Below are 57,671 nucleotides of genomic sequence, written 5' to 3' on the forward strand. Positions count from 1 at the left end.
TATGATTGTTAGGATGAAAGAAATATTACTTTTTACTTCATCAAAAAAAGCAGATGAATCCATTTATCAACTTGGTGAATTGGGTGTTGTGGATATACAAGAAATTAAAGTATCTACAAATTCTACTATCGAACGTCATAAAATCAACATTAAGGATACAGAGGACGCTATTTCGTATTTAGAGTCGCATGAAAAACAATCAGATAATCTTGAAAAAACAGGACTATATTCAATTCATGATCCTAAACGAATGGTTGAAAGAATCCTTAAAGCTAAAGACTTTGAGGTCAGTTGTAAAAATCGCTTAGAATACCTTAATCAACAAATAAAGTGGTACTACACTTGGGGTGAAAATGTAAAAACAAAACACATTCAGTATCTCAAAGAAAGAAGTATAAATCTAAGATTATATTTACTAGATAAACAACTTATTTCAACCCTAGAAAAACAACATCCCATTTTTGTTCTTGGTGAATTTGAGGATAAAGTTCTTACCGCACTTTGCAGTTTAAATCCATCAGAACAATTGGAGTTTAAAGAAGTAGACATCCCTAAAGACACCTTTGAAAGTTTACAAGAACAAATCTTAAGAAAAGAGCGGCAACTGGCAGAACTAGAAGTCTTTCTAAACAGCCATGTAAAATACAAATACGTTTTAAAGGATTATCTATCATCTTTGGGCAATTACTTAGCTGCGGAAGAAGCTATAGAACGCATGGGCACTATTAAAGATAGATGTAGATATCTTAAAGGTTACCTTCCAAAAGATGATATAGCACGTTTTAAAATTGTAGCTAACAAGAATAATTGGGGTTACCATATATCAGAACCTCAAGAACCAGAACATGTGCCAGTTTATATTAAAAATCCAAAATGGATTGAGATTATAAATCCCATAATGAAATTTATAGATATTTTACCGGGCTATAAAGAAGTAGATGTTTCTATTTATTTTCTTATGGCTTTTGCCTTGTTTTTCGCCATGCTTGTTGGAGATGCTGGATACGGACTCATTTTCCTGATACTAACTTTAATATTTAGAAAAAAACTGCCAAAACAGGTGCGGATTTTGATATTGGTTTTAAGTATTTCAACCATCATTTGGGGTGTTTTAAGCGGTACTTATTTTGGTTCTTCAGAAATTGCTCAAATGCCCATATTTAAAGGTTTAATTGTAGATAATATTGCTAGTTTTGGTATAGACAATGTATCGTTTATGATGCACTTATCTTTTCTAATTGGTGCCATCCATTTAAGTATTGCCCATAGTGTAAGAGGTGTACAATATATAAATTCCATAAAAGGGCTGAGTCAATTAGGATGGATAGCCTTAGTGTGGGGACTTTTCTTCATCACAGAACAATTGGTTTTAGGTATTCCTATGCCTTTTTGGGGCCAATGGCTTTTTATTGCTGGAGGACTTTTGGTTGCCTTGTTTTCAGCCGAAAACAAAAACTTTTTTAAAAGTATATTAACATCCGTTGCGAATTTGCCATTGAGTTTAATAAGTGGATTTTCAGATATTGTCTCTTATGTAAGACTTTTTGCGGTGGGTATGGCTACTGCTGCGGTAGCTGCAAGTTTTAACGGGATGGTTTTATCTTCCGGAATAGAGAATATGGGCTTTTTAGAGATTATAATGGCAGCCATTGCTCTTTTATTAGGCCATGCTTTAAATATTGCATTGGCGCTCATGGCAGTGATGGTTCACGGCATCCGATTAAATATGTTGGAATTTGCCAGCCATTTAGGCGTTGACTTTTCGGGAGAGGCTTATCGACCCTTTAGGCTTACCTCTGATGAAAATTTAAATAAACCAGAAAGAACAACTATTAAATAAAAAATATAATAACCACAATAAATGACACTATTATGATAGAAATAGCATTAATTCAAAATACAGTTCAAGGTCTAGGCGACATGGGCTTGTCTTTAAGTATCGCTTCCATTGGCTCTGCTATAGGAACGGGTATAGCTGGTATGGCAGCAATCGGCGCATGGAAAAAAATGATTACAAACGGACAAAAAGCCTCAACGGCTATGCTCATTTTTGTTGGCGCACCTTTATCTCAGGTAATTTATGGGATGATTTTAAAAAACGCCATAGCGGATGCTAATTTAGCTCCAGAATCGTATATATGGCAAATTATAATTGGTTTGTTTGCTGGAGCTGCCATGGCTGGCTCTGCGATTTTCCAAGGAAAAACAGGTGCCCGAGCCTGTGATGCAATCGCCTCGGGAGCGAATGATACAGCAAAATATATCATGGTAATTGGTATTGTAGAAACGGTCGCTTTATTTGTGATGATTTTCACAATGACGGGTTTACCGGGAAGCTAAATCTAAATCAATATTTTTTAGATAAAATAGAGAGCCATTTTTTTCAATGGCTTTTTTATTTTGTATTTTTAAGAAGATAAATTAATTCTTATGATAAATAAGGAAGTTGCAAATGTTCAAGAAGCTTTAAAAGGCGTAACGGACAATATGGTTTTAATGTTTGGTGGTTTTGGGCTAAGTGGTATTCCAGAAAATGCCATTGCCCAACTTGTAAAACTTGGTATTCGGGGTTTGACCTGTATTTCCAATAATGCTGGGGTTGACGATTTTGGTTTGGGCTTATTACTTCAAAAACGTCAAATAAAAAAAATGATTTCTTCTTATGTTGGTGAAAATGAAGAATTTGAACGCCAAATGCTTTCTGGGGAATTGGATGTTGAATTAATACCGCAAGGGACTCTAGCCGAGCGCTGTAGAGCGGCGCAAGCTGGTTTTCCTGCATTTTATACGCCTGCTGGTTATGGTACCGAAGTAGCTGAAGGTAAAGAAACCAGAGAGTTTAATGGAAAAATGTATGTTTTAGAACATGCTTTTAAAGCAGATTTTGCTTTTATAAAAGCATGGAAAGGCGATGCAGCAGGCAATTTAATTTTTAAAGGAACCGCTAGAAATTTTAATCCCGTTATGTGTGGTGCTGCTAAGATAACGGTTGCCGAGGTTGAGGAATTAGTGCCACTTGGAACGCTAGACCCTAACCAAATCCATATTCCTGGCATTTTTGTTCAACGTATTTTTCAAGGTAAACATTATGAAAAACGGATAGAACAACGGACTGTTAGACAAAAAGATTAATCAATTTAATAATTATATAATTTGAAAATGAGGAACGATTCAGATAATTTAATTGTGAGATTGACATTTGAATTAGCACTTGATGTAGTTTCTTTTTCAGAAAAAATAAGAGCCAATAATAGGTTTGAAATGGCTTCTCAAATTTTTAGAAGCGGAACCTTTATTGGTGCTAATATTAGAGAGGCTCAAAATGCTGAAAGCAAAAGAGACTTTATTCATAAATTTAAAGTTTCGCCAAAAGAAGCAGATGAATTAGAATATTGGTTGAAACTTTGTCAATCATCTGAACATTATCCAAATCCTGATGAAAAATTATTAAAGAATTTAAAATCTGTCATTTTAATTATATCTAAAATTATTTCATCTAGCAAAAAAGTATAATTGACTAATTTTCAAATCAACACATTAATAAATTAGGGTATGTTAGATAAAATAGGAATTGCAAAACGATTAGCAAAAGAACTTAAAGACGGTTACTATGTAAATTTGGGTATAGGGATTCCTACTTTGGTTGCCAATTATGTTCCCGAAGGCATAGCTGTTGAATTTCAGAGTGAAAATGGCGTGTTAGGTATGGGCCCGTTTCCTTTTGAAGGAGAAGAGGATGCCGATGTTATTAACGCTGGGAAACAAACCATAACAACCTTACCAGGGGCCAGTTTTTTTGACTCTGCTTTAAGTTTTTCTATGATACGTGGAAAACATGTCGATTTAACCATTTTAGGGGCAATGGAAGTCGCCGAAAATGGTGATATAGCCAACTGGAAAATACCAGGGAAAATGGTTAAAGGTATGGGAGGGGCCATGGATTTAGTTGCTAGTGCAGAAAATATCATCGTTGCCATGATGCACACCAATAAAGAAGGCGAATCCAAACTGCTTAAGCGATGTACGTTACCTTTAACAGGCATAGGTTGTATTAAAAAAATAGTAACTAATCTTGCAGTACTTGAAATAACAGAGAAAGGCTTTAAACTTCTGGAAAGAGCTCCCGGAGTTACTATTGAGGAAATAAAAAATGCTACCGAAGGGACACTAATTATTGAAGGCCTTATTCCTGAAATCACCTTTTAACTACAAAAAATCATCTTAAACCGACGAAATATCTAACAAAAAATAAATTTCATCGATTTTTTTTGTTTTTAAACTGTTATTTAAAAATAATGTTACATATTAGCAACCCTTAAGAAACCAAAATTAACCATAGATTTCCCCAAATCTACCTTAAACTTAGTACTTATGAATTACGCAGCTAATCTACCTGAACTACCTACAAATGAAGACAGCAAATTCAAAGAAACATTAAGAGAGAATTTGCGTTTTGTTAAAAGCTTACTTTACATTACAAAAAAAATATTCATGCTATAATCCTTTGGGAATAGCATGAATAAGTTTTTTGGTGTATTCTTTTTTTGGATGATTGTAAATAATATCAGCATCATCTAATTCCTCGATGTGTCCTTGATTCATCACCAATAATTGATCGGACATGTATTTCACCACGGCTAGGTCATGTGAAATAAAAATATAAGTGAAACCAAAAGTGGCCTTTAATTCGTTCAACAAGTTTAAAACTTGGGCTTGAACCGAGATGTCCAACGCAGAAACGGACTCATCGCAAACAATTAATTTTGGTTGAAGCGCAATAGTTCTGGCAATACCAATACGTTGGCGTTGACCCCCTGAAAACTCATGAGGATAACGGTTATAATAATCTTCAGATAAACCAACCCGATTCAAAATATCAATCACTTTTTCCTTTCGCTCTGTATCAGAGCCGTAAAGTTTATGCACTTTCATAGGTTCCATAATAGCTTCTCCCACAGGAATTCTGGGGTTTAAAGAAGAATAAGGATCTTGAAAAATAATTTGAATGTCTTTTCTAAGGTTTCTGGTATCGGTTTTAGAAAGTTTTGTAATATCAATACCCTTATATAAGATTCGTCCAGCAGTAGCTTTGTCCAATTGAAGAATGGCGTTGCCTAAGGTTGATTTTCCACAGCCAGATTCACCCACAAGGCCTAAAGTTTCGCCTTCAAACAATTTAAAGCTAACACTATCAACCGCTTTAAAGGATTTTGGTTTTGTAAACCATCCCGATTTTGAAATATATTCTTTTTCAACATTGATGACTTCCAATAGAGGTGGTTTACTGTATAATGTTTCATGATTTAGTTTACGTTCCTCTGAAGTTATAATTTCTTTAGAAACCGAATTATTCAAATAATCTTGTATAGTTGGGAGTACTTTTAATCTTGTTTTTAATGAAGGACGAGAATTAATCAGTGCTTTTGTATATGTATGTTGAGGTGTTTTAAAAATATCTGAAACAGTTCCTTGTTCGACAATTTCTCCTTTGTACATCACTAAAACCCGGTTGGCAATTTCAGAAATAAGCGCTAAATCATGCGTAATAAAAATGATACTCATTTTAGTTTTAGCCTGCAACTCTTTTAATAATTCGATTATATTTTTTTGAACGGTAACATCGAGTGCGGTGGTTGGTTCATCTGCAATTAAAATATCAGGTTTGCAAGCAATCGCCATGGCAATCATGACACGTTGTTTTTGTCCGCCCGAAATTTCATGTGGATACGCCTCATAAACACGATTTGGGTCGGGTAACTTTACCTGTTCGAAAAGGGATAAAGTTTCTGTTTTAGCTTGTAATTTTGATAGGTTTTCATGTTGTAACAAGATTTCCTGAACCTGTTTTCCGCAGGTCATGGATGGATTCAAAGAACTCATGGGTTCTTGAAAAATCATGGCTATTTTTTTACCTCGAATGGTTTGAAATGCCTTGGAAGATAAGGTTGTTAAATCATTATCCTCATACATAATACTACCGGAAGTTATTTTGCTGATTTTCTTAGGAAGCAGCCCTAAAATAGCTAAAGAAGAAACTGATTTTCCCGAACCAGATTCTCCAACAATACCTAATATTTCGTTTTCAAATAAGTTGTACGACATATGATGAATCACGTCGTTTTTACCAAATGAAATGGAAAGGTTTTCAACAGTTAATATGCTCTTTTTCTTCATTTAAATATGAATAATATCATCGTCAATTAATATGGAATCACCACGCAAACGTAAAAATATTTGAGCTACAGCAATAGTATCTTTTTCACAATATAAAATGATTCTATCTATATTGTTTTCTTCATAATACACCCTGTATACTTCGCTGCCATCAATATCATCTTTAGGTGATGGAATGCCTAAAATATGCGTTAAAAGCTTTAAAGACGTATAGTTTTTATAATCACCAAACTTCCATAATTCCAAAGTATCTAGATGCGGTACTTCCCATGGTTTTTTGCCAAAAAGGTTTAGTTTATGGGGTAATTCTATATTGTGGATAATCATGCGACGAGCGATGTATGGAAAATCAAACTCCTTACCGTTATGTGCGCAAAGTACATGTTTAGTTTCACTAAAATGAGTAATGAGCAAGTTTTTAAAATCCTTTAAAATCTTGATTTCATCTCCGAAAAAAGACGTAACCCTAAACTGTCTAGTATCTCCTTGAAGCTTAAAATAACCAACGGAGATACAAACGATTTTGCCAAACTCAGCCCAAATGCCAGCACGTTCATAAAAGTCCTCAGCACTTTCGTCTTCTTTTCTTTGGTATTTCGATTTTAAGTCCCAAAGATGTTGTTTGGTTTCATCCAAATCAGAGAACTGTTGCACTTCTGGAACGGTTTCTATGTCCAGAAAAAGGATGTTTTCAAGGTTAAGTTTGTTAATCATTATTCATCATTTTATAGGCTTCTTCTATATAAACCGTAATATCATCGGAAAATTGGCCAACGCCTGCATCGGGTGATTTTTTGTGTCCCAAACGCACAATAATCACATTGTCATTAGGCTCTACAATGACGTATTGTCCTAAATGCCCACGCATCATAAAAAAATGCTTATCTCCAACATCTTTCATCCACCAACCGTAACCGTATTGTGGACTTTCCTTAAATCTTGGGGTAACGGATTTTACAACAAACGCAGAATCCAACACTTGATTGCCGTTCCATTTCCCGTAATCTTTATATAATTTTCCAAAACGGGCAAAATCCTTGGCGTTGCTGGAAATGCAACAAAAGGCTTTAGCCAAGCGGTTTTCGTCATCATCCAATTCCCAAAGCGCATTTTCAGTAGCGCCTAATGGTTGCCAAAAACTCTCTGAAAGATAGTTAGCAAGTTTTTTACCTGTTGCTTTTTGAATAATCATGCCCAGTAATTGGGTATTACCACTTAAATATTCAAATGATTTTCCAGGTGTTTTTACAATTTTTTGGTTTAAAATGGTTTTTTCTAAATCGGACGCATAATTGGCTCGAGCAGTTACTGAAAAAGGCCCTGTATAATTTTCTACCCAATTTAGCCCAGAAGCCATGGATGCCAAATCGCCCACAGTTGTTTTTGTATCATTATATTCTGGATAGAAATCACTAATTGGCTGATCTAAACTTTTTATATGCCCTTCCATAATGGCTTTTCCCAAAAGAGAAGTGGTTATACTTTTTGCCATTGAAAATGAATTGGTTTTCGATTTATCATTAAAACCATCATAATAATTCTCGAACCAAACACTATCGTTTTTTATGATTACATACGCCACGGTTCCCCAATCTGTATTGACTTTAGAAAGTTTTTCGGTCTCTCTTACCGAATTGTAATTTTTGTGAAGTGGCCATGGATTTGGGGTATTTCCTTTTTTTATAGTGTCGTTATCAAAATAGGGGTAATCATCAATAAAAGCGGTTGTGTGTCCAGTAAAATAAACGATACGAGCCCCTCTTATAATATAACCATAACCAGTAATATACAGTAAAGCAACAATGAGTACGATGCTAATAAGAATCCATTTAAGGCATTTTTTTAAGAATTTCATGTAAGATATTTAGTAGAAATAAATATACTAATTTATGATGAACTTCATGATAATTTAAAAATGCGAAGTTAAAATAAAGATTGTTGTTTAAAGGGACTTTCATGATTTAACAACCATTCTTTACGATGAAGTCCACCCGCATAACCTGTTAAACTACCATCTGAACCAATCACGCGGTGGCAAGGAACAATAATCCATAATGGGTTTTTGGCATTGGCGTTTGCAACCGCTCGAATCGCTTTTATATCGCCTACTTGCTTTGCTAAATCTAGATAAGAAACTGTTTTTCCGTAAGGAATTTGCTCTAGCAGTTTCCAAACTTGCTTTTGGAAATTGGTGCCTTCAGGATTTAATTTGAGGTCGAATTTTTTTCGTATTCCTTGAAAATATTCTTGTAATTGAAACGCACAATCTTCAAGGAACAACGGAATAATGTCAGATACTTTTTCTTCGGAATCTAAAACTATTACAGAGGAAATGCCTTTTACATCACCCGTAATTTTAGTATAACCTAAAGGCGATATGATGATGCATTCATCCATTTTTTACTCGATTTGGTCTTTTTCATCAATAATACCCAAACGTTTTGCTCTGGTCTCCCAACTTTTTCTTGCCATATGTTGCAAGTCGGCTATGTTATCACTTTCGTCCATAATCTCAAAGCCAAGTAAGGTCTCAATCACATCTTCCATAGTAACAATACCGTTAACAGATCCATATTCATCAACGACCAATGCCATATGATTTTTACTGTTTACTAATTGGTCTAGCAATTTTGGAATCGCGAGTGAACGATTAACAATGATAATATTTCGCTTGATATCAACCAATTTTTTACCGTTGTTATCATTTGCCATTTCCCTGAAAATATCATCTTTTAGTACCAATCCGGTAATGTTATCCGTTTCATCTTGAAATACGGGAATACGCGAAAAACGAATATGTTGGTTCTCTTTAAAAAATTCTTCAACAGTCATTTCTTCATTGACCGTTTTCATAACGGTACGAGGCGTCATAACATCTTTTGCCTGTATATTTTTAAAGGTCAGTAAGTTTTTGATTACCGTACTTTCAGAAGCTTCGAAAAGACCTTCTTCTTCAGCAATTTGTGTCATAGCATAAAACCCGTCACGACTCATAACACTATGATGCCCTTTACCGCCAATAAGTTTGGTTGTTAATTGCAGGAGCCACAAAATTCCTGTCCACTTTAATGGGAATATTAAGAGGTTTAAACTCACGGCCGTGAAGTTGCCCAATTGTCGCCAATAGGTTGCACCAATGGTTTTAGGGATTATTTCAGAAGCTACTAAAATAAAAATCGTCATAACAGAGGAAACCACACCAACCATCAAATCTTCTGTAAATGGAAAGCCTAAAAACATCGTTTTTTCATTTCCATAGATTTCGGCATAGGCTGTTTTTGCTTGTACACCCACTAGAATAGCACCAACCGTATGAGCTATGGTATTAAAGGTTAAAATGGCAATCAGTGGTCTGTCCACATCTTTTTTATAATTTGCTAAGATTACAGCAAATGATTTGCCTTCTTTTTTATTGATATTGAGGTAGGTGGGTGTCAAACTTAGAAATACAGCTTCTATAATGGAGCACCAAAAAGAGAAAATGATAGCGATTAACGCATAGACTATAAGTAGTCCCATAACTATTTAATTTTTTTTGTTAAAGCTATGAAATTAATTTTACAATATCTTTAGCAATCCTTCGACTTCGCTCAGGATAACAAGATATAGTTTCAATTAATAGCCTAATACTTATTTGTTTAAAAGTTTAACTACATCTTTAGCTAAGTAGGAGGCGATGATATCGGCTCCCGCCCTTTTTATGGCTGTGACTTGTTCTAGCATAACGGCATCGTGGTCTACCCAGCCTTTTTCGGCAGCGGCTTTTAACATCGCATATTCACCAGAAACTTGATAAACAGCTACTGGCACATTGACAACATTTTTTATATCTCTAACAATGTCTAGATAACAAAGTCCAGGTTTTACCATTACGATATCGGCACCTTCATCAATATCCATTTCGGTTTCGCGAATAGCTTCAAAGCGATTGGCATAATCCATTTGATAGGTTTTTTTATCCTTAGGGATATTTATCATATCAACTGGAGCAGAATCTAACGCATCCCGAAAAGGGCCATAAAAAGCAGAAGCGTATTTAGCCGAATAACTCATGATACCAGTATCTGTAAAACCTCCTTCTTCCAAAGCTTCTCGGATAGTTAGTATACGACCGTCCATCATATCGCTAGGGGCAACAAAATTAGCACCAGCTTTGGCGTGGGATACGCTCATTTCAGCCAAAACATCAGCTGTTCTATCATTAACAATAATACCGTTTTCTATAATGCCATCATGCCCATAAGACGAATATGGGTCTAATGCCACATCGGTCATGACCAACATATCCGGACAAGCATTTTTTACGGTTTTAATGGCACGTTGCATCAATCCGTTGGGGTTTAAAGCTTCTGTACCTTTATTGTCTTTTAAATTATCTGGTACTTTCACAAATAGCAATACCGATTTTAAACCCAGTTTCCAAAGTTCCCTCACTTCATTTTCCAACAAATCCAAACTAAAACGAAAATAATTGGGCATAGAAGCGATTTCATCTTTAATGCCTTTACCTTCTACTACAAAAAGTGGTACTAAAAAATCGTTTGGAGAGATTATGGTTTCACGAACTAAAGAGCGAATGGCTTCGTTAGTTCTAAGTCGTCTATTTCTTCTAAGTGGATACATTTTGAAAATGTTTATTTGTTGATGCGTTTATTTGTTTATCCAATCTATAGGATTTCTCAATACTTCGATTAGTTTTTCTTCCTCACTTCCTTTTTCAGGATGATGGTCGTAAACCCATTGTACATGAGGCGGTAAGCTCATAAGAATACTTTCTATACGCCCATTAGTTTTCAATCCGAATAAAGTGCCTTTATCATGTACTAAATTGAATTCTACATAACGTCCGCGTCGGATTTCTTGCCAAGTTCTTTGTGCATCTGTATAAGGCAAATTTTTTCTCTTTTCAACAATAGGCACATAAGCTTCCAAAAAGCTATTGCCAACATCTGTTACAAAGTGATACCAATCTTTCATACTCATGGTTTCGCTAGCTTTGCAATAATCGAAAAATAAACCGCCAATGCCTCTAGCTTCTTCTCGATGTGCGTTGTAAAAGTAGTCATCGCAACGTTTTTTATAATCTTCATAAAAACCTTGATTATGACGGTCGCAAGCCGTTTTACAAGTTTTATGGAAATGAATGGTATCGTCTTCAAAAAGGTAATATGGTGTTAAATCTTGTCCGCCACCAAACCAAGAATCTACAATGTCTCCATCAGCATTATACATTTCAAAATAACGCCAATTTGCATGAACCGTTGGTACCATAGGGTTTTTTGGATGAATCACCAAGCTTAATCCACAAGCAAAAAAATCGACATCACCCACATTAAAATACGCTTGCATGGATTTTGGAAGTTTCCCATGAACGCCAGAAATATTAACGCCACCTTTTTCAAAGACATTCCCGTTTTCAATCACTCGAGTACGTCCGCCACCGCCTTCGGGTCGTTCCCAAAGATCTTCTTTGAAACTGGCTTTGCCATCAACTTTTTCTAAGACTGAGGTTATGGTGTCTTGAAGCGTATGAATGTATTTGAAGAATGTATCTTTCATTTTTGTTTTTCAAAGAATAGAATAAGATAGCCCACAACGGCAGAAACAATAGAACCAATTAAAACACCAATTTTAGCAGAGTCTATATATGTAGGACTATCGGCAAAAGCCAAACTAGCAATAAAAATGGCCATGGTAAATCCTATACCTGCTAAAAATGACACACCAATAATATGTCTATTGGTGATATCTTCTGGAATGGATATTAATTTTACTTTTTTAGCCAACATAATAATTAGTGAAATGCCCACACTTTTACCTATTACCAAGCAAACTGCGATATTTATGATTAAACTGGTTTCTAAAGTAACAGAACTATCTATAACAAAACCAGCATTCGCTAAGGCAAAGATGGGAATGATCCAATAGGCAACCCAATCATGCAGACTATGTTCTAAGTGCTGAAGTGGTGATTGGTATTTATTGGTCCAATCTTCCAGATTATCAATTTCTTGTATTTGTTCTTTTGACAGAATGGGCTTGTTTATGACAGTTGCTTTTTTAATATTATCGGTAATAACGGTCAAATTATCAATAAATTCAGCTGTTTTAATCTTTTGATTTATGGGAACTGAAAAAGCCAACAAAACACCAGCAAGTGTGGGGTGAATGCCTGCTTTCAAGAACAATGTCCAAATAACAATGGCAAAAGCAATCCCTAGATATTTAGAGTAATATCCTTTAAAGGAAATAAGGTAAAGGATTGCAAGCAAAATAAGTGCTATTATAAGCAGAAGGAATTGAATTTGTCCACTATAAAACAAAGCAATAACAAGAACGGCTCCAAGGTCATCTACAATTGCGAAAGCGATCAGGAATATTTTTAGGCTTAACGGTACTTTATCTCCAAGAAGTTTTAACACAGCTAATGAGAAAGCAATATCTGTGGCCATGGGAATTCCCCAACCTTTAAATGTTTCGGGATTTTGATTTAAAAGCACAAAAAGCCCTACGGGGATTATCATGCCTCCTAACGCGCCAAATAAAGGGAATGCAACTTTTTTAATAGAATTCAATTCGCCAATTAAAAACTCCCTTTTAATTTCTAATCCAATTAAAAAAAAGAAAATGGCCATGAGTCCATCATTAACCCATAAAATTAAAGGTTTATAGAGCTCAAAATTTTCTGTTGTAAAACCTATTTTATAATTCCAAAGCGATTGATAACTTTCAGCAAACGGTGAATTTGCCCAAGCTAAGGCAACAATAGTTGCTAACAATAATAAGATACCACTAAAGCTTTCTATTTTAACGAATTTTTGAAATGGAGATAAGACTTTTTCAGGTATCATATAATTGGGTTTAGTTTTTATATTCTTTTACTTAATATAAAGATAAGGGTATATTGCAAAGTTGGCGTAGCTCGATAAAATTTTATATTTAATTGTAAAGTTCAAATAAGTCCATATCTAAAGGGTCTTTGTTTTTTGGAGTAAATTCGTTTTTATTTTTAAATTGTTTAACCTTCTTTTCACAGAAATACTGTGATAAGGTAGGGTTTAGATTTTCTGCGACTGTTTTAGGCAGATAGTGTTTTAATCTATCTTCATTAGCAACAATAAATCACATAATTTCCAAGCATCTTTTTCTTGAATGAAATCTATATAATATGTACTGAATTCAGCAATCAAACTTTAATTTTTATATTCTTTCACAGCATCAATAAATGCTTTAGCGTGGTCTAAAGGAATGTTGGGCAAGATACCATGACCCAGATTAACGATGTATTTGTCCTTGCCGAATTCGTTTATCATTTGATGCACCATTTTTTTAATTTCGGCAGGTGGCGATAATAAACGTGCAGGGTCAAAATTACCTTGAAGCGTGATGTTTCCACCTGTTAAATAACGTGCATTTCTCGCTGAACATGTCCAATCAATACCCAAAGCGGAAGCATTACTTTTTGCCATATCACCAAGTGCAAACCAGCACCCTTTACCAAATGCTATCACAGGTGCATCGTCTTTTAGAGCTTCAATAATTTGATTGATGTATTGCCAAGAAAACTCTTGATAATCAACGGGTGATAGCATGCCTCCCCAAGAATCGAATATTTGAACGGCATCAACGCCAGCCTTTACTTTTTCTTTTAAATAAGCAATGGTGGTATCTGTAATTTTTTGAAGTAACAAATGCGCAGCAACTGGATTTGTAAAACAGAATTCTTTGGCTTTATCAAAGGTTTTGCTGCCTTGACCTTGTACACAATAACATAAAATAGTCCATGGTGAACCAGCAAAACCAATAAGGGGAATCTCATCATTTAGCAATTCCTTGGTAGCTTTTATGGCTTGATAGACATAATTTAAAGCAACTGTTACATCAGGAACAATCACATTGTCAACATCCTGCGAAGTGCGAACGGGATTGGGTAAATATGGGCCAAAATTTGGTTTCATTTCTACCTCAATATTCATCGCTTGCGGAATCACCAAAATATCACTGAATAAAATGGCGGCATCCATTCCGTAACGTCGAATGGGCTGCACGGTAATTTCGCTCGCTATTTCTGGTGTTTGGCAACGTGTAAAGAAATCGTATTTGTCGCGTAACGCTATAAATTCAGGTAAATAACGACCTGCTTGGCGCATCATCCAAACGGGTGGTCTGTCTACAGTTTCTCCTTTTAATGCTCTTAAAAATAAATCGTTCTTAATCATGTTTTTTGTCATTCCCGCGAAGGCGGGAATCTTTTTAATTAAACTTAAACGTTACAAGAATGGATTCCTGCCTCCGCAGGAATGACAAACCTTATAGGCCAATATAATATTCATTCACCAATTCAATAACACTTTCAACAGTTGGTACTTTTGCAATCCTTACATCATCAAAATGTTTTTTGGCTTCGATTGCCGTGGTATCACCAATACAAAAAGCAATACCATTAGCGTGGTTGTTTTCTAAATAACTCTGCACGGTAGAAGGACTATAAAACATGACACCTTCAACGGAATCAGAAATTTTTAAAGCATCAAATTTTGTTTGATACGCTTCTACTTCGGTTACTTTAATATTGTTCTCTTCTAAAATAGTTGGTAAATCATCTAATCTTAAATCACTACAAAAATAGGTGACTTCAGCACCTTCCATGTATTCTACTAAATAATGAGCCAGCTTTTTAGCGCTATTCTCAGAATGGGTTACTTTACCAATCTTTTTTTCAACTAATTGTTTGGTACGTCTGCCAACACAATATATGTTTTTAAATTGTAATTCTATGGCAGAATAATTTGTAGTTAAAGATTCCACGGCATTTTTACTGGTTATTACCACATTTTTGATTTCATTTTTGAGGAAACGTGGATGAATTCTATTCAAACTTATTTTTATGAAGTCGGCACTATCAACCACTACTTTTTCATGAAATAAAAGTCGTTGTCCTTCCGTAAGTGATTTGGTTGAATACACATTCGTTTTTTTATTGGAATGCTTGATGGTATCCATAAGGCGTTTGCCACCACGTTCTATAACGAAATTGGCACAGAAGTCTGCCATATCATGATGTTCGCCCAATTTTTTTACTCTTGTAACATCAATCCTTTTTGAACCATCGGTGCTTAATAACACACCTTTAAAATTCACTTCTTCATTTTTAATATATGCCAATGCGCCGATAGGGGCAGAACAACCGCCTTCCAACTTATTTAAAAATGCGCGTTCGATAGAAGTGCATATTTCGGTTTCTTCATGGTTAAGTTCTTTGCAAATAGTCCTTATCTCTTCGTCCTCTTGTAAAGCCGTAATCATAATGGCGCCTTGGGCTGGTGCGGGAACCATCCATTCTAAATTAATGGCTTCTTCGGGTCGTAAACCAATTCTTCCTATACCGGCAGCAGCAAAAATAGCACCATTCCAATCCTCATTATCTTCTAACTTTTGTAAACGGGAATTTACGTTGCCTCTTAAATCTACAATCGTGTGTGTTGGAAATCTATTTAGCCACTGTGCACGTCTACGCAAACTTCCTGTGGCAATAATGGCTTTTTTTGAACTTAAAAACTCTTCATTATCCTTAAAAATCAGTGTATCTTGTACGTTCCCACGTTTTATAACAGCTGCTTGAACAATCCCTTTTGGTAAAACGGTTGGAACGTCTTTCAACGAATGTACAGCGATATCAATATCATGGTTTAACATGGCAATATCTAAAGTACGGGTAAAAATACCTGTAATTCCGAGTTCGTATAAAGGTTTATCTAACACCAAATCACCCGTAGATTTTATAGGGACTAATTGTGTTTTATGCCCTAAATTTTCGAGTAGGCTTTGCACTATTTTGGCTTGCCACAAGGCTAATTCACTATCACGAGTACCTATTTTTATTATTCTAGACATGTATTAAAGTTCAATTTTTTTATGGATGTAGGTTATAATTTAACTATTGATTTTAGCTTATGTTCCAATTTTAGTAATGTTATCATTTAAGCCAAAAACCACTAAAACATCATCGGTTTCAATAATGGTATCCCCTGATGGAATTCCAATAACCTCTAACTGAGTTGTAGAAACGCCAATCAAATTCTTTTTCTCTTTTTTACGTAAGATGGTTACAATGTTTAAGTTGTAATGGTTTCTAAAATTCAAGTCTAAAATAGTTTTTCCAACAAAAGCAAGTGGTGTTTTAACTTCAGAAATAGAATAGCGATTATCAATTTTAAAATTATCTATAATGTTTTTTAAATTGAGTTTGTGCGTTAGCTTGTCGGCAGCTTCTTGTTCTGGGTGCACAATAAAATCAATACCCATAGCTTGTAAAACAGTATCATGTATAGGAGAAAGTGATCGGCTTATTACCTTTGCTGTTGTTAACTTTTTAATAATGGCAGTGGTTATAATGGCAGCACCTTCATTCTCCCCAATAGCGATTACAGCGATGTCTGTTTGTTTTATTGGTAAGGCTTGATAGGCTTGTTCGTTGGTGGAATCCAAACAGATGCTATGCGATATTTTGTCTTTTATTAAATTAACTTTTTCCATTTTATAGTCAACTCCAATCACTTCATTGCCTGTTTCCGTTAGACTTAAAGCTAAAGACATTCCAAAATTACCTAGACCAAAAATGATGACTTTCATCTTGCTTAATTTTTAATTTATTAAAATGTTTTCCTGTGGATATTGATAGAATTTTTGTCCTATTTGCCCTAGCATACCAAACAGCAAGTTTAGCATACCTATCCTACCTATAAACATAACGATTATTATAACAATTTTACTATTGTATGATAGAGTCGGTGTTACATTTAAGCTTAAACCAACAGTACTGTATGCTGAAAAACACTCAAAAGCTATTTCTAAAAGTGTTTTGTTAGGTTCAAAAAAGAGCAATAAAATAATGGCCATTCCTATAACAATCAATGAAATCGATATAATGGCAAAAGCTTTATTTACAGTGCTACTTGAAATTTCCCTTGAGTTAATTTCTATTCTTTTTTTCCCTTTAGCTGTAGCAAAAATATTTAATGTGGCTATGGCAAAGGTACTGGTTTTTATACCACCTCCAGTTGAAGCGGGTGACGCTCCAATCCACATCAATAACATCACAAAAAGTAACGAAGGGGTTGCTACCTGCGTATAATCAATAGTATTAAATCCAGCTGTTCTTGGGGTTACTGAAGAAAACATAGCAGTTGTTATTCTGCCAAAGGCAGAGGTATGTTCTTTAAGCGTGTAGTTTGCTTCAAAAAAGTAAAAATAAATAAATCCAGATACCAGTAAAATGCTAGTTGTAACCAAAATTAGTTTAGAGTTTAGGGTAACAACTCTAACCGATTTTAGTTTTTTGGTTTTATAAAATAAATTAACAATAAAATTTTTCAAGTAGGTTAGAATGTTAAATACAATATTATAGCCCAAACCACCAAAAATAATAAGTATCATAATGACCCATTGTAAAGAGTATTCAAAACGAAGGCCCGGATCGTAAAAACTAGTTGACGATGTAGAAAAACCAGCATTACAAAAAGCAGACACAGCATGGAAAATAGAGAAAAACATCTTGTTTTCGACAGCCGTAACGTCATTCACTGAGCCATAGATTAAAAAAGCCCCAACGCATTCTATCCCTAAAGTAAACAAAACAATTTTTACTGCTATTTTAAAAACATCTTGCAAATTTTCTGAAGCTGTAAAATCCTTTAAATACATGCCTTCACTAAACGAAGAACTTTCTTTAAAGAAATAAGCAAAAAAAGATGTAAAGGTTAATATGCCTAACCCACCAATCTGAATTAAGACCATAATAACAGTTTGCCCAAGTTGTGTAAAATCGTTTGCAGTATCTAAAACGGCCAATCCAGTAACGCAAATAGCACTTGTTGAGGTAAAAAGGGCATCAATAAAAGAAATGCCATTGGTGGTTACTTTTGGCAACATTAAAAAGAGGGCCCCAATAAGTGAGAAAATGGCAAAACTGCCAACAAATAAAATGGCAGGATTAAAATAAATTTTATAGATATACTTAATTAAAAACGTAAGTCTTATTAACAAATAAAAGAAGAATCCTATTTCAAAAATAACTTTGGTTTTTCCAGTAAGCTCTATAATTGAAAGGTCGTAATTATATAGTATAAATAGTGTGGCTGTTATTAAAGTTGATAGAAGAAAAATGATGTTAAACTTGACTGATTTCCTCGAGCTTTTATCTTTAAACTGATAGCTTTTCATCACATTAAAAGCTATTAATATAACGGCTATAACAAAGAACCCTAATAGTTTATAAGGTTTATAATCATCATCAATTGAGAAGCCAAAATCAAAGATTAAGAAGAACAGAATGAATATATCTAAAAACCGATATAGATTTGTAAAGATTTTGTTGTTTTTCATCTTAATATTAAAACTTTAGGTTTTTTACTTATTCTTTTAGTTAAAATCTAACCTAATTAAGAATAAGTAACAAATGTAAAAGTTTTAAACATTTGTTGGAGTTTCTTCTAGCTGAAATACTTTTTTAATAAACTCTAAACTTTCGTCAGTAGACATGTTATCATTTTTTAAATGATAGGCAAAATGATTGGTTATTTTTTGAATGAGATTATTACTAATCAATTCAGCCTGAACTTCATTAAAATCTGAAAGTTTTTTGCGTTGGGTATCTAATTCTAAAGTTGCAAAATCAAGCAATTTATGCTTTAGGGCTTTTATGGTTGGTGCAAATTTTCTAGTTTCCAACCAATCATTAAACTCCATGTTCACTTCTTTAATTATGGCTTCGGCAAAAGGAATATGCGCTTTTCTCTTTTCTAAAGTCCCATCGGTAATTTGAGAAAGATGATCTAGATGAACCAATTTAACATTAGGTAAATCTTCCACATTTTCATCTACATTTTTAGGAATGGACAAATCTAAAATCAGCAGTGGTTTTTTTGTTTGTATAATATGTTTATCAATCGTAGGTCGATGAGCACCAGTGGCTACAATTAATATATCAGATTTGCTTATTTCTTCTTGTAAATTGGCATAATCCCTAACAATTAAATTAAACTTTCCAGCTATTTGTTCTGCCTTGGTTTTTGTTCTGTTTATTAGAGTAATATGCTCGTTTTTTGTATGTTTCACTAAGTTTTCGCAGGTGTTTCTGCCTATTTTACCAGTGCCAAAAAGTATTATATTTTTATTTTTAATATCTTCAACCGTATTAAAAATATATTGAACAGACGCAAAAGACACCGATGTTGCACCAGAGGATAAGTCCGTTTCGGTTTTAATGCGTTTACTAGCTTGAATGACAGAATTTACAAGACGCTCGATAAAATGATTCAATAAGCCATTTTTTCTAGAGAGTTTAGCACTGTGCTTAAGCTGGCTAATAATTTCAAAATCACCTAGAATTTGACTATCTAACCCAGAACCCACTCTAAACATATGGGTTATGGCATCATTGTTTTTATAAATATAAGCCACTTCTTGAAATTCTTCAACCGTACCATTAGTGTTATCACACAGTAATTTTATAAGTTGGTAGGGGTGTTGGGCAAAACCATAAATTTCAGTTCGGTTACAAGTAGATGTAACAATTAAACTCTCAATATTTTCAGTTATAGCTTGAGTTAGCAGCGCTGTTTTCGAGTTTTCATCCAAACTAAAGCGCCCTCTTATGTCTGCATCGGCTTTTTTATAGCTCAAACCAATGGCATAAAAATTAGTACTTTTGGATATGTTGTATTGCTGCATGCTTTTAAACTCGAAATTTCTCAGGCAAATGTATGTCGATGGCTATTAAAAAAATAACGCTCAAAGAACTTTTAATATCGTTTGTGGTTTTTTAGTTTGTTTTTTGGCAAAAATATGATTTTTGTCATATTTTAGCATATTATACGGTAGTTTTAACAAATTTATTTATAACGAATCTAAATAAGATGACTGTGGTGGATGATAAAAGTCAAGTAAAAAATGTCGCTAAAAGTTCTTTTGATGAAACAAAAGTGGATGATGGATTTTTTATTTTGACATATAAAAATGACCAAAGTGTCGTTCAAAGCCTTGTTAAAGAGATGCATAGTGATTTTATTCAATTTCACTTTTGCATTAAAGGGTCTTGTAAATTTGTATTTAATGAAGGCAGGTATTCCTTAAATATACTTGAAGAAAACTCATTACTTTTATATAATCCGCAGCGTGAATTACCAATCAACTTGGATGTAAACCCCAATTCATGGATTGTTACGGTGCTTATATCCATAAAAAAATTTCATGGTTTGTTTTCGCAAGAAGCCGATTATATCTCGTTTTTAAACGAAGATAATAAAGACAAAAAATATTATAAAGATGGTGTTATTTCTCCATCCTTGGCCATTGTATTAAACCAGTTAATAAACTATAATTTAAATCAAACGATTAAAAACCTCTATTATAAAGGCAAAGCTTATGAACTTTTAAGCTTATATTTTAATAGGAATGAAGATGCCAATATTGAACAGTGTCCGTTTTTAGTTGACGAAACCAACGTCATTAAAATAAGAAAAGCAAAAGATATTATAATTTCCCGCTTGGCTGAACCACCAAGTTTGCAAGAACTTGCAGATGAAATAGGACTGAATCTTAAAAAACTTAAAGAAGGGTTTAAGCAAATTTATGGGGATTCGGTATTTAGTTTTTTATTTGATTATAAAATGGAAGTCGCCAGAAAATTATTAGAGTCTGGCGAGAATAATGTGAATGAAGTAGGCCTTAAAGTTGGTTACAGCACCGCAAGCCATTTTATAGCTGCTTTTAAAAAGAAATACGGCACCACGCCGAAAAAATATATCATGTCTTTAAATTGATTTTTTATGAAATCGCCGTGAGCAACAAGTTTATTGAAAACCAACACCAATCAATTAAGGCGATACCATATGACCTAAAAAATAATAAATATTTACATATGAAAAATATTTTAATAGTTATCACTGTTTTTTTTAGCCTATCGTGCAATACTTCCGATAATGACAATAATCCAGACAATGTACTAACGGATAAAGTGCTTGTTTTTACAAAAACAAGCGGGTTCAGACATCAATCTATAGCAATAGGAATAAAAACTATTAAGGATTTAGGCAAGCAAAACAATTTTGATGTCACACAAACTGAAGATGCGAGTTTATTTTCTACAGAAAATTTAAAACAATACCAATTGGTTATTTTTCTAAACACCACAGGCGATGTTTTAAATGCCAATCAAGAACAAGCTTTTAAAACATTTATTAATAATGGCGGAAGTTTTATGGGAGTTCATTCAGCCACCGATACCGAATATGAATGGGCTTGGTACGGAGAACTCGTTGGGGCTTATTTTTTAAACCACCCAGAGCAATCTACTGCCACCATAACTCGACTTAACAGTACGCATCCATCTACCCAACATTTGCCAGAACAATGGACTCGATACGATGAGTGGTATAATTTTAAATCGATTAGTGAAGATATAAATGTATTGTTAAATCTAGACGAATCGACTTATGAAGGTGGAGAAAACGGCGCAAATCATCCCATAGCGTGGTACCATGAATATGATGGTGGCAGATCGTTTTACACCGCTTTGGGGCATACCAATGAGTCGTATGCAGAACCAGAATTTAAACAACATTTGTTGGGAGGTATTTTGTATGGTTTAAAGCGGTAATTTTATAATAAAAAAAGTTTAAGAAATGATGTATTTAACTCCAGAAATCGAAGCACTATCTAAAAACATGGGCACTAAATCCTTGGTTCGTTCTAATATCTCTTGTGGTATTTTTCAAGATTGTGATTACAGTGAAGAACGGCCTAAATTATATTACCAACAAAAATTAGAGAATACTGAGGGTTAATTTAGTATTATTCAAATAATTATAAAATTGCAAATGAAAAAAGGTGTACTTCTTGTAAATCTTGGTTCTCCCGATAGCCCAGAACCAAAAGATGTAAAAAAATATTTGGGCGAGTTTTTAATGGACGAGCGTGTTATTGATATTCCTTACTTAGCACGAACGGCACTTGTTAAAGGCATTATTTTAAAAACACGCCCCAAACAGTCAGCCGCAGCCTATAAAAAAATATGGTGGGAAGAGGGTTCGCCATTAATCGTGCTATCAAAAAGACTTCAAAAAGCCATTCAAAAGGATGTAGAAATTCCCGTGGCTTTAGCGATGCGTTATGGAAGTATGACCATAAAAAAAGGACTTCAGGAATTGGTTGATAAAGGGGTTGATGAGGTGTTGTTGTTTCCGTTATATCCACAATTTGCGATGGCTACCACCGAGACGATTACAGTTTTAGCGGAAGAATTACGTACAGAGCATTTCCCTTCTTTAAAAATAGAGTCAGTTCCAGCATTTTACAATAAACCAGATTATATAGAAGTGCTTTCAAATTCCATAAAAAAATATTTAGAAGGGAAAAGCCCTGATCATATTTTGTTTTCTTACCATGGTGTTCCAGAACGCCATATTAGGAAGAGCGATGTTACAAAATCGCATTGTAAGATTGATGGCACTTGTTGCATCACTCCAAGTAAAGCCCACGAGTTTTGTTATCGACATCAATGTTTGGAGGTCACCAGATTGGTTGCCGAAAAACTCCAGTTAAAAGAAGGCGCTTATTCAACATCATTTCAATCTAGATTGGGGTTCGATCCGTGGTTACAACCTTATACAGATAGGACTATTGAGCGATTGGGCAAAAATGGCATTAAAAACATGGCGATTGTAACGCCTGCATTTGTGAGCGATTGCCTTGAAACGCTTGAAGAAATAGCTATGGAAGGCGAAGAAATCTTTCATGAAATGGGTGGAAACGAATTTACAACAGTACCATGTTTGAATGATGATGCAGAATGGGTAACATTACTATCAAAATGGATTAATAACTGGTCGGTTTCTAAAACTCAAATGGTATAATTAATGGGAAAAGTAACCTCCCAAGATTTAGGGACACAATCCATCAGTAAATTGCTTATTAAACAAGCGCTTCCTGCATCCATAGGTATTTTAGTGATGTCTTTAAATATTTTGGTGGATACTATTTTTGTGGGCCATTGGATAGGTTCTATAGCCATAGCTGCCATTAATGTGGTGTTACCGGTGTCCTTTTTTATTGCCGCTTTGGGAATGGCAATTGGTATTGGAGGCTCTTCCATTATATCAAGGGCTTTGGGTTCAGAGAATAAAAGTAAAGCACTAAGAACGTTTGGCAATCAAGTCACCTTAACATTATTGCTAACTGTAACCATGGCCATTCTAGGGTTATGGTTTACGGACTCCATCATTGACTCATTTGGAGGTAAGGGCGCTATTTTTGAACCAGCAAAAGTTTATTATAAAATTGTGCTTTATGGCGTTCCGTTTTTAGCCTTGAGTATGATGGGGAATACGGTTATTAGGGCAGAAGGAAAACCTAAATTTGCCATGTATGCCATGATGATTCCATCGGTTAGCAATTTACTTTTAGATTATATTTTTATAAATGTGTTGGGTTATGGTATGGAAGGCGCCGCTTGGGCAACTACGATATCTTACGGATTTTGTTTCATCTACATCATTTGGTTTTTTAAGTCAAGGCATTCCGAATTAAAAATTGGGTTTTCACATTTCGGATTAAATTTAGGTATTGTAAAAGAAATAAGTTCGTTAGGTTTTGTAACTTTAGCTAGACAAGCAGTGGTAAGCATTACGTACTTATTTATGAATAATATTTTATACCATTTAGGTGGCGAAATTTCGGTAACGGCCTATGCTATTGTTGGTCGCATGCTCATGTTTGCCATGTTTCCTGTTTTAGGAGTCACCCAAGGGTTTTTGCCCATTGCGGGCTTTAATTATGGAGCCCAGAATTACGCCAGAGTAAGGGAAACCATTAATACGGCTATAAAATATGCATCCATCTTAGCGACTTTTGTGTTTCTTATTTTAATGATTTTTCCAGAAGCTATTACTAGAATGTTTACAACCGATGTTGAGGTTATTAACCAAACTCCAAGTGCGATGCGTTGGGTATTTGCAGCAACGCCCATTATAGCTGTTCAGTTAATAGGGGCAGCGTATTTTCAGGCGATAGGAAAAGCAACACCTGCACTCTTATTAACCTTAACAAGGCAGGGTTTTTTCTTTATTCCACTCATTTTAATACTTCCAAAGTTTTTTGGAGAATTAGGTGTATGGATGTCATTTCCCATTTCAGATGTCCTTTCAACTATAGTGACGGCATATTTTTTAAATCGCGAAATCGTCAAGACGCTTAAACCAGATGTACAAGTTTCAGAATCAATATCATAAATTATGACATACTTTTATATTAAATCACTTCACCTCATTTTTGTTATCACATGGTTTGCAGGCTTATTTTATATCCCCCGTTTGTTTGTGTATCAAATAGAAGCGTTTCATAAACCGTCGCCCGACAAAGAGATTTTAGGAAAACAGCTAAAGCTGATGACAAAACGTTTATGGTTTATCATTACCTGGCCATCAGCTATTTTATCCACGATATTTGCTATATGGTTGCTTATTTTACAACCGTTTTGGTTAGAACAGGGATGGATGCACGTAAAATTGGCCTTTGTAGTTTTGCTCATCATTTACCATTTAAAAACACACCAGTATTACAACCAACTTCAAAATGATGTGGTTAATAAAACATCTAGTTTTATGCGTATTTGGAATGAAGGCGCTACCTTCATCCTGTTCGCGGTGGTTTTTTTGGTCATTCTGAAAAGTGCCTTAGATTGGGTTTATGGCGTTGTTGGAATGATAGTTTTAGGCATTCTTATTATGTTAGGTTTTAAACTTTACAAGAATTTCAGGGAAAAAAATCCAGATGCTTAATCCTTAAATTTTTTAATCAGTAACTAGTATTGTTGTGGGTTTTCAGGAAGATAGTTTTTTAAATTCCCGCATAACGTGTTTGGTTTGATTATTGCTATATTTATGCCATATTCTTTTTAATGAAACTAAGAAAACTATCCCTTCGGACACGTATTTTTATAGCCATGATACTCTTGGTAGTATTGGCGTCTGTACTTGTTGCTTATGTGGCTATTTATCAATATAAAGGTGAAAAAGAGGAATACCATAAAGAAAGGTTAGAACAGAAAGAAGAAGATATTAAAACCCATATTAGTCGTGTTTTAAACGGAAAGCAAAATACTTGGGAAGTGATAACTGAGAATATTCCGATAATCTTTAAAGAGGAATTAAGCAATATCGCAGATATTCATAAGCTTCAAATCAACTTATACGATTTAGAAGGCTCTCTTTTAATTACCTCCAAAGCAAATTTAAAGCACGACGAAAAAGATCAATGTATAGAAGCTGAAATACTAAATGCTATTTCAAATACGGCCACGCATAGATTTGTAGACAGACATGTATCTAACGGCGTCACATTTCAGTCTTCGTATTCTTATATAACCGATGCTAAGTTTAAGCGTATAGCCATTATTAACCTCCCTTATTTAGAGCAGGACGATTTTCTAACGGATGAACTTAACAAGTTTTTAATGCGATTAGGGTATGCTTATTTGTTTATCTTAATTATGGCGATTAGCATCGCTTTCCTACTGTCTAAGTACATTACAAAATCAATCAAGACCATCAGTGATAAAATAAACACCACGCGCCTTGAAAAGAGAAACGAACGTATAGAAATAGAGGACACCAGTCAAGAAATATCAACATTGGTGAGCTCCTACAATAGTATGATTGATGAATTAGAGGAAAGTGCCGTAAAACTGGCGACAAGTGAAAGAGAACAAGCATGGAGGGAAATGGCTAAACAAGTCGCTCATGAAATTAAAAATCCGTTAACGCCCATGCGATTGACCGTTCAAAATTTTCAGCGGAAATTTGATCCTCAAGACGAAAACATTCATTTAAAGGTAGATGAATATACCAAAACCTTGATTCAGCAAATAGATACCATGAGTTCCATTGCTTCTGCATTTTCCAATTTTGCGAAAATGCCGGCGCAACAAAATGAAACGTTGAATGTGGTCAGCATTGTAAAATTGGCCTTGGATATTTTTAATGAAGATTACATTTTTTTCACATCCGATAAGGTTGAAATTATTGCCAAGTTTGATAGAACCCAACTAATAAGAGTGGTCACCAATTTGGTGAAAAACGCCATTCAAGCGATTTCAGAGGATAGAAAACCAAGAATTATTGTCAATGTAAGTGCTAAAGAAAGCAATGTTATCATCACTGTTTCAGATAATGGGGTTGGCGTTTCAGAAGAAAACAAAGAAAAAGTATTTGAGCCTAAATTCACCACCAAAACAAGTGGCATGGGACTAGGTTTGGCAATGGTTAAAAATATAGTAGAAACCTATAATGGCACGATAACTTTTGAAACCGAGAAAGATAGAGGAACAACGTTTAAAGTTACTTTTCCTAGAGTATAAAACTATAAATCCTTATTGTTTAAACATTTAAACTTGGCATTTTTTGATTTTTTTGTTCACTTACTTAAAAATATTCGTAATTTTAAAAGGCAAAATACCAACTAAACAAAAACAAACCGATGGAAAAAATCAATAGAAGAACATTTAATATTAAATTAACGCAAGCCATGGCTGGTGCTGCACTATTATCCAATATACCTTTAAGTTACGGGCTTAATTCTGGTAAACAAGATAAAAAATTAGGCATTGCTTTAGTGGGCTTGGGTGGTTATAGTGGCGGACAATTAGCACCTGCTTTGCTGAAAGCAGAACATTGCTATTTAGCTGGAATTGTTACAGGAACACCATCAAAGGAAAAGGAATGGATGGATAAATACAGCATTTCAAAAGAGAATGTTTACAATTACGAGAACTTTGATGAGATAGCTAAAAATAAAGCAATTGATATTGTGTACGTCGTTTTGCCAAATAGCATGCATGCAGAGTTTTGTATCCGTGCCGCAAAAGCTGGTAAACATGTGATTACCGAAAAACCCATGGCTGTAAGTGTTGCCGAATGTGATGCTATTATTAAAGCTTGTAATGATGCTGGCGTAAAATTAGGGGTTGGTTACCGTATGCAAACAGATCCTTATACCAATGAAATTAAAAGATTGGTAGCCGAAAAACCTATGGGAGAAGTGCAATATATATCCTCTGATGCTGGGTTTGTTTCTGCTAATAACCCCACGCAGTGGCGTTTAAATAAAACATTATCTGGAGGTGGAGCCTTAATGGATATGGGCGTTTATGCCATTCAAAGCAGTATTTATGGTGCTGGTGCCAATCCAGTGTCTATTGCAGCACAAGAGTTTAAAACCAGACCCGATTATTTTGTGGGTGTGGATGAATCTATCACGGCTCAAATGAAATTTTCCAATAATGTGGTTGGCAATATGTTTACATCATACAACGCCAACGCCAATCGGCTTTTTGTGAGTTTTAGACGTGGCTGGGCAGAACTAAATCCATGCCATAGTTACGGGCCTTTATCGGGACGTACCTCCCGAGGCGAAGAAATCAAATTCCCTTACGAGAGACATTATCAACAAACCATACAAATGGACTCTTTTGCAAAACATGTATTAACAGGAAGCACCAACTTTGCGCCTGGAGAGATGGGAAAACGAGACATCATTATTGTGGAAGCCATTTATAAATCCATTAAAGAAGGTGGAAAAACCATTCCATTGGATTTAGGGGATATGGGCATTGTTAAGGTTTAACGAACGTGTTATCAATAAGAAATATAGTATTTTGTGGATTTTTAAGTTGCCATTTGGCGGTTTTTGCACAATTAAAAGTTGATCATGGTGTTTATCAAGTGGATTTTTTGGATGATGAAAATGAAGGGATTCAGTACACGCTTACTTTAAATGAAGACCATACTTTTAAGTTTCATTTCTTTAGAAAGCCCAAGGGTGCTAACAATCCACAAGAAAATTATTATGCGAAAGGCACCTGGGCTTCAGAGAACAACTCGATTTTTTTTGATGCGGAGGACGTTTTGGATTTGAATGAAGAATACACCCTTAACCTCAAAAACTCTAAAGCAAGGTTTAATACAAAATCACCTAGAGATGTGTCCGCAAGAGTTGTAAAAACCTCCATAAAATTTTACGATTCTGAACTATTTTGGGTAAAAGGATTAGAACTTTTTAAAATATAAACTTAGTGACATACAATCATATTTTATCAAAATCAACAGATACTATTACGCTCATTTCTATTAATAGACCAAGCAAACTCAATGCTTTAAACATAGAAACGATTGAAGAGCTTCATCATGCCCTGAAAAAAGCCAATAAGGATAAAAATACCAAAGTCATTATTATTACAGGAAGCGGCGAAAAAGCCTTTGTAGCGGGGGCCGATATTAGCGAATTTGCCGATTTTAATGAAGATGAAGGAAAAAATTTAGCGACTAGCGGCCAAGAATTGTTATTTGATTTTATTGAAAATCTCCCAACTCCCGTAATAGCTGCCATAAACGGTTTTGCGCTTGGTGGTGGACTAGAATTAGCCATGGCATGCCATTTTAGAGTGGCGAGCGATAACGCCAAAATGGGCTTGCCAGAAGTGTCTTTGGGCGTTATTCCCGGTTATGGTGGCACACAACGGTTGCCACAATTAATTGGAAAAGGGCGCGCCATGGAACTTATTTTAACCGCAGGCATGATTGATGCCAATCAAGCATTGGCGTACGGATTGGTAAATCATGTCACCACACAAGCCGAGTTACTGCCTTTTTGTGAAAAGATTGCCAGTAAAATTACCAGAAACTCACCTGTTGCCATAAGTGCCGCCATCAAGGCGATTAATGCGCATTATGAAGATGGCATTAACGGTTTTGAAGTGGAAATAGAAGAATTTGGAAACTGCTTTGGAACCGATGATTTTGCTGAAGGGACATCAGCATTTTTAGAAAAGCGGAAGGCTGATTTTTCTGGGGAATAGGGTTTTTGGGTTGTTTTTACGTTTCATTAGAAGCTGTTATATGTCGTTTTTATTGCTCGTTCCATTTTTTAGGGAATTTTTCGCCAAAACTATTATACCGTTTGTTAGCATTTAAGATTATTAGATTTTCTCTTGTGCGCGTCAATGCAGTATAAACTAATGCGTCTAGCCTTTTATTAGTTTCGGGTGCTTTTGCTGGAATAAATAAAACAATATTCAATAGCTCCCAACCTTTAAAACTGTGGATTGTCGACATTTTTAGTCTGCCGTCACCCATCCAAAAAGCTTTTTTGTGAGGATGGTACCTTGCTTCTGTGTCTTCTTCAAAAACGTGATTAACTTCGACCTGTTTATCTCTAAACAAGTCAACTCCCGCTTTACCTAATTTGTGACTAGGTAAAAGAATTACCATATCGGAAGCACTATAACCTTCCTTTTTAAGTCTTAGAAACGCATTGTAAATAAAATACTGCCATTCATTCTCGTTAATATTCAACCAAATGATATGTTGGGAATGCAACAAAACTGGATTGTCTTCAATTCTACCAACTTTTAATTCTTGATTTAGGTCAAAATCCACACTAAACTCGTTGGACATTACAGCCACTCGTTTAGGAAGTCTGAAAGTCACTGTCAAGTCAATATATGGTTCCTTGAATTTGTCAAGACCTTCTTTTGTAACTCTTTTATCCAGCCAATCTAGTTCTCTATCAAAAATATTTTGTCGCTTATCACATACTATCATCACTTCATCACGACTATTCAAAAAATATTTGTTAAGTAAAAAATACCAATCGAAATGATAATCCTGTCCTTCATCAATCAGAATTGCATCATATTTTTGGTATTGTTTTTCGCTAATAGCTTCAATTACTGCATTAGGAACGGTTACCTTAAAAAAGTATTCTAACGCACTATCATAATCTTCCTGACTTCCATAATCTTTTCTTTGTGGTGATTTTGGCCATTTTCTTTCAAACTCATTTAGTCTATCCTTACAAAATCCGTGAAAATGTGTGAAAGTGAATTTGCCCCAACTGAAATTAAAGGGGGAACGAGCAATCATATCTTTTACATAATGCCATAGAGTGATATTGAAAGATATAACCAACACATTAAAACCTTGTGACGCTAATTTTCCTGCTCGATAAGCAAGAGCTTGTGTCTTTCCACTACCAGCAACACCCCTTACACGATAATGACCACTTTTAGGTTCTGCGACCTTAACTTGATTTCCTTTTAGTTTTAAAATAGTTCCTTGTTCTATACTATGAAATGGAGGATTAAGCCAAAATAAAATGTCAACATTCCATTTTCTGTTCCAATAATTACTACTACTAATTTCTACGTCAGGAACAATTTCTTTAAGACGATTTTCGACTAAATAGTCAAAACCAAAAAAGGGGAAGTATTTGAAGTTTTTAATTTTTGTTCCCAGTTTATCTTGGCAGACTTCTGTCTTTGCCTTATGGAAATAAACACCAGTTTTTATTAAGCCAAAGTTTCTTTCGTTTAGGTCAATAGTTTCTCCAATACTTGGAACAAGTTGCCCAATTAGTTTTTCTTTATAATGTTGAACTTGGTCTATTGGACTTTTTACAGGATATGAACCACGTCCGTCATTTACAAAAAGTCCTTCTCCTTTTTTCCATTCATAGTTGTCAAGGTTCCAGTCTTTTACTTCGTAAATTACTAGTCCAACTTGTGGATTGAAAATAATTAAGTCTGGTCGTGTTCCATTTAAAAAGGGTTGGGCAAATATCAACCAACCTTTGTAGTTTTCAAGTTTGTCTCCACTTTTCCATTGTGCGTCTTTTGGTAAATAGTTGTCTAGATATTTCAATAGAGCTCTTTCTCCCGCTGTCAGAGGATTGTTTTGCTCTTCTAATTGTTGCCAAGTTGGGTAAAGTCGATTTTCCAATGTCTGCTTTTTTTAAAATGGCTTACAGCTTTTAAGATAAGGTAGTTACAATTATCTATTTCGTCAATTAAACGAAGTACGACATTATTTCCCACAAAGTCAAAATAAATGTAATCCACTTTGTTAATAACCCAACCTAATTTTAACAATTTCCGTTTTAAATAATAAGTAACTTTATAAAGTTACTACACAACCAACTCCAAATACTTAATATTATGAATCCCAAATCCACCATAAAAGGCCGTGGAGCGCAACTAAATGTGCCTAATCGGTTCTTTGAACTCAGTCACGAAATGCGTGACGATTTTCTGGAATTTTGCCATAAAGAAGGCGAAGAAAGCGACAAAAATAAAACGTTGTATTTAGAGGTGTTCCCTAAAACCATCGTGAATAAAGTGGAAAGCCCTGATATTGGTATGGCGTATTCCATGAATCCGTACCAAGGGTGCGAACACGGCTGTATTTATTGTTATGCCCGAAATAGCCACGAATATTGGGGTTATAGTGCGGGCTTGGATTTTGAGCGTCGTATTTTAGTAAAGAAAGATGCGCCTAAACTTTTAGAAGAATTAATAAAAAAGAAAACGTGGAAAACGCATCCTATTGTGATGTCTGGAAACACCGATTGTTACCAACCCGCCGAGAAACAGTTTGAAATTACAAGAAAGTGTTTGGAAGTGTTTCTAAAATATAAACACCCCGTAGCCATTATTACCAAAAATGCCTTGATTTTACGAGATTTGGAGCTTTTGAAAGCATTGGGAAAAGATAATTTAATAGGCGTGAATATATCCATAACCTCATTATCTGAAGATATCAGGCGTGTTTTAGAACCAAGAACCACCACCATTGCAAAAAGACTGGAAACCGTTAAAACACTGAGCGAAAACGGTATTCCGGTAAATGTGATGTTAGCACCCATTATTCCATCCATTAATAGTCATGAAATTTTGCCGTTGGCAAAAGTCGTTTCAGAACATGGAGCCTTATCTATCGCCCATACTATTGTAAGACTTAATGGCGCGATTGGCGAAATTTTTACGGATTGGATTAAAAAAACCATGCCCGATCGGGCAGATAAAGTATTGCATCAAATAGAAAGTTGCCATGGTGGTAATTTAAACGACAGCCGTTACGGTACCAGAATGCATGGTGAAGGGAAAATAGCGGAGCAAATTAATAGCTTAGTAAAAATGGCAAGGCACAAATATTTTAAAGGAAAAGTGATGCCCAAACTGAATTTAGAGTTGCACGAGCAGTTTAAAGATGGGCAATTGAGATTGTTTTAAACAAAAAAAGTGAGCCACCACAGCTCACTTTTACCAACTAAACTAAATAAGACATTAAACTAATTATTAATGAATTTTGTAAATTCCCTACCACTGGTAGTGAATACTAATTTATAGTCACCACTTTTTAAATCGTCTGTCAATTTGTAAACTCTTTCGATGTTTTTAGTGCCTTTAATAGTTTCTGTAAGCACTAACTCAGAACTGTTTCCTTTTTCATAGTAAACTTCAATTTTTAAAGGTTCGTTGTTAAGAGCCAATTTAGAAACAAATACTAAATCACCTTTAACCCTTACTGTAGGTTTAAAAATAGTGTTTGCCATGTCAGTATCAAACTTAATGGTGTTAGACTCCACAGTAAAAGGAATCACTTTTATTTGTACTTCAGCATCCAATTCAAAATGATAAGAACCATCAGGTAAAGCAGTTAAATCAAATCCTTTAGCGTAAAGACCATTTGCTATAATAAGTTCTTCGTATAATTTAACACCGTAACTATCTTTAATATATAACGTGTTTCCTTCTTTAACATAATCTAATGTAAGAGATGTTTTTTTAGCATTGCTTGCAAGTCTAAAAAATGGAGTTCCTTCGTTTGCGAAACTTAACGAGGCAGCAAGCATTGCTACCATTAAGATTCCTTTTTTTGTGTTTTCAATTACTTTTTTCATGATTTGGTATTTTTAACGTTCAACACCACAAAGGTATGTGGTATGGGAAGCCTACAAAACATTGATTTTTACATATTTATATGCTATTTTATCTGTTATTATAACATTAAGTTTATGTAAAGTTAATTTAGCATAGAAGTGTGTTAATTGGCTATATTACCTGAAAGAAACCACAACAAGTTATAAACCATCAATATAATAAGGATATAAATAAGAGCTTTTGTTTAAGAGGAATGACACTTGAAAAGTAACCTTAGAATAGGTACATAGAAACCATTTTGTTAAAGCAAAACGATTTTATTCCTTAATTGAGAAACAAGATTAAAAGGATCTCAATGTTTTGAATGTCCATCATACATTATATATGAATATAGGTTGTTAGATTGAGAGAGTAGTCGAAACCTTATATTAAGGTAGAAACCTGAATAAGCTTGGGATTGAGTTTTAAATAATGTATTATTATGGATGGTGGACAATGTAACACTGTTTAGTTAGAATATGAACAAAAAAAAAGTGAGCCACCACAGCTCACTTTTTACCAACTAAACTAAATAAGACATTAAACTAATTATTAATGATTTTTGTAAATTCCCTACCACTAGTGGTGAACACTAATTTATAATCACCAGTTTTTAGACCAGTTAACCTATAAACTCTTTCAATACATTTTGTGTCTTTAATAGTTTCTGTTAGCATAAGCTCAGAATTATTAGATCCTTCAAAATAAATATCAATCTTTAAGGGTTCATCGTTTAAAGTAAGTTGAGAAACAAACACTAAATTACCTTGAACCCTAGCTACAGGTTTAAAAATGGATTTTTCCATATCCTTTTTAAAAACCACATTATTGGACTCAACTGTAAACGGAATTGTTTTTATTTCTATATCGCTATCAAGTTCGAAAATATAGTCTCCATTTGGCAGCGCTGTTAAATCGAACCCTTTAGTATAGATTCCTGTTGTTTGTATCAGTTCTTTATATAATATCATACCATTATCGTCTTTAATAGACAATAGGTTTCCTTTCTTTACAAGTGATAAAGTAAGTGAGGTTCTTTCGGATTCATTTTTAATTGAAAAAAATGGGGTTCCTTCTTTTGCGAAACTTAACGAGGCAGCAAGCATAGCTACCATTAAGATTCCTTTTTTTGTGTTTTTAATTACTTTTTTCATGATTTGGTATTTTTTAACGTTCAACACCACAAAGGTATACAGGTTTTGAAGTCTGTAAAACATTGATTTTTACTTATTTATGTGCTATTTTATCTGTTATTTTTTTATTATCTTTGTGTTAAATCAATTTAGCATAGAAGCTGGTTAAATAGCCATATTATATGAAATGAATTACAAATTGGAATAATGTGCGCTAAAGAAGTTTAAGGGAGTGGGTTGTTGTTTAGATGTTGAATACAATTTTTATAAGAATAGGCATAAAAAAAAGTGAGCCACCACAGCTCACTTTAACCAACTAAACTAAATAAGACATTAAACTAATTATTAATGAATTTTGTAAACTCCTTTTTAGAGTTAAAATATATTTTAATTTTTATTATCTAATTTTATTGATAATGATTTTCTATAAAAGCTTCTAATGTTTAAATAGAAATTTCATTAGTATTATCAATATTGAAAAACAATTTTCCTGTTATGAAACCTTTGTTAGGTGTTAAGGATTTTTCAATAAGTTTTTATCAATATTTGATAGTACAAATTTATGGTATATGTTAAAGGAGCAAAACATCTAATTTGACCACTTTATGTGTTATATTAACTATTAATGTAGTGTTAAATCAATGTTAAGTTAAAATAACATACATTTGAGGCAAATGTATATATATTTATCATTTAATATATTGTAATTTTGTGGTAGAATAAATTGTATTATGATTAACAAAAAACCTACTTTTAGGAAGCTTACCCCAAGTTTCGGAAGTTCTATATTAGTAAAACAACATATAGATACTGTAGATAAGAACGGGGCATATTGGCACTTTCACCCAGAGCTAGAACTTGTTTATATCAATAAAGGACAAGGGAAAACACACATAGGAAACCATTTATCGTATTTTAATAATAGCCAATTAATACTTATTGGATCCAATTTACCACACAATGGATTTACCGATAGGTTAACCGCAAACGGAACAGAAACAACCATTCAATTTAAATCTAATTTTTTAGGGGAAGACTTTCTCAATATTCCTGAAACTGCTGCCATTGCATCATTATTCCAAAGAGCCAAACAAGGGATTCGCTTTAAAATGGAAACTAAGGCAGTTATTGGTAGTAAAATTGAAAATTTAATGGAGTATACAGGTTTAGAGAGGGTTATAAAATTTTTAGAAATTTTAAACTACCTAGCCTTTACGGACGATTACACATTATTAAACGCTGATGGGTTTGCTTTTGAAACAGAAGCTCAGGATAGTGGCAAAATCGATATTATTTTTAAATACGTTAATACAAATTTCCAAAACCATATTAGTTTAGATGAAATTGCCGATAAGGTTAGTATGACAGTGCCAGCATTTTGTAGATACTTTAAAAAAGCAACAGGAAAAACATTTACGCAATTAGTAAATGAATATAGAGTTGTACATGCTACAAAACTACTTATTGAAAGCCAAATGAGTATTACTGATATCTGTTTTGAATGTGGGTTTAATAATTTTTCCCATTTTAATAAGACGTTTAATGATATAACAGGAAAAAGCGCATCACATTACAGGAAAGAAATTAAATTGATCATCCAATAGTTTAATTAAGTACAAGTTTTACACTTTTTTGAACTATTTTATTATCTGTTGTAAATGTTAATGTCCCAAATATAAACTTAGAACTAAGCGAATTATTTTGATTTAGTATAAGATTTACAGAATTAATACCCACGCTGAAATTAGCATTATTTTCCAATAATTTCCTGCCTAAAATATCATAAAGTTCAATATTTAATTCACCTGAAAATTCAGAAGTAAAATCAATATTAACATGATCTTTAGCGGGATTTGGATGAATTTTTAAACCATTAACATAATTAGTTGAAACCTCTTCTATGCTCAAAGACCCACTCAAGCACGTGGTCTCAGCTATATTTTTATTTAGGACTCTATTGAATAAAATCTCATGTCCAATATTATTGACATGAATACCATCACCAGCATGAACCGATTCTATAATATTTCCATTTACATCGGCTATGCCGTCCCAAAAATCTATTGACTTGTCTAGATAGGTTGTTATGAGGGCATCCCTAACATCAGTTTGGATTTGATTCTCGGAAGCATCAAAGGAATTTCTTGGTTGGGGTGTGGCTATCCATACGGGTACCGGTGTCGAATTGTTTGATGCAGAAGTATTTAGTACATCATAGTTTTCTAACTGCGCATTAACGGTATAGCCATTATTCGTGTCGTTTGAAGGCATATTAATTATAATTGCCGTCGGGTTATGGGACAACGCTTTTGTTATATTTTTATCCTCATCAATGGTAACATTTACACCATTAGGGATTGTTGTTCCTGTTGGCAGTATGTGGTACGTAGTATATCCAGGAGTACTCAAATTAATAACATTGAGTTTTGTGTTTTTTTGAAATATGGCAGTATGATATAAATTTACCCAAGAATTTTCTATAGGGTCTGCCCCAGTACCCAATGATGTGGAAGAGCCTAAAACAACAATGGTACAAGAAGATGTATCTTGAGAGATTTCAAATACGTTATTGCTTGTATCTACAGTTGTATTAGAAGTAGCACGAACTAACGATTGTAAAGAGGCTGTATTGGGAATGGTCCATTCATAGCTTTCGTTTGTATTGGGAACAGTTGCAATAGATATCCAAGAATTGCCATTATCTAGAGAGTACTCTAAATCAATATTCGATGATAAGCCACTACTATCCCATGTAATTGAAGGTGTTTTTCCAGCCTGCCAAAATTCATTCCCATTTGGGGCGGTAATTGTTATAGATTGTCCATATACAGAAAGGGAAAAGATACTTACAAAAATAAAATAGAGAATTTTTCTCATAGAGGTTAAGATGTGTAACATTAATGGATTTGGGAATTAGCATGCTAATTTAATATAAAGAAATCGTTATGTCATCTATTCGACGATTAAAAGCACTTTTAATTGTATGAGATAACTTTTTTAGACACCCAATTTTAACAAAATGGTTTAAATTGTAGAAAATATAAATTAAAGAATAATTAATGCCATTCCTTGTAAAATTGGTCTAAAAACTGCAACATATAATTATGGCGTTCCAAAGCGATGGCGTGCCCAGTTTTTGTATTCATTTTATCTTTAAGACGTAATAATTTTTCGTAAAAATGATTTATGGAAGGAGCTGTAGATACTTTATATTCCTCTTTAGTCATATTAAGATTAGGCTTAATATCTGGATTGTAAATGAGTCTGTTTTTAAATCCGCCATAGTTAAAACAACGTGCGATACCAATAGCTCCCATGGCATCTAATCTATCGGCATCTTGAACCACATATAATTCGGGCGAACTAAATTTTTGTGCTTCATTACCGCCTTTAAAAGATATGTTTTCTATTATTTTTATAACGTGCTCAATAATAGCGGAATCCACATTGATTTTAAATAAAAATTCCCGTGCTATTTTAGGTCCTATGGTTTCATCTCCACCATGAAATTTACTATCGGCAATATCATGTAATAAAGCTCCAAGCGACACCACAAATACATCTGTTTTTTCACCTTTTGCGATAAGCAAGGAATTATTATAAACCCTAAGGGTGTGAAACCAATCATGGCCACCTTCAGCGTTTACCAGGGTTTCTTTTGCAAAAACCATGGTCTTATTAATTTGTTCCTGTTCAGTCATGGTATAAAAATAAAAATTCCTTTCTGTTTGGAAAGGAATTAATTTTATTAGGAAGTCATTATGATTTTAAAGTTGCAGGCTCTACCCACTTAAACTGATATGAGTTTTGGGGTATTTTGATTCTGTCAGCCAATCGTGTCATTCTCTCGGGTAATTTCATTAAATAATCCCGAGCTTTTTCGGCGTCATCATCAAGACCAGTTACTTTGTCAATTTCCCAACGCTCAATGAGTTTTTGTAAAATATCCACATAATCTTTGGATGTATAAACACCAATGCGTTGTGCCGTATTTGAAAACTCTTCAAAGGCTGTGCCTATTTTATCGCCAGACTCTCTTAAAAAATGTGCTGGCATCGTAATTTTTTGTTTCATCATATATTGAAACGCCATCATCATTTGGCTAGGGTCTACCTTAAAAATACGCTCAACAAATTCTGAGTAGGCATGGTGGTGCCTCATTTCATCCCCAGAAATAATTTTACACATTTTACCTAATTGTTTGTTTCCGCTTTTACTTGCAATTTTTGCAACTCTATTATGGGAAACATAGGTAGCCAACTCCTGAAAACTGGTATAAACAAAGTTTTTGTATGGGTCTCTATCAGTACCGATATCAAAACCATCTGCAATTAAATGCTGCGTGGTTTTTTCAATTTCTTTCATATTAACACGCCCAGATAAATAAAGATACTTGTTTAATACGTCACCATGGCGATTTTCTTCAGCAGTCCATTGTTTCACCCATTTAGACCAGCCATTTCCGCCTTCACTAACTTGGTCAACACCCTCAACATCCATAAGCCAAGATTCATAGGTTGGCAACGCTTCTTCAGTAATCATATCGCCCACAAGAACCACCCAAAAATCGTATGGTAATTCTTTTGACAGTTCCCTAATCTCTCTAACTTCTTCAAAAAAGGCTTGGTCATCCCCTTCAGAATTTGGCAAAAAATCTGTTGGTTGCCAAATACTATCTATAGGAATAAGGTATTTTTCTATAAGAGAATCGACATCTTTTTCCAAAAACTTCATGACTTCAAATCTCACATTTTTCAACGACATAACTATATTTTAAGGGTGAATATGTTCTTTGATAACGGTTTCTATATTATTGATAAGGGTTTCTTTGTCTGATACAAAGGTAGACAATTTTATAGGCTTATGTACGGTAAATGTAATATGTGTGCCCAAACCCAATGGGAATTTACCATATTTTAACATTTTCCATGAATTATTTATCGAAATAGGAACAATTATTGCCGACGGCACTTTCTTGAATAAAATTTCCAATCCTTTAGTTTGAAAAGGTTTGGGCTCGCCATTTTTACTTCTTGTACCTTCAGGGAAAATAACTGCAGCACGTTTATTGGTTTCTATATAATCTCCAAAATTCATGAGAGCTGGCAACGACTGACGGGGATTTTTTCTATCAATCAACGCGGCGCCCCCATGGCGTAAATTGTAAGACACGCTAGGGATGCCTTTTCCCAATTCTATTTTACTAATAAATTTAGGATGATGTTTACGCATATACCATGTTAGCGGATATATATCGTGTAAACTTTGATGGTTTGCTACTATTATTAGTGGTTGATTGGTGTCAATTTGATGAGGATTTGTAAATGTAAAGCGTGTTCCTAAAATATTGGCGCAACGCATTAAACAGAATTGTAAAGCATCAACACTTTTCTTGTGTGCCTGATAACCAAAAACATTAAAACAAAACCACTGTATGGGATGGAATATGACCAGTGTTAAAAAGAAACACAGGGAATAAATAATGGATATGGGATATGACAATATTTTTTGCATGTCCCAAAAATAAGTAAAAACTAAGTTTTAATAAACAGCAATACAGGTGTTATTTTCACATTTCAAACCGGTAGGAGGCATCACAGCACTACAATCTGAAATGATACCATGCTTTGTATTAAAATCGGTGTTCTTCTGGTTATATTCTTCAACCAACATCTCTAGTTTTTCAACATCGATAGATGTTGAATATATTAAATAACTCCAAGCACCACCGCAAGGTTTGCTACCAAAGGCGATAAATTTACATTGCGTATTTTCATCACAAACCGAAGTGTTAGCAAGGTCTTCAATGGTTTTCTTTAAAGATGCTAACTCTTTTTTATCTTCTTCAAAACCAAAAGATGCATCATCATCACATTTAAAAGCTGTAAAAGTTAAGCAAATTAACAATAGGGCAAAAAAGGTGTTTTTCATGGTTAAGCATTTATACAAAGATGCATATTCTTTATAAAGGTTGCGTCCTGAAACAAAAAAACCACGACTAAATCGTGGTTTCTTAAATGTATATTTTGAAAACTTTTAGCCCTCTTTCCTTTGGAGTGAGGGTTGGGAGTGAGGCTTAACAAAACTCGTTATAAGCATCCATAAGATTATCCGCAATCAATTCTGCGGGTCTACCTTCAATATGGTGACGCTCTAACATGTGCACCAATTCGCCATCTTTGAATAAGGCCATACTTGGTGAGCTTGGAGGAAACGGAATCATGTGTTCTCTTGCTCGGGTTACGGCATCAAAATCCACACCTGCAAAAACAGTCACAATATGGTCTGGACGTTTGGCATTTTGCAAACTCATTCTAGCACCTGGTCTGGCATTTGCTGCAGCGCAACCGCAAACAGAATTTACAACTACAAGTGTTGTGCCTTCTTTTGCTATTGCGGCATCTACTTCCGCAGGGGTATGTAATTCTTCAAAACCAACTTTGGTTAAATCTTCTCGCATTGGTTTTACTAATTCTGCTGGATACATATTTTTAAATTTTAATAATTAACATTTTATAGACTGCAAAGATACAGAAAATTAAGTTTTATGTCGCAGTATTCAGTGGCTCCTTTCATTTAAAACTCACTTTATAGTAAACAAAATAACTCAAACCTTTTTCGTAACAAACATCAACAAAACCCAACTAACAGTATTATATTTGAAATCATTAATAAATAAAGGAAATTACATGAGTTATTCGAAATGGATCGGTGCTGCTATTGGATGGTCGTTTGGTGGCCCAATTGGTGCCATTATAGGTTTGGCATTGGGGAGCATTATTGATTCTGTGGGTGTAAGTATTCAAACTACAAATGAACAACCACCGATTTATACAAAACCGAAAACGCAATCAGGAGATTTTGAAATAAGTTTACTTATTTTGGCCTCCATAGTTATAAAAGCGGATGGCAAGCAAGACCAACGTGAGTTGGATTTTGTCCGAAATCAATTTGTGGGCATGTATGGTAAAGAACGCGCCAATCATGCGTTTAAACTTTTTAAAGAGATAAACAAACAACAAAATATTTCGACCAGGCAAGTGTGTTTGCAAATCAGGCAAATGATGGAACATGCGTCGCGTTTACAACTCATTCACTTTTTATTCGGAATTGCCAAAGCCGATGGTTTGGTAACCGATGATGAAGTACACCAAATTTATACCATCGCGGGTTATTTAGGTATCAGTCATAATGATTATGAAAGTATTAAAGCGATGTTCTACAAGAGTGCCGATAGTGCTTATAAAATATTGGAAATCGAAAAAACAGCTACCAACGACGACATAAAAAAAGCCTACCGAAACATGGCTAAAAAATACCACCCCGATAAAGTCGTCCATTTAGGAAAAGAACACCAACAAGGTGCCGAAGAAAAATTTAGGCAAGTGCAAGCGGCGTATGAGCAATTGCAAAAGGAGAGAGGGTTTTAGTTTTTTATGTCTGCTAATTAAATTAATTATTCAATAATTTTAAAACTATTCAGGAGACCTTTTTGCAAATTGACCATTAAGTAATAAACAAGTTTTATGAACGATAAAAAAATCTTAGAACTTTTCAAGAATGGTCAACGCGAAAAAGCTTTTAGTAAGTTATACGCTTTGTATCCAAAAATTGAAGCATTAATAATTTCTATAGGCGGACAAAAGCAAGATGCTTCCGATGTATTTCAGGAAGCATTAATCATACTCAATAGAAATCTGGAAAAATCAGATTTTAACCTCACATCTTCATTTTACACGTATTTATATTCTGTTTCAAGATTTGTCTGGAAGGATTTTCAGGACAAATTTTCAAAAGAGGAACTTCATAATTTAAATAGTAATGAAGTTGATCACTTTCATAATGTTTTAGAAGAGAAAAAATACCAACTCGCTGAACGCGCATTTCTAGAATTAGGGGAACGATGCCAACAGCTTTTGCAATTGTTTTATCAAAAAGCCAAGTCTTTTAAGGAGATTGCCAATATTATGCAATTTGCTTCTGAAAAGGTTGCCAAAAACCAAAAGTATAAGTGTTTGGAAAAAGCAAAAGACATTTATCAAGCTAGTAAAACGGTTCAATCTTAATTGGGAAGCATCATGGAAAATTACATTCAACATATAGAATTCATCAATCAGTATTTAAATAAATCACTTTCAGCCAAGGAGTCTGAAATCTTTTTGAATACCTTAAAAACGGACAATTATTTCAAAAATCTTTATGAAGAACATCTTGTTTTTCTAGAGGGCTTAAAACGCCAAACCTTAAAAGCAGAAATTAAAACCGCCAAGCAGTATTACACTAAAGTGAAATGGTTTAAGTATTTAGGAATTTCGGCAGCAATTGTTGTTATTTCCATTTTGGCGTATATGTTTTTATTTGGCAACACAACGGTTGAGCCTAAACCAATTCCTGATAATAACGCAACAATAATTTCAGATTCTATTCCTTCTAAAGATGGTAGTGAAAGGAATCGGATTTTAAAAGACACCTTGTCTGTAATTGAAAAAGAGGAGATTGACAAAACGATTGTTTCATCTGAAAAAGAATCAAAAAAGGGAAACTTGAATTTCGATTCCTTAAAAAAAGCACCGCAATTTTTTGTTGTAGATTCTAAAAAGGACATAACTATTATTTGTAGAGAAGGCACAAAATTAGTTATTAACGCAAACTCTTTTGTTGATGCCAATAATAACATAGTTGAAGGCAAAATAAACATTGCAGTTACTGAATATTACAAATTATCAGACATGTTATTGGCCAATTTAAGCACAACATCTGATGACAAACAATTGGAAACTGGCGGTATGCTTTTTATTGAGGCAAAAAATGGGGATTCGGATTTAAAGCTAGCACAAAACTCAAGTATAGACATTTTGTTTCCAACTCAAAGCAAGAAAGAAAATATGCAATTGTTTTCTGGAACATGGAAAAATGAAAACATTAATTGGAAGCTTCAAGAAAACTCAGGAATTTTAACGAACGACATTGAACCAATCCTTTCCAATGTCAAAAAAATTGAAGAAAATATTGAGGTGCCTTTTGCAGTGATTGAACAACCACCTGTATATCCTGGTTGTGAAAATTTGAGTAAAACGGAAAGAATAAAATGTACTAGAGAAGCTATTTCAAATTTTGTTCAAAACAACTTTAACACAAGTATCGCAGATGCCTTAGGTTTGAGAGGCAGAATGCGGGTAACAATTTTGTTTAAAATAGATGAAGAAGGAAACGTAGTATTTATTCAATCTAGGGGAGCTCATCCTGCATTAGAGGCTGAGGCCGATCGAGTGGTGGGGTTAATTCCTAAAATGCAACCAGGTAAGCAAAGGGGCAAAGCAGTTACAGTGCCTTATTCGTTGCCAATAGCTTTTCAAGTAAATGGCGTATCTGGAAGAGCTTCAATTGATAATGGCTTGCCAATAGCTACAGTTTCTACAGACTCCATTGTTACAAAAAATTTTGAGAATAGTCTTAAAAAGGAAACTAATGTTAGATCTTCAAGTGTTAACAGTTATATTCTAAGAACTTTAAATTTGGGTTGGATTAATTGTGACCGATTTATTAATGGAAGAACCCAAAGAGTTAAATACAGACTCAAAGTTAATGATGGTAAAGGTACAGTTGTTAGTATGATTTTTAAATCTATAAATTCGGTTTTGCCAAGCCAGAATATTAATGGGATTTACAATTTTGGAACCGTTGGTAAAGATGAAGATGTAGTAATTGTTGCCATAAAAAAGGATGACGAAAAATTGTATTTAGACATCATTGAAACTAAAACAGAAGAAAACCCCGATTTAAAATTTAACTTTAAAGAAGTGACTATTGAAGAAATGAAAGAGGAATTAAAGAAACTGAATAAATTGTTTGAATAATTATTCCTTAAAAACCAAATGCGATGTATTGGGAAAATCTGTTGTTTTAATCAAGCTAATAACCTAGACTAAATCACTTTTTTGTTGAAATGGAATTAAATAATTTTTTTGAATTAATCCTAGCCCTTTAATTACATTTGTTGCCAAAAAGCATCAAAATGATTAAGCCTAAATTGTTTTTTAGTCTATTAATAATTGTTCTTATTATTTGTTCTTGTGCTTCAAAAAAGCAGTTAGATACCATAAAACCAGAGCCTGAAACAGCTATAACACCTTTAGTTTATGAGCTTGATCCATCGTTTATAAATGTGCCGGTAAGTATTAAGTTGTCAGATATTGAAAATCAAACAAACGCCATATTGAATGGGTTGATTTATGAAAACAAAGCCATTGAAGATGACAATATTGAAATAAAAGTATGGAAACAAGCCCCCATAACCATTAGGCAAGATAAAACATCAAATAAGCAACGCATTAAAACAATTTTACCTTTAAAAGCGGTGATTAAATATAGAATTGGCACTAAAACTTTGGGCCTTAATCTTTATAAAACCAGCGAATTTAATTTAAATGGGGTTGTTACACTTTCAAGCGACATTGGCTTATCTAACTGGAAATTAAAATCAAAGACATCCATAGCCGATTTACAGTGGAAGGAAAGTCCGTCCATGGTTGTTTACGGAAAAAACGTGCCTGTAACCTACTTAGTAAATCCTGTTATAAAATTATTTAGAGCCAACATTGAAAAAAGTATTGATGAGGCCATTCAAGCGTCTATGGATTTTAAGCCAAACGTTTTAAACGCCATTGAAAAATTAACCGTGCCTTTTAAAATGAATGAGGCGTATGAAAGCTGGCTTAGATTGGTGCCCATTGAAATTTATAGTACCGATGCCCAACTTAAAAACGATAACGTATTGCTTCAAATGGGCATGAAATGCGAGATGGAAACTGTTGTTGGTCATCAACCGGAATCTAAATTCAATGCTAAAAACATTCTTTTGAAACCAGTAACAGACATGCCAAACCATGTTACTTCAACCATTATTGCTATATCAACGTATGAAGATGCTTCAAAGATTATGACCAAAAATTTTTCGGGACAAGAATTTAGTTCGGGTTCAAAAAAGGTAACGGTTAAAAAAGTTGATATTTGGCATAAAGACAACAATCTGGTCATTGCTCTAGATTTAGAAGGCTCGGTAAATGGCACCATATATCTTTCGGGCATGCCTCAATACGATGCTGTTAATAAAGAAATATATTTCTATAAATTAGATTATGTTTTGGATACCAAAAATAAATTGCTGCGAACGGCTAATTGGTTGGCAAAAGGATTGATACTTAAAAGAATTCAAGAATACTGTAAATACTCCATACAATCTAATTTAGATGAAGGTAAGCAAACCATGCTAAACTATCTTAGCAATTATTCGCCAGTTCCTGGTGTTTTTGTGAATGGTACGATGAAAGATATCGAGTTTGAAAAAATACAATTAACCAATACAGCGATACTGGCGTTTTTGAAAGTAAAAGGAAATATCAGCGTTACTGTTGATGGGTTGAAGTGACATTAATTTTTAAAAACAATGGAAGATTGATTTTTGTCAACACTCATTTCAACAGTTCTACCCAAAATCAAAGCGCGATTATCCTTTTCATGACCAGCAGGCATATTAAAGGCAATCGGGAAATTGTATTCCGCTAAAGCATCTAAAATGAGTTGTTGTATAGGGCTTCCCCAAAGTGTTGTGTTTTTTCGGATTTTAGAAATATCCCCCACTATCACACCTTTACAATTGGTAAAATAACCAGCGCGCTTTAAACTTTGCAACATTCGGTCGATACTATATTCGTACTCGCCAATTTCTTCAATAAACAAGATTTTTCCAGAGGTGTCAATGCTGGTATTAGACCCCAACATACTGTATAAAATGGACAAATTCCCACCAACAATAGGCGCACTTACGTTTCCTATTTTATTGTATTTAGAACCTTGAAGTGTGTACGATAAAGGACTTCCGAAAAGTGCCGTTTTAAAAGTCGAAATGGTTTCTTTAATGTTTTCAGCCCCATCTTGTAAACTGGTGCACATCATGGCGTGCAGACTCTCAAAACCTAGATTATGAATTTGATTGTGCAATGCGGTGATATCACTATAACCAATAATCCATTTGGGCTTGCTGTTAAATTTGGTATAATTCAATTTATCAAGAATTCTAACAGCACCATAACCACCGCGTGCACACCAAATGGCTTTAATTTTAGGGTCGTCCAACGCCATTTGAAAGTCTTCAGCGCGTTCAGTATCAGTTCCTGCAAAATGATTATTCTGTTTAAACACATGTTTTCCAACAACGGTATGTAGTCCCCAACTTTTTAAAAGTGCTTTGGCTTGTTCGATTTCGGCCGTTCTGTTTTTTAAAATGCCTGATGGCGCAACAATGGCAACGGTATCGCCAACTTTTAGGTAGGGTGGTTTTTTCAAAGTTTTTGTTTGTTTTAATGGATTATCCTGTGCCTGCATAGGAGCTTTTCCTAAGAAAAAAGCAACACTACATAATGCAATAATTAATAGGTTTTTTGACATAATGTAAATGTACATTTTTTTTCTAAATCGGTTTCAAAATGTGTACTTTTATGCCTTCAAAATAACTCGTCATTACGAGTGAAATGAAGTAATCTGCTTGTTTTGAGTTTCAATTTATGAGATTGCTTCGTCACTTTGTTTCTCGCAATGACGGTAAAATTTAAATTAATGAACAAACCAAAACGATATACCATTACCTCGGCATTACCTTATACCAACGGCCCAATCCATATTGGCCATTTAGCAGGAGTGTATGTGCCAGCTGATATTTATGCACGTTTTTTACGCTTAACAGGAAACGATGTGGTTTTTATTGGCGGAAGTGATGAACACGGCGTGCCTATTACCATTAAAGCGAAAAACGAAGGTGTGTCTCCGCAAGATGTGGTGGATAAATACCATGCTATTATTAAAAAATCGTTTGAAGAATTCGGCATTTCGTTTGATAATTATTCACGGACTTCGGCTAAAATCCATCATGAAACGGCATCCCAATTCTTTAAAACCTTATATGAAAAAGGGGCATTTATTGAAGAAACATCTGAGCAATTATATGATGAACAAGCCAATCAGTTTTTAGCGGACAGGTTTGTAACAGGTACTTGCCCAAAATGCGGCAATGAGGAAGCCTATGGTGACCAATGTGAAAAATGTGGGACGAGTTTAAATGCTACCGATTTAATAAATCCGAAATCAGCCTTAACAGGTAATGTACCGACTCTAAAGGAAACCAAACATTGGTATTTGCCTTTAGACAGGTATGAAGATTTTTTAAAGGAATGGATTTTAGAAGGCCATAAAAAGGATTGGAAACCGAATGTATACGGACAAGTAAAATCGTGGATTGATGATGGTTTGCGGCCTCGTGCCGTAACCCGTGATTTAGATTGGGGAATCCCAGTGCCTGTTAAAGGGGGAGAAGGCAAAGTGTTGTATGTGTGGTTTGATGCGCCTATTGGTTATATATCTTCAACCAAAGAATGGGCAGCAAGAGTTGGTAAAGATTGGGAACCATATTGGAAAAGTGACGACACCAAATTGGTGCACTTTATAGGGAAGGATAATATTGTGTTTCATTGCATTATTTTCCCGGCTATGTTAAAAGCGGAAGGCAGTTATATTTTACCGGATAATGTGCCGGCGAACGAGTTTTTAAATTTGGAAGGCAATAAACTATCTACTTCCAAGAACTGGGCAGTTTGGTTACCAGACTATTTATTGGAATTCCCCAATCAGCAAGATGTATTACGTTACGCGTTGACCGCTAATGCACCAGAAACGAAGGATAACGATTTTACTTGGAAAGATTTTCAAGCTAGGAATAACAACGAGTTGGTAGCTATTTTTGGAAATTTTATCAACCGTGTGGTGGTTTTGACAAATAAATATTATGAGGGCGTGGTGCCTAAACCTAATGAATTATCTGCAATTGATGAAGAAACATTAGCAGCCGTAAAAGCCTACCCTGATGTCATTGCCAGTTCTATTGAACGTTACCGTTTTAGAGAAGCACAACAAGAATTGATGAATTTAGCACGGTTAGGAAACAAATATCTAGCCGATGAAGAACCTTGGAAAGTAATAAAACTAGATGAAGAAAGGACCAAAACCATTATGTACGTCGCGTTACAAATAGCTGCGGCATTGGCAACTTTAAGCGAACCTTTTTTACCGTTTACATCAAGTAAATTGAAAGCCATCCTAAAGGTCAGTTCGAGTGATGCGACGCAGGAGCATCGTATCGAGAACTCTTGGAACGACATTTCATCTAAAACCATATTGCTTCCATCAGGGCACCAAATATGCGAAGCTGAATTACTATTCTCTAAAATTGAGGACGACACCATTCAATTTCAATTGGATAAATTAGAAGCGAGTAAAAAGGCAAACGAAGTCGCTAATAAAACTCTAGAGCCTCAAAAAGACACCATAACTTTTGAAGATTTTACCAAATTAGATATTCGTGTCGGGACTATTTTAGAAGCCGAAAAAATGCCAAAAGCCAAAAAATTATTGGTGTTGAAAGTAGATACAGGGATTGATGTACGAACCATTGTTTCAGGTATTGCCGAAAGTTTTACCCCCGAAGAAGTTGTTGGAAAACGCGTTACTGTTTTAGTTAACTTGGCACCAAGAGAATTACGTGGCGTGGTAAGTCAGGGCATGATTTTAATGACTGAAAATGCTGAAGGCAAATTGGTTTTTGTGAATCCAGATGATGCGAATGTGCCAAATGGATTGCATATAAGTTAGTTATTTCTTAATTTTATAAAAAAGACAAAATTATGTTATCAAAAAATATAGAACAAGCACTTAACAACCAGATAAAAATAGAAGCCGAATCGTCACAAATTTATTTAGCCATGGCGTGTTGGGCAGAAGTTAAAGGGTTAGAAGGTGTTGCCGGGTTTATGTTCAAGCAGTCACAAGAAGAACGCGACCACATGCTTAAATTGGTGAAATACGTAAACGAGCGAGGTGGCCATGCTCAAGTATCTGCACTTGCTGCACCAAATGTGACATTTAAATCGTTTAAAGAAATGTTTGAAGAACTTTATAAACATGAAATTTTTGTTTCCGAAAGCATTAATGAATTAGTGCATATTAGTTTACAAGAAAAAGATTATTCAACACATAACTTTTTACAATGGTATGTAGCTGAACAAATAGAAGAAGAAGCGGTTGCGCGGACTATTCTAGATAAGATAAATTTAATTGGTGACGACAAAGGAGGCTTGTATTTGTTTGATAGGGATATTGTTACCTTGACAGTAAGTACGGCTTCAACTGTTAATCCACAATAAATTTAACATTTAATCTTATTTAGATTTAATAAAAATAATTATTTTTGCCCATACTATAGAAATACTGTGGGTAAAAAGAAGCAAAAAAAAGCAATTAAAAAACTTGAAAAGTTTGGCATTAAACTTCCGAACAAAGTAAAGGGCAGTTGCTGTGAAAAATATAAAAAGGCAGAGGACAAACGTTGTGGAAAATGTCCCTGTTTCGATTTACTTAAAAAAGTAGCCTAATCACAAAAATCTACAATTTTCATAATTACAAAGCAGGCTTTTATTAAAAAGGACCTGCTTTTTTTGTAATAGCTTGATTAGTCCGATGTAATACACAATACACAAATTATATAATACAAAAAGCAAATTTTGTAATACCAATAAGATCCATTGCTTTAATTTAGCGCGTATAATAGTAAAACAATCAACGTATGAAAAAATTAATAACATTACTAAGCATAAGTGTCCTTTTATTGGTCGCTTCTTGTGGAACCTCTAAAACGGTAAGAACATCTAAAAGAGTAATTAAAGGAGATTGGGTATTGAGTTCGATAACCTACAGTCAAGCTGGAACTTACAACACAACCTTGCTTAATGATGCCTCTAAGGCTTGTTTTGAGGGCAGTACTTGGCAATTTGTGCCAAATAATAATACAGGCGTTTATGCCATTAACAACAGCAGTTGTTCAACAGGTGAAAGGCATTTTGTATTCACCATTCAAGAAGTAGATGCAGAAACAAGTTTATATGATTTTTTATTAAAACCAACAAATGAAAAACACAAGTCTGAAACCAACCAAGGTTTTAGATTAAAACTTTCAGCATTATCAGACACTGCTATGCAATGGCAACAATCGGTTAATGTCTCAGGTAGCTCACTTACAATAAACATGAATTTTACTAAATAATAATATATGAAAACAGCTATAAAAAACATAGGAATCGCACTTTTTGCAATCGTTTTAACCTTAAGCTTAACAAATTGTAAAGCAGTTGAAAATGCGAATAATAAACAAAAAGGCGCCGTTATTGGTGCTACGGGAGGAGCTATTTTAGGGGCTATTATTGGCAATAATGTTGGTAAAGGTGGTAACGGCGAATTAGGTGCCGTTATTGGTGGTGTTGTTGGTGGTGGTGCCGGAGTTCTTATCGGTAGTAAAATGGATAAACAAGCTCAAAAAATTGAAGAGGAAATTCCAGGTGCGCAAGTAGAGCGAGTTGATGATGGTATTGTAGTGACTTTTGATGAAAGTAGCGGTGTGTATTTTGACACTAATAAATTTAACATTAATGGTGCTTCACAAACAACATTAAATAAATTGATAGGTGTTTTTAAAGAATATCCAGACACTAATATTTTGGTGGTTGGGCATACTGATAGCCAAGGTGCTGAAGATTACAACATGACACTTTCTAAAAACAGGGCTAATGCAGTAACTAATTATTTATCCCAAAATGGAATATCCAGTGGACGTCTTACAACAAATTGGTTTGGTGAAAGTCAGCCAATGCATGATAATAGTACTGCCGCTGGACGTGCTAAAAACAGACGTGTGAATGTCGCTATTTTACCAAATCAAAAAATGATAGAAGAAGCTAAATCACAAGCAGGAAATTAAAAACAATATTATATTTGTATAAATCTCGTTTTCAATGTTATTTTGAAAACGAGATTTTTTTTTGTAATAAACAGATATGAAATGACCCAGTTACTTGAGTATATTATTGCCTACACCAAACTTCCTGAAACTTCAGTAAAAAACACCATTCAACTTTTAAATGAAGATTGCACCATTCCCTTTATTTCCCGTTATCGAAAAGAACGTACAGGTAATTTAGATGAGGTTCAAATTGGGGATATTGTAAAGTATAAAGATCAGTTTGAAGCTTTAGAAAAACGTAAAGTAACCATTCTTAAAGCACTTGAAGAACAAGGCGTTTTAAGTATGGAATTAAAACAAAAAATTGTAACGGCTCCAGACATAACAAGCCTTGAAGATTTATACCTGCCCTTTAAAAAAAGTAGAAAAACCAAAGCAGAAACCGCAAGAAAAAATGGCTTGGAACCTTTGGCAAAAATAATCATGAGTCAAAATGCCAATGATGTGGAGTCGCTAGCATTTAAATATGTAAAAGGCGACGTGGCATCCGCTGATGACGCTTTGGAAGGAGCCAGACATATTATTGCGGAATGGATTAATGAACGTACCGATATTAGAAACAATATCAGGCAGCAATTAGAGCGTTTCGCCATGATTTCCACAAAAGTGGTAAAAGTTAAAGAAACCGATGAAAATGCTCAAAAATTTAGAGATTATTTTGATTGGGAAGAATCACTAAGTAGAATACCATCCCATAGATTATTGGCTATTCTAAGGGCAGAAAACGAAGGATTTATTAAAGTGAAAATACATGTTGATGATGATAAGGCTTTAAGTAAAATTGAAGATAGAATCATTCGATCCAACAATGCTTGTTCTGAACAAATTCAATTAGCTATTCAGGATGCCTATAAAAGGTTATTATTGCCATCCTTATCGAACGAAGCGTTACAGCTAGCTAAAGAAAAAGCAGATGAGTCCGCCATTACCGTATTTGCTAAAAACTTGAAACAATTATTATTAGGTTCCCCAATTGGTGAAAAGCGTGTTTTAGCAATAGACCCAGGGTTTAGAACTGGTTGTAAAGTGGTGTGTTTAGATGCACAAGGGCAATTAAAATATAACGAAACTATTTATCCACATCCACCAAAAAGTGATGCTATTGGTGCAATGAAAAAAATAAGCTCACTGGCCGATGCTTATAAAATTGAAGCTATTGCTATTGGCAATGGTACGGCATCCAGGGAAACAGAAGACTTAATCCGGAAAATTCATTTTAAAAATGATATTCAGGTGTTTGTAGTGAGTGAAGCGGGAGCCAGTATTTATTCAGCTTCAAAAATTGCAAGAGACGAATTTCCGAATTATGATGTGACTGTAAGAGGAAGTGTTTCTATTGGAAGAAGGCTACAGGATCCATTGGCGGAATTAGTTAAAATCGATGCCAAATCCATTGGTGTTGGGCAATATCAGCATGATGTCGATCAGGCCAAGCTTCAAAAATCTTTGGATTTTGTCGTAGAAAATTGCGTGAATGCAGTTGGAGTGAATATCAATACAGCTAGTAAATCCTTATTAAGTTATGTATCGGGTATTGGTCCCAAACTAGCCGAAAATATTTTTGAATATAGAAATGGGCATGGTGCGTTTTCTTCAAGAAGTGATATTAAAAACGTACCACGTTTAGGAGATAAAGCTTTCGAACAAGGGGCTGCTTTTTTAAGAATAAAAGATTCTAAAAACCCATTGGATGATTCATCGGTACATCCAGAAAGCTATCCTATTGTTGAAAAAATGGCGATGGATTTAGGCAAAACGGTGCAAGAGTTAATAGGGAATTCGGAATTGCTTCAAAAAATAGATTTAAAAAAATACTGTTCAGCATCTGTTGGTTTGCCAACACTTCAGGACATTATAAAAGAATTGGAAAAACCTGGATTGGATATTCGTGAGCAAGCCAAGGTGTTTACCTTCAATCAGAATATAAAAACCATTAACGATCTACGAGAAGGGCAATTGCTTCCAGGAATTGTTAATAACATAACCAACTTTGGTTGTTTTGTAGATGTTGGTATTAAAGAAAGTGGCTTGATTCATGTGTCCAACCTTTCAGATAGTTTTGTAAGTGATGTTAATGCGCATGTGAGTTTGCACCAACAGATTATTGTCAAAGTTTTAGAGGTTGATATTCCGCGAAAACGTATTCAATTAAAATTGCATAAATAAGCCTAAAAATAACCACAAATACACTTTTTATATTGGTGTATTTGTGGTCTTGGATAAAAAATCATGATTAAGACGCTATTTTAACCTGTTGAGGCTCAACGATGGCATTTTTAATGTGTGCATGCCAATTTTCAATGCGTTGTAATTCAAAATCTTCACTTAAATCTTCGTCCAAGTTAAAGAAATTAATAATTACATTGGCTTTAGCAGCAGATTTATAAACCAATTCTAAATCTATATGCTTTAACGACGTCACCTTATTTGCACTATTGCTGTTGTAGCTTTTAATGATATGGCATTGTTTTATGTCTGTTAAAGAAATATTGCTAATAATGGGTTTATCTTGTTTAAAGCTAATATATGTAAGTGTCTTGTTATCGTTACTGATACCAATAAAATTTTTTCGCCATATCTCTTTTGCGCGGTAAACGATTCCATTATTCTTTATTAATAACTGGGATTGTTTTTTTACACTCATTGTGTTTTTGGCACCATTGTAAATAAATATTATGAAAGGGACAAATACGCTTAATACTAAAAGCGCAGAAATAACTACTAAAGAAGTTTTCATCTTGTATATTTTAAATTAATTTTTTTGAAATAGATAAAGCCACCATTAAATACTTAATGATGAAATTTTTATAAACACAATAAAATTAAGTGGCTACAAGAAGGAGTGAAACGGATAAATGATGGTACGTGTGGTTAAATTTAAATCTATGAGATTACATACTTTAAGATAGTTATAACCCTCATCTAAAAATACCTTTTTTAAACACGTAAACGTGTAAATAAAATTGGCATTTGTTAGTTTTTGTTTGTCAAAACTTAATAATTCAAGGAAAGAATTATTAGCTGAGATGGCAGATGTATTATATAAACCATCAATTTTAATATCATGCGTATGGGTAATTGCCTGAAATGAAATTGTGTTTTCTGTTTTAAACAGAAACAAAGAGAAGAAACTTATAGTAACCGTTAAAAGAAAACAGTTAAATTTTAGCATTTGGCTTTGAAATTATAATACGCAAATGTATAAATAAAGCGTGTTAATAAATTAATAATTTTTCTATCATTTAAAGCACATTATTTCATCAGAAAATGGTGCAAACAAAAAATGCGAACCACTAGGCTCGCATTTTTTGTTTTGAATACAAATTACTCTATCTATTCATGTTTTTTATTTCGTTCATAAAGGTGTCCAAATCCGCACCATTACTAACCAATGTTAATGCTTTATCAATAATGTATTTTACGTTTACCGCATGAAACCCTAAACCTACACCAATTTTATTTAAAAGTTTGTGCTCTGGGTCACCATTAATTTGGTCTACATGCACCATTCTTACCAAATCATATAAACGTTCTAAACGTCTATCATATTCAAATGGTGGGTTAATGGGGTGAGATGCATAATCTTTTAAAATAAGTTTATAATCTTCTTCGCTTATATCCAAATTACGGGCTAATCTATCCAAAAATGCTTTTTCATCATCAGAAATAAAACCATTGTCCATAGCGACTCTCACGATGGCAGCAAAATGGTCTTCGTTACGCTTTTTAAATCCACTATCAAATAAATCAGAAAACGACATATATTTTGTTTTTTAAAGTGGTGCAAACCTACATATTTTTTTCATTTTTTTTGCACAAAACAAAGTGAAAAAAAGCATATATCCATGTTAATTATTAGAAGCGAATATATGTAAACCTTATATTTGCAATCTTTAAAAACCATAATTACGTGAGTAAAACCAATCTCTCGCAAACCTATTCACAGATTTTACAAGTACAAAATCTGCAAAAAGCCATTGCTCAAAATCAAAGTAGAACACATCTTAAAGGCCTTGTAGGATCTTCATTTTCATTTGTTTTGTCAAGTGTTTTTAAGTATGCCGACAAGCCTTTTTTACTAGTTTTTAATGATAAGGAAGAAGCGGCTTTTTATTTAAACGACCTTGAGCAGCTAATTAATACTAAAGATGTATTGTTTTATCCAGGAAGTTACAGAAGACCTTATCAAATTGAAGAAACGGATAATGCCAATGTGTTGCTACGAGCTGAGGTTTTAAATCGTATTAATTCGCAAAAAAAACCAGCGATTATTGTGACATACCCTGATGCACTTTTTGAAAAAGTTGTTACCCGAAAAGAATTGGAACGTAATACCTTAAAAATTAGTGTCGGCGATAATTTGTCCATAGATTTTGTTAACGAAGTCTTGTTTGAATATCAATTTAAACGTGTTGATTTTGTAACCGAACCGGGCGAATTTTCGGTTAGAGGTGGTATTGTAGATGTGTTTTCGTTTTCTAACGATGAACCTTACCGAATTGAGTTTTTTGGAGATGAGGTGGATAGCATCAGAACTTTTGACGTGGAAACGCAACTATCCATTGAACAAATAAAAAAAATTAACATCATTCCAAACGTTGAGAATAAATTTTTGAATGAAGAGCGTGCCAGTTTCCTAAAATACATTGCTTCAAAAACAGTGCTTTGTTTTAAGAATATGGATTTGTTTTTTTCTAGAATCGATGATTTTTATGGAAAGGCAGAAGCCGCTTTTAAAACACTTTTAACAGAGATTAAACATGCCAAACCAGAAGAATTGTTTTGTAATTCAGCATTACTGAAAAGGCAACTTTTTGATTTTTCGATTATTGAGTTTGGGTCTTCTGCTGTGATGTTGGGCGCAGTCGAAACATCAAAAACAATCGAATTTAATACCTCTCCACAACCTTCATTCAACAAACAATTCAATTTATTAATTGAAGATTTAAACACCAATTACGATAAAGGGTTCACCAATTATATTGCCTGTGTAAGTGAGCAACAGGCCAAGCGTTTCCATGATATTTTTGATGATTCACATTTGGAAGTGAAACCCTATAAAACCATCACATTATCATTACACCAAGGTTTTGTGGATCATGATAATAACATAGTTTGTTACACCGACCATCAAATTTTTGAACGTTACCACAAGTTTCATGTTAAAAATGGCTATGCTAAAAAGCAATCCATCACTTTAAAAGAACTCACTAATTTAGATATTGGCGACTATGTAACCCACATAGATCACGGTATCGGTCGTTTTGGTGGCTTACAAAAAATTGATGTGGAAGGAAAGCAGCAAGAAGCCATTAAATTGGTTTATGGGGAACGTGACGTATTGTATTTAAGCATTCATTCCCTTCATAAAATCACCAAGTTTAGCGGGAAGGATGGAAAACCTCCAAAAATTTATAAACTTGGTAGTAATGCTTGGAAAACCCTTAAAGAAAAAACAAAATCGAGGGTTAAACACATTGCGTTTAACCTGATTCAATTATACGCCAAGCGGAAAACCGAAAAAGGCTATCAATACCATCCAGATAGTTACATGCAATTGGAGTTGGAATCTTCTTTTTTATATGAAGACACGCCCGATCAAATAACAGCAACTGCTGATATTAAAGCTGATATGGAAAGCGAACGCCCGATGGACCGATTGGTGTGTGGCGATGTTGGTTTTGGTAAAACCGAAGTCGCTATTCGTGCCGCATTTAAAGCGGTAGATAATGGTAAGCAAGTCGCCGTTTTAGTGCCGACAACCATTTTGGCATACCAACATTCCAGAACGTTTTCTGAACGTTTAAAGGATTTCCCGGTAACGGTAGATTATTTAAACCGATTTAGAACCACCAAAGAAAGACGGGACACCCTAGAAAATTTAGAAAATGGCAAAGTCGATATTATCATTGGCACACACCAGTTGGTTAATAAAGAGGTAAAGTTTAAAGATTTAGGACTTTTAATTGTCGATGAAGAACAAAAGTTTGGCGTGGCTGTTAAAGAAAAACTAAAAACGTTGAAAGAGAATGTTGATGTGTTAACTTTAACGGCTACCCCAATACCTAGAACGCTTCAATTTAGTTTAATGGCAGCAAGGGATTTATCGGTTATTACAACGCCGCCGCCAAACCGTTATCCTATTGAAAGCCATGTGATTCGGTTTAATGAAGAAACCATACGCGATGCCGTGAGTTATGAAATTCAGCGTGGCGGACAAATATTTTTTATTCATAATCGCTTAGAAAATATCAAGGAAGTGGCTGGTATGATCCAACGTTTGGTGCCAGATGCTAAAATTGGGATTGGCCACGGACAAATGGATGGTAAAAAATTGGAACAATTGATGCTGGCTTTTATGGATGGCGCGTTTGATGTTTTGGTAAGTACCACGATTGTTGAAAGCGGATTGGATGTACCGAATGCCAACACCATTTTTATAAATAATGCCAATAATTTTGGTCTGAGTGATTTGCACCAAATGCGAGGTAGGGTAGGACGAAGTAATAAAAAAGCGTTTTGTTATTTTATTACCCCTGAATATTCGGCTATGACGGATGATGCTAGAAAACGTATCACGGCTTTGGAACAGTTTACGGAATTGGGTAGCGGATTTAATATTGCCATGAAAGATTTGGAAATTCGTGGTGCAGGC

The 57,671-nt window shown here is 34.4% G+C and carries 55 protein-coding genes (2 of these 55 cut by a window edge); 29 read left to right on the forward strand and 26 right to left on the reverse strand.

The features are described from left to right. The 7 genes from CDH49_RS02730 to CDH49_RS15865 form a co-directional block, all read left to right on the forward strand. Nucleotides 1–5, forward strand: the final stretch of a protein-coding gene (locus tag CDH49_RS02730) for a V-type ATP synthase subunit D (protein ID WP_100613759.1). It extends 607 nt beyond the left edge of the window; the window shows 5 of its 612 coding nt (coding positions 608–612); its start codon lies beyond the left edge, outside the window; it ends in the stop codon at nucleotides 3–5. An 8-nt stretch (nucleotides 6–13) separates the two neighbouring features. Further along, nucleotides 14–1,840 (forward strand): V-type ATP synthase subunit I, encoded by a 1,827-nt coding sequence (locus CDH49_RS02735; RefSeq protein WP_100613760.1) that lies wholly within the window; start codon nucleotides 14–16, stop codon nucleotides 1,838–1,840. Nucleotides 1,841–1,872: 32 nt separating this feature from the next. Beyond that, on the forward strand, nucleotides 1,873–2,340 hold the full coding sequence (locus CDH49_RS02740; protein ID WP_100613761.1) for a V-type ATP synthase subunit K: 468 nt from the start codon (nucleotides 1,873–1,875) through the stop codon (nucleotides 2,338–2,340). 90 nt (nucleotides 2,341–2,430) lie between these two features. Beyond that, on the forward strand, nucleotides 2,431–3,132 hold the full coding sequence (locus CDH49_RS02745; protein ID WP_100613762.1) for a CoA transferase subunit A: 702 nt from the start codon (nucleotides 2,431–2,433) through the stop codon (nucleotides 3,130–3,132). Nucleotides 3,133–3,159: 27 nt separating this feature from the next. Then, nucleotides 3,160–3,513 (forward strand): four helix bundle protein, encoded by a 354-nt coding sequence (locus tag CDH49_RS02750; protein WP_100613763.1) that lies wholly within the window; start codon nucleotides 3,160–3,162, stop codon nucleotides 3,511–3,513. Between the two features lie 39 nt (nucleotides 3,514–3,552). Further along, nucleotides 3,553–4,206 (forward strand): CoA transferase subunit B, encoded by a 654-nt coding sequence (locus tag CDH49_RS02755; RefSeq protein WP_100613764.1) that lies wholly within the window; start codon nucleotides 3,553–3,555, stop codon nucleotides 4,204–4,206. A gap of 165 nt (nucleotides 4,207–4,371) precedes the next feature. Continuing rightward, the gene (locus CDH49_RS15865; RefSeq protein WP_262496593.1) at nucleotides 4,372–4,500 is read left to right on the forward strand and encodes a hypothetical protein; all 129 of its coding nucleotides are present in this window, start codon (nucleotides 4,372–4,374) and stop codon (nucleotides 4,498–4,500) included. Here CDH49_RS15865 and CDH49_RS02760 read toward each other — a convergent pair. The 13 genes from CDH49_RS02760 to hemA form a co-directional block, all read right to left on the reverse strand. Beyond that, entirely contained in the window at nucleotides 4,495–6,174 is a 1,680-nt protein-coding gene (locus tag CDH49_RS02760) for an ABC transporter ATP-binding protein (RefSeq protein WP_100613765.1), read from the reverse strand. The two genes, CDH49_RS15865 and CDH49_RS02760, sit on opposite strands and share 6 nt — an antisense overlap. Next, nucleotides 6,175–6,888 (reverse strand): 3'-5' exonuclease, encoded by a 714-nt coding sequence (locus tag CDH49_RS02765; RefSeq protein ID WP_100613766.1) that lies wholly within the window; start codon nucleotides 6,886–6,888, stop codon nucleotides 6,175–6,177. Then, nucleotides 6,881–8,029: a serine hydrolase domain-containing protein gene (locus tag CDH49_RS02770; protein WP_100613767.1), complete on the reverse strand. Its 1,149-nt coding sequence runs from the start codon at nucleotides 8,027–8,029 to the stop codon at nucleotides 6,881–6,883. The genes CDH49_RS02765 and CDH49_RS02770 overlap by 8 nt, the downstream gene beginning before the upstream one ends. A gap of 68 nt (nucleotides 8,030–8,097) precedes the next feature. Further along, a complete protein-coding gene (locus tag CDH49_RS02775) occupies nucleotides 8,098–8,571 on the reverse strand; it encodes a methylated-DNA--[protein]-cysteine S-methyltransferase (RefSeq protein WP_100613768.1) in 474 nt (157 codons plus the stop codon). Between the two features lie 3 nt (nucleotides 8,572–8,574). Next, nucleotides 8,575–9,693 (reverse strand): CNNM domain-containing protein, encoded by a 1,119-nt coding sequence (locus tag CDH49_RS02780; protein WP_100613769.1) that lies wholly within the window; start codon nucleotides 9,691–9,693, stop codon nucleotides 8,575–8,577. A gap of 111 nt (nucleotides 9,694–9,804) precedes the next feature. Then, on the reverse strand, nucleotides 9,805–10,797 hold the full coding sequence (gene hemB / locus CDH49_RS02785; RefSeq protein WP_100613770.1) for a porphobilinogen synthase: 993 nt from the start codon (nucleotides 10,795–10,797) through the stop codon (nucleotides 9,805–9,807). Nucleotides 10,798–10,824: 27 nt separating this feature from the next. Beyond that, a complete protein-coding gene (gene hemF, locus CDH49_RS02790; RefSeq protein WP_100613771.1) occupies nucleotides 10,825–11,733 on the reverse strand; it encodes an oxygen-dependent coproporphyrinogen oxidase in 909 nt (302 codons plus the stop codon). After that, on the reverse strand, nucleotides 11,730–13,025 hold the full coding sequence (nhaA, locus tag CDH49_RS02795; protein WP_100613772.1) for a Na+/H+ antiporter NhaA: 1,296 nt from the start codon (nucleotides 13,023–13,025) through the stop codon (nucleotides 11,730–11,732). The genes hemF and nhaA overlap by 4 nt, the downstream gene beginning before the upstream one ends. Nucleotides 13,026–13,367: 342 nt before the next feature. Then, the gene (hemE, locus tag CDH49_RS02800) at nucleotides 13,368–14,393 is read right to left on the reverse strand and encodes a uroporphyrinogen decarboxylase (protein WP_100614464.1); all 1,026 of its coding nucleotides are present in this window, start codon (nucleotides 14,391–14,393) and stop codon (nucleotides 13,368–13,370) included. 91 nt (nucleotides 14,394–14,484) lie between these two features. Beyond that, on the reverse strand, nucleotides 14,485–16,068 hold the full coding sequence (gene hemC, locus CDH49_RS02805) for a hydroxymethylbilane synthase (protein WP_100613773.1): 1,584 nt from the start codon (nucleotides 16,066–16,068) through the stop codon (nucleotides 14,485–14,487). Between the two features lie 57 nt (nucleotides 16,069–16,125). Beyond that, nucleotides 16,126–16,806, reverse strand: a complete 681-nt coding sequence (locus tag CDH49_RS02810; protein ID WP_100613774.1) for a potassium channel family protein — start codon at nucleotides 16,804–16,806, stop codon at nucleotides 16,126–16,128. Nucleotides 16,807–16,818: 12 nt separating this feature from the next. Further along, complete coding sequence (locus CDH49_RS02815; protein WP_100613775.1) at nucleotides 16,819–18,558, reverse strand: TrkH family potassium uptake protein; 1,740 nt, start codon at nucleotides 18,556–18,558, stop codon at nucleotides 16,819–16,821. Between the two features lie 84 nt (nucleotides 18,559–18,642). Then, nucleotides 18,643–19,905: a glutamyl-tRNA reductase gene (gene hemA, locus CDH49_RS02820; RefSeq protein ID WP_100613776.1), complete on the reverse strand. Its 1,263-nt coding sequence runs from the start codon at nucleotides 19,903–19,905 to the stop codon at nucleotides 18,643–18,645. Nucleotides 19,906–20,090: 185 nt separating this feature from the next. On the opposite strand from hemA, the gene CDH49_RS02825 reads away from it, so the two are divergent. The 10 genes from CDH49_RS02825 (at nucleotide 20,091) to CDH49_RS02865 (ending at nucleotide 29,083) form a co-directional block, all read left to right on the forward strand. After that, nucleotides 20,091–20,996 carry an AraC family transcriptional regulator gene (locus CDH49_RS02825; RefSeq protein ID WP_100613777.1) on the forward strand — a complete coding sequence of 302 codons (906 nt, stop codon included), beginning with the start codon at nucleotides 20,091–20,093 and terminating at the stop codon, nucleotides 20,994–20,996. A gap of 98 nt (nucleotides 20,997–21,094) precedes the next feature. Next, nucleotides 21,095–21,832 carry a ThuA domain-containing protein gene (locus CDH49_RS02830; protein ID WP_100614465.1) on the forward strand — a complete coding sequence of 246 codons (738 nt, stop codon included), beginning with the start codon at nucleotides 21,095–21,097 and terminating at the stop codon, nucleotides 21,830–21,832. 25 nt (nucleotides 21,833–21,857) lie between these two features. After that, entirely contained in the window at nucleotides 21,858–22,019 is a 162-nt protein-coding gene (locus CDH49_RS15730; protein ID WP_193434708.1) for a hypothetical protein, read from the forward strand. Nucleotides 22,020–22,052: 33 nt separating this feature from the next. Continuing rightward, complete coding sequence (gene hemH, locus CDH49_RS02835) at nucleotides 22,053–23,087, forward strand: ferrochelatase (RefSeq protein ID WP_100613778.1); 1,035 nt, start codon at nucleotides 22,053–22,055, stop codon at nucleotides 23,085–23,087. 3 nt (nucleotides 23,088–23,090) lie between these two features. Then, nucleotides 23,091–24,461 (forward strand): MATE family efflux transporter, encoded by a 1,371-nt coding sequence (locus tag CDH49_RS02840; protein ID WP_100613779.1) that lies wholly within the window; start codon nucleotides 23,091–23,093, stop codon nucleotides 24,459–24,461. 3 nt (nucleotides 24,462–24,464) lie between these two features. Next, nucleotides 24,465–25,010 carry a CopD family protein gene (locus tag CDH49_RS02845; protein WP_100613780.1) on the forward strand — a complete coding sequence of 182 codons (546 nt, stop codon included), beginning with the start codon at nucleotides 24,465–24,467 and terminating at the stop codon, nucleotides 25,008–25,010. Between the two features lie 119 nt (nucleotides 25,011–25,129). Then, nucleotides 25,130–26,587: a sensor histidine kinase gene (locus tag CDH49_RS02850; protein ID WP_100613781.1), complete on the forward strand. Its 1,458-nt coding sequence runs from the start codon at nucleotides 25,130–25,132 to the stop codon at nucleotides 26,585–26,587. Nucleotides 26,588–26,706: 119 nt separating this feature from the next. Continuing rightward, nucleotides 26,707–27,852 (forward strand): Gfo/Idh/MocA family protein, encoded by a 1,146-nt coding sequence (locus tag CDH49_RS02855; RefSeq protein ID WP_100613782.1) that lies wholly within the window; start codon nucleotides 26,707–26,709, stop codon nucleotides 27,850–27,852. Between the two features lie 5 nt (nucleotides 27,853–27,857). Next, the gene (locus CDH49_RS02860) at nucleotides 27,858–28,295 is read left to right on the forward strand and encodes a copper resistance protein NlpE N-terminal domain-containing protein (RefSeq protein ID WP_157805266.1); all 438 of its coding nucleotides are present in this window, start codon (nucleotides 27,858–27,860) and stop codon (nucleotides 28,293–28,295) included. Nucleotides 28,296–28,300: 5 nt separating this feature from the next. Beyond that, nucleotides 28,301–29,083 carry an enoyl-CoA hydratase/isomerase family protein gene (locus tag CDH49_RS02865; RefSeq protein ID WP_100613784.1) on the forward strand — a complete coding sequence of 261 codons (783 nt, stop codon included), beginning with the start codon at nucleotides 28,301–28,303 and terminating at the stop codon, nucleotides 29,081–29,083. A 49-nt stretch (nucleotides 29,084–29,132) separates the two neighbouring features. Here the strand turns inward: CDH49_RS02865 and CDH49_RS02870 are convergent, their stop codons facing one another. Then, on the reverse strand, nucleotides 29,133–31,004 hold the full coding sequence (locus CDH49_RS02870) for a DEAD/DEAH box helicase (protein ID WP_100613785.1): 1,872 nt from the start codon (nucleotides 31,002–31,004) through the stop codon (nucleotides 29,133–29,135). Between the two features lie 215 nt (nucleotides 31,005–31,219). Here CDH49_RS02870 and CDH49_RS02875 point away from each other — a divergent pair, with 215 nt between their 5' ends. After that, nucleotides 31,220–32,293 (forward strand): PA0069 family radical SAM protein, encoded by a 1,074-nt coding sequence (locus tag CDH49_RS02875; RefSeq protein ID WP_100613786.1) that lies wholly within the window; start codon nucleotides 31,220–31,222, stop codon nucleotides 32,291–32,293. Nucleotides 32,294–32,352: 59 nt separating this feature from the next. Here CDH49_RS02875 and CDH49_RS02880 read toward each other — a convergent pair whose 3' ends face one another. Together CDH49_RS02880 and CDH49_RS02885 are read right to left on the reverse strand one after the other, a co-directional pair. Next, nucleotides 32,353–32,964 carry a hypothetical protein gene (locus CDH49_RS02880; protein ID WP_100613787.1) on the reverse strand — a complete coding sequence of 204 codons (612 nt, stop codon included), beginning with the start codon at nucleotides 32,962–32,964 and terminating at the stop codon, nucleotides 32,353–32,355. Nucleotides 32,965–33,528: 564 nt separating this feature from the next. Next, nucleotides 33,529–34,137: a hypothetical protein gene (locus CDH49_RS02885; RefSeq protein WP_100613788.1), complete on the reverse strand. Its 609-nt coding sequence runs from the start codon at nucleotides 34,135–34,137 to the stop codon at nucleotides 33,529–33,531. 710 nt (nucleotides 34,138–34,847) lie between these two features. On the opposite strand from CDH49_RS02885, the gene CDH49_RS02890 reads away from it, so the two are divergent. Next, nucleotides 34,848–35,720: an AraC family transcriptional regulator gene (locus CDH49_RS02890; RefSeq protein WP_100613789.1), complete on the forward strand. Its 873-nt coding sequence runs from the start codon at nucleotides 34,848–34,850 to the stop codon at nucleotides 35,718–35,720. A 1-nt stretch (nucleotide 35,721) separates the two neighbouring features. On the opposite strand, the gene CDH49_RS02895 is transcribed toward CDH49_RS02890, so the two are convergent. From CDH49_RS02895 to CDH49_RS02920, 6 genes are all read right to left on the reverse strand, one after another. Continuing rightward, entirely contained in the window at nucleotides 35,722–36,993 is a 1,272-nt protein-coding gene (locus tag CDH49_RS02895; RefSeq protein WP_162296707.1) for an SGNH/GDSL hydrolase family protein, read from the reverse strand. Between the two features lie 179 nt (nucleotides 36,994–37,172). Continuing rightward, on the reverse strand, nucleotides 37,173–37,817 hold the full coding sequence (locus CDH49_RS02900) for an HD domain-containing protein (protein ID WP_100613791.1): 645 nt from the start codon (nucleotides 37,815–37,817) through the stop codon (nucleotides 37,173–37,175). Between the two features lie 58 nt (nucleotides 37,818–37,875). Continuing rightward, entirely contained in the window at nucleotides 37,876–38,880 is a 1,005-nt protein-coding gene (locus CDH49_RS02905; protein WP_100613792.1) for an acyl-ACP desaturase, read from the reverse strand. Nucleotides 38,881–38,889: 9 nt separating this feature from the next. Then, the gene (locus CDH49_RS02910) at nucleotides 38,890–39,630 is read right to left on the reverse strand and encodes a lysophospholipid acyltransferase family protein (RefSeq protein WP_100613793.1); all 741 of its coding nucleotides are present in this window, start codon (nucleotides 39,628–39,630) and stop codon (nucleotides 38,890–38,892) included. A gap of 27 nt (nucleotides 39,631–39,657) precedes the next feature. Further along, nucleotides 39,658–40,047 carry a hypothetical protein gene (locus CDH49_RS02915; RefSeq protein WP_100613794.1) on the reverse strand — a complete coding sequence of 130 codons (390 nt, stop codon included), beginning with the start codon at nucleotides 40,045–40,047 and terminating at the stop codon, nucleotides 39,658–39,660. 145 nt (nucleotides 40,048–40,192) lie between these two features. Beyond that, nucleotides 40,193–40,603 (reverse strand): BrxA/BrxB family bacilliredoxin, encoded by a 411-nt coding sequence (locus CDH49_RS02920; RefSeq protein WP_100613795.1) that lies wholly within the window; start codon nucleotides 40,601–40,603, stop codon nucleotides 40,193–40,195. 202 nt (nucleotides 40,604–40,805) lie between these two features. Between CDH49_RS02920 and CDH49_RS02925 the strand changes: the two genes are divergently transcribed. The 4 genes from CDH49_RS02925 to CDH49_RS02940 all read left to right on the forward strand — a co-directional run bounded on the left by CDH49_RS02925 (nucleotide 40,806) and on the right by CDH49_RS02940 (nucleotide 45,544). After that, nucleotides 40,806–41,546, forward strand: a complete 741-nt coding sequence (locus CDH49_RS02925) for a TerB family tellurite resistance protein (RefSeq protein WP_100613796.1) — start codon at nucleotides 40,806–40,808, stop codon at nucleotides 41,544–41,546. Nucleotides 41,547–41,642: 96 nt separating this feature from the next. Continuing rightward, nucleotides 41,643–42,182: an RNA polymerase sigma factor gene (locus CDH49_RS02930; protein ID WP_100613797.1), complete on the forward strand. Its 540-nt coding sequence runs from the start codon at nucleotides 41,643–41,645 to the stop codon at nucleotides 42,180–42,182. A gap of 12 nt (nucleotides 42,183–42,194) precedes the next feature. Next, nucleotides 42,195–43,973, forward strand: coding sequence for an energy transducer TonB (locus CDH49_RS02935; protein WP_157805267.1), 1,779 nt, complete (start codon nucleotides 42,195–42,197; stop codon nucleotides 43,971–43,973). A 158-nt stretch (nucleotides 43,974–44,131) separates the two neighbouring features. Continuing rightward, nucleotides 44,132–45,544, forward strand: a complete 1,413-nt coding sequence (locus CDH49_RS02940; RefSeq protein WP_100613799.1) for a DUF4403 family protein — start codon at nucleotides 44,132–44,134, stop codon at nucleotides 45,542–45,544. A 2-nt stretch (nucleotides 45,545–45,546) separates the two neighbouring features. Here the strand turns inward: CDH49_RS02940 and CDH49_RS02945 are convergent, their stop codons facing one another. Beyond that, nucleotides 45,547–46,563, reverse strand: a complete 1,017-nt coding sequence (locus CDH49_RS02945) for a S66 peptidase family protein (protein ID WP_100614466.1) — start codon at nucleotides 46,561–46,563, stop codon at nucleotides 45,547–45,549. A gap of 168 nt (nucleotides 46,564–46,731) precedes the next feature. Here CDH49_RS02945 and metG point away from each other — a divergent pair, with 168 nt between their 5' ends. The 5 genes from metG (at nucleotide 46,732) to CDH49_RS02970 (ending at nucleotide 53,182) form a co-directional block, all read left to right on the forward strand. Beyond that, nucleotides 46,732–48,816 carry a methionine--tRNA ligase gene (gene metG, locus CDH49_RS02950; protein ID WP_100614467.1) on the forward strand — a complete coding sequence of 695 codons (2,085 nt, stop codon included), beginning with the start codon at nucleotides 46,732–46,734 and terminating at the stop codon, nucleotides 48,814–48,816. 32 nt (nucleotides 48,817–48,848) lie between these two features. After that, a complete protein-coding gene (locus CDH49_RS02955; protein WP_100613800.1) occupies nucleotides 48,849–49,367 on the forward strand; it encodes a ferritin in 519 nt (172 codons plus the stop codon). Nucleotides 49,368–49,786: 419 nt separating this feature from the next. Next, a complete protein-coding gene (locus CDH49_RS02960; protein ID WP_100613801.1) occupies nucleotides 49,787–50,263 on the forward strand; it encodes a lipocalin family protein in 477 nt (158 codons plus the stop codon). Nucleotides 50,264–50,269: 6 nt separating this feature from the next. Beyond that, entirely contained in the window at nucleotides 50,270–50,974 is a 705-nt protein-coding gene (locus CDH49_RS02965) for an OmpA family protein (RefSeq protein WP_100613802.1), read from the forward strand. Nucleotides 50,975–51,055: 81 nt separating this feature from the next. After that, nucleotides 51,056–53,182 (forward strand): Tex family protein, encoded by a 2,127-nt coding sequence (locus tag CDH49_RS02970; protein WP_100613803.1) that lies wholly within the window; start codon nucleotides 51,056–51,058, stop codon nucleotides 53,180–53,182. 67 nt (nucleotides 53,183–53,249) lie between these two features. On the opposite strand, the gene CDH49_RS02975 is transcribed toward CDH49_RS02970, so the two are convergent. The 3 genes from CDH49_RS02975 to CDH49_RS02985 form a co-directional block, all read right to left on the reverse strand. Beyond that, nucleotides 53,250–53,753, reverse strand: coding sequence for a hypothetical protein (locus CDH49_RS02975; RefSeq protein WP_100613805.1), 504 nt, complete (start codon nucleotides 53,751–53,753; stop codon nucleotides 53,250–53,252). Between the two features lie 93 nt (nucleotides 53,754–53,846). Further along, nucleotides 53,847–54,188 carry a hypothetical protein gene (locus tag CDH49_RS02980; RefSeq protein WP_100613806.1) on the reverse strand — a complete coding sequence of 114 codons (342 nt, stop codon included), beginning with the start codon at nucleotides 54,186–54,188 and terminating at the stop codon, nucleotides 53,847–53,849. 157 nt (nucleotides 54,189–54,345) lie between these two features. Further along, nucleotides 54,346–54,777 carry a tellurite resistance TerB family protein gene (locus CDH49_RS02985; RefSeq protein WP_100613808.1) on the reverse strand — a complete coding sequence of 144 codons (432 nt, stop codon included), beginning with the start codon at nucleotides 54,775–54,777 and terminating at the stop codon, nucleotides 54,346–54,348. A gap of 149 nt (nucleotides 54,778–54,926) precedes the next feature. Here CDH49_RS02985 and mfd point away from each other — a divergent pair, with 149 nt between their 5' ends. Further along, nucleotides 54,927–57,671: the 5' portion of a transcription-repair coupling factor gene (gene mfd / locus CDH49_RS02990; protein WP_100613809.1), read on the forward strand. Its footprint extends 609 nt past the window's final position; 2,745 of the gene's 3,354 nt are visible here — the first part of the coding sequence; the start codon lies at nucleotides 54,927–54,929; its stop codon lies beyond the right edge, outside the window.

The organism is Confluentibacter citreus (genome assembly GCF_002807055.1).
Lineage (GTDB): Bacteria > Bacteroidota > Bacteroidia > Flavobacteriales > Flavobacteriaceae > Confluentibacter > Confluentibacter citreus.

What these genes read in the sequence shown, in the direction of transcription:
- CDH49_RS02735 (WP_100613760.1), top strand. Translation starts at nt 14, where the DNA reads ATGAAAGAAATATTACTTTTTACTTCATCAAAAAAAGCAGATGAATCC.
- CDH49_RS02740 (WP_100613761.1), top strand. Translation starts at nt 1,873, where the DNA reads ATGATAGAAATAGCATTAATTCAAAATACAGTTCAAGGTCTAGGCGAC.
- CDH49_RS02745 (WP_100613762.1), top strand. Translation starts at nt 2,431, where the DNA reads ATGATAAATAAGGAAGTTGCAAATGTTCAAGAAGCTTTAAAAGGCGTA.
- CDH49_RS02750 (WP_100613763.1), top strand. Translation starts at nt 3,160, where the DNA reads ATGAGGAACGATTCAGATAATTTAATTGTGAGATTGACATTTGAATTA.
- CDH49_RS02755 (WP_100613764.1), top strand. Translation starts at nt 3,553, where the DNA reads ATGTTAGATAAAATAGGAATTGCAAAACGATTAGCAAAAGAACTTAAA.
- CDH49_RS15865 (WP_262496593.1), top strand. Translation starts at nt 4,372, where the DNA reads ATGAATTACGCAGCTAATCTACCTGAACTACCTACAAATGAAGACAGC.
- CDH49_RS02760 (WP_100613765.1), bottom strand. Translation starts at nt 6,174, where the DNA reads ATGAAGAAAAAGAGCATATTAACTGTTGAAAACCTTTCCATTTCATTT.
- CDH49_RS02765 (WP_100613766.1), bottom strand. Translation starts at nt 6,888, where the DNA reads ATGATTAACAAACTTAACCTTGAAAACATCCTTTTTCTGGACATAGAA.
- CDH49_RS02770 (WP_100613767.1), bottom strand. Translation starts at nt 8,029, where the DNA reads ATGAAATTCTTAAAAAAATGCCTTAAATGGATTCTTATTAGCATCGTA.
- CDH49_RS02775 (WP_100613768.1), bottom strand. Translation starts at nt 8,571, where the DNA reads ATGGATGAATGCATCATCATATCGCCTTTAGGTTATACTAAAATTACG.
- CDH49_RS02780 (WP_100613769.1), bottom strand. Translation starts at nt 9,693, where the DNA reads ATGGGACTACTTATAGTCTATGCGTTAATCGCTATCATTTTCTCTTTT.
- hemB (WP_100613770.1), bottom strand. Translation starts at nt 10,797, where the DNA reads ATGTATCCACTTAGAAGAAATAGACGACTTAGAACTAACGAAGCCATT.
- hemF (WP_100613771.1), bottom strand. Translation starts at nt 11,733, where the DNA reads ATGAAAGATACATTCTTCAAATACATTCATACGCTTCAAGACACCATA.
- nhaA (WP_100613772.1), bottom strand. Translation starts at nt 13,025, where the DNA reads ATGATACCTGAAAAAGTCTTATCTCCATTTCAAAAATTCGTTAAAATA.
- hemE (WP_100614464.1), bottom strand. Translation starts at nt 14,393, where the DNA reads ATGATTAAGAACGATTTATTTTTAAGAGCATTAAAAGGAGAAACTGTA.
- hemC (WP_100613773.1), bottom strand. Translation starts at nt 16,068, where the DNA reads ATGTCTAGAATAATAAAAATAGGTACTCGTGATAGTGAATTAGCCTTG.
- CDH49_RS02810 (WP_100613774.1), bottom strand. Translation starts at nt 16,806, where the DNA reads ATGAAAGTCATCATTTTTGGTCTAGGTAATTTTGGAATGTCTTTAGCT.
- CDH49_RS02815 (WP_100613775.1), bottom strand. Translation starts at nt 18,558, where the DNA reads ATGAAAAACAACAAAATCTTTACAAATCTATATCGGTTTTTAGATATA.
- hemA (WP_100613776.1), bottom strand. Translation starts at nt 19,905, where the DNA reads ATGCAGCAATACAACATATCCAAAAGTACTAATTTTTATGCCATTGGT.
- CDH49_RS02825 (WP_100613777.1), top strand. Translation starts at nt 20,091, where the DNA reads ATGACTGTGGTGGATGATAAAAGTCAAGTAAAAAATGTCGCTAAAAGT.
- CDH49_RS02830 (WP_100614465.1), top strand. Translation starts at nt 21,095, where the DNA reads ATGAAAAATATTTTAATAGTTATCACTGTTTTTTTTAGCCTATCGTGC.
- CDH49_RS15730 (WP_193434708.1), top strand. Translation starts at nt 21,858, where the DNA reads ATGATGTATTTAACTCCAGAAATCGAAGCACTATCTAAAAACATGGGC.
- hemH (WP_100613778.1), top strand. Translation starts at nt 22,053, where the DNA reads ATGAAAAAAGGTGTACTTCTTGTAAATCTTGGTTCTCCCGATAGCCCA.
- CDH49_RS02840 (WP_100613779.1), top strand. Translation starts at nt 23,091, where the DNA reads ATGGGAAAAGTAACCTCCCAAGATTTAGGGACACAATCCATCAGTAAA.
- CDH49_RS02845 (WP_100613780.1), top strand. Translation starts at nt 24,465, where the DNA reads ATGACATACTTTTATATTAAATCACTTCACCTCATTTTTGTTATCACA.
- CDH49_RS02850 (WP_100613781.1), top strand. Translation starts at nt 25,130, where the DNA reads ATGAAACTAAGAAAACTATCCCTTCGGACACGTATTTTTATAGCCATG.
- CDH49_RS02855 (WP_100613782.1), top strand. Translation starts at nt 26,707, where the DNA reads ATGGAAAAAATCAATAGAAGAACATTTAATATTAAATTAACGCAAGCC.
- CDH49_RS02875 (WP_100613786.1), top strand. Translation starts at nt 31,220, where the DNA reads ATGAATCCCAAATCCACCATAAAAGGCCGTGGAGCGCAACTAAATGTG.
- CDH49_RS02880 (WP_100613787.1), bottom strand. Translation starts at nt 32,964, where the DNA reads ATGAAAAAAGTAATTGAAAACACAAAAAAAGGAATCTTAATGGTAGCA.
- CDH49_RS02885 (WP_100613788.1), bottom strand. Translation starts at nt 34,137, where the DNA reads ATGAAAAAAGTAATTAAAAACACAAAAAAAGGAATCTTAATGGTAGCT.
- CDH49_RS02890 (WP_100613789.1), top strand. Translation starts at nt 34,848, where the DNA reads ATGATTAACAAAAAACCTACTTTTAGGAAGCTTACCCCAAGTTTCGGA.
- CDH49_RS02895 (WP_162296707.1), bottom strand. Translation starts at nt 36,993, where the DNA reads ATGAGAAAAATTCTCTATTTTATTTTTGTAAGTATCTTTTCCCTTTCT.
- CDH49_RS02900 (WP_100613791.1), bottom strand. Translation starts at nt 37,817, where the DNA reads ATGACTGAACAGGAACAAATTAATAAGACCATGGTTTTTGCAAAAGAA.
- CDH49_RS02905 (WP_100613792.1), bottom strand. Translation starts at nt 38,880, where the DNA reads ATGTCGTTGAAAAATGTGAGATTTGAAGTCATGAAGTTTTTGGAAAAA.
- CDH49_RS02910 (WP_100613793.1), bottom strand. Translation starts at nt 39,630, where the DNA reads ATGCAAAAAATATTGTCATATCCCATATCCATTATTTATTCCCTGTGT.
- CDH49_RS02915 (WP_100613794.1), bottom strand. Translation starts at nt 40,047, where the DNA reads ATGAAAAACACCTTTTTTGCCCTATTGTTAATTTGCTTAACTTTTACA.
- CDH49_RS02920 (WP_100613795.1), bottom strand. Translation starts at nt 40,603, where the DNA reads ATGTATCCAGCAGAATTAGTAAAACCAATGCGAGAAGATTTAACCAAA.
- CDH49_RS02925 (WP_100613796.1), top strand. Translation starts at nt 40,806, where the DNA reads ATGAGTTATTCGAAATGGATCGGTGCTGCTATTGGATGGTCGTTTGGT.
- CDH49_RS02930 (WP_100613797.1), top strand. Translation starts at nt 41,643, where the DNA reads ATGAACGATAAAAAAATCTTAGAACTTTTCAAGAATGGTCAACGCGAA.
- CDH49_RS02935 (WP_157805267.1), top strand. Translation starts at nt 42,195, where the DNA reads ATGGAAAATTACATTCAACATATAGAATTCATCAATCAGTATTTAAAT.
- CDH49_RS02940 (WP_100613799.1), top strand. Translation starts at nt 44,132, where the DNA reads ATGATTAAGCCTAAATTGTTTTTTAGTCTATTAATAATTGTTCTTATT.
- CDH49_RS02945 (WP_100614466.1), bottom strand. Translation starts at nt 46,563, where the DNA reads ATGTCAAAAAACCTATTAATTATTGCATTATGTAGTGTTGCTTTTTTC.
- metG (WP_100614467.1), top strand. Translation starts at nt 46,732, where the DNA reads ATGAACAAACCAAAACGATATACCATTACCTCGGCATTACCTTATACC.
- CDH49_RS02955 (WP_100613800.1), top strand. Translation starts at nt 48,849, where the DNA reads ATGTTATCAAAAAATATAGAACAAGCACTTAACAACCAGATAAAAATA.
- CDH49_RS02960 (WP_100613801.1), top strand. Translation starts at nt 49,787, where the DNA reads ATGAAAAAATTAATAACATTACTAAGCATAAGTGTCCTTTTATTGGTC.
- CDH49_RS02965 (WP_100613802.1), top strand. Translation starts at nt 50,270, where the DNA reads ATGAAAACAGCTATAAAAAACATAGGAATCGCACTTTTTGCAATCGTT.
- CDH49_RS02970 (WP_100613803.1), top strand. Translation starts at nt 51,056, where the DNA reads ATGACCCAGTTACTTGAGTATATTATTGCCTACACCAAACTTCCTGAA.
- CDH49_RS02975 (WP_100613805.1), bottom strand. Translation starts at nt 53,753, where the DNA reads ATGAAAACTTCTTTAGTAGTTATTTCTGCGCTTTTAGTATTAAGCGTA.
- CDH49_RS02980 (WP_100613806.1), bottom strand. Translation starts at nt 54,188, where the DNA reads ATGCTAAAATTTAACTGTTTTCTTTTAACGGTTACTATAAGTTTCTTC.
- CDH49_RS02985 (WP_100613808.1), bottom strand. Translation starts at nt 54,777, where the DNA reads ATGTCGTTTTCTGATTTATTTGATAGTGGATTTAAAAAGCGTAACGAA.